The following is a 45,842-nucleotide window of genomic DNA, read 5'->3' as shown; positions in this document are numbered from 1 at the left end:
GAATTAATCAGTGCTTCCCTAGATTCCGGGCCATCTGGACCAGTTCGATGTCAAAAAATTAGTCAGCCGCCTGGAGTCCGACCTGCCCGTAAGCGTTGCAGAGATTTACTGGAATCCCCAGCATTATATGCCTGTCCATGGCTGCTTTACACCTTTTGCCACCCTTTTTGCCACCATTTTTTTATTGAAAAAGAGTTATAATGAGAATGACCGAATGGTCATCATCTGGGGATGTTAGATAAAGATGTCTGTAAGTATCTAATCTTGTGGCTCACATAGAAAATAACGTTTTTGAGAATATAAATAGGTTCCGATAATTTAATGTTATCGGAACCTATTTATCAAATGGCTGGTATAGTATAATAGACTATAGGTTTTTACAGTATCAAAAGGAAATCACAGATTGATGAATCAGTAGAGATTCTGTATACATGGGAGTGAAAAATGGATAATCACTTTTTTCTTCGAGATTTCAGCAGGAATGCACAGACTGAAGGACTTTCAGATAAGAGTATCAATTCTCTGGCTGTGACTAAAGCGGAACATACCATTGACGCTTATGAATCGGACTGGAATGATTTCTGTGACTGGTGCCGATATCATCACAAGAGTTCTTATCCTGCAGCACCTGAAACTATTGTCAATTATATCAATGATCTGGCTGATTATGCAAAGGCTGCCACCATTCGGAGAAGAATCAGCGCTATTTCGGAAAATTATAATGCATCCGGCGAGCCGGTGGAAAATCCGTGTAAAGCCTGGATAGTAAAGGAAGCGCTCATTGGTCTTACCCGTCTCAAGGGAACCCTGCAGAAGGGAAAGACTCCTATTTATTGGGAAGAGCTGGAAGAAATCATAGGCCGAATGGATTTGACAACGCTTCCCGGGCTGCGTGACAGAGCAGTCCTTCTGCTAGGATTCATGGGAGCTTTCCGGCGCAGTGAGCTTGCCGGGCTGAATGTAGAAGATATCAGGAAATATCCTCAGGGCATTGTGGTAACTATACAGCATTCCAAAACAGATCAGTTATCAGCAGGACAGCAGATAGGTATCCCCTATCTTTCCCATACATCCATGGACTGTATTCATGCGCTGCAGGAGTGGCTGACTTGTGCTCATATTACATCAGGTCCCCTTTTCAGAAGCTTTTTAAAGAATGGTCAGGTTTCTTCCCGTCGGCTCAGTGATAAAAGTATCAATCTCATTGTTAAAAAATATGTGGCATCCATAGGGCTCAATCCTGAGTTCTACGGAGCCCACAGCCTGCGCCATGGGTTTGCTACCTATGCGGCTCTCCATGGAGTTGAAGAAAGACTCATTATGAAGCAGACCCGCCATCGTTCTGTGGAAATGGTACGCCGCTATATTAATGAGGCCGATCTGTTTACTAATAACCCGATTGACAAGATGTTTAACCATACATAGTATGGTTAGAACAAAGATTCTTTTGACCAGGTTTCTTACCAAAAGAATTTTTGTTCCGTGACTTATTTGCAATCATTGTTAGAAAATTCACAGGAGTAAAAGCATGATGGTCGGGAAAGAGGAAATTCTGGCTCTTCTTGAGCAATATCATATTCCCTATGAAATCACAGAGCACAAGGCAGAATATACCATGGAGCAGTTATCCGAAGTACCTCTTCCCTATCCGGAGGATGATGCTAAAATCTTTTTGTGAGAGATGATAAGAAGAAACATTATTATCTTATTACTGTCCGCGGCAGAAGCCGGCTTGATTTGAAGTTAGTTATTCAGTAAAGAACAGGGCACCCGCCGCCTTTCTATGGCTTCTGCTGAAGATTTGCACAGGTTCCTGCATCTGCCCCCAGGTTCTGTCACCCCCTTCGGTCTCCTGGATGATGAAAGCCGCCAGGTTATTTTCTATCTGGATCAATCCTTTCTGGATGGTTCCTGCCGCATTGGTATACATCCCAATGATAACAGGGCTACGTTATGGATATCTGCCAAACATTTGGTATGTTTTCTTAAGAATCATCATATTTCTGTTCATCTATTCAATTCAGCAATATAGCAAAAAGCAAACGTCCATTCTTTTGACAAATTTATAGGTCATAAGAATGGACGTTTGCTTTTGCTAATCCAAATTAACAGGAATCTTGATTGTCATACCCGGCTCCAAGGCACCCGGATTTGAAATATGATTAAACTGTTCAATCCGGTATACCGCCTTTCGAATATCCTTTGTATTATCAATCCTTCGGGCTGCAATATCCCATAAGGTATCATTCTCATCTACTGTCACCACTTCATATTGCACAGAGTCGCCAGCAACGGAAGCATTCACTCCCCATCCGCAAAGGATCACCGAAGCGATAAATAGAAAAATTATTTTTTTCATGGCAGTTCCCTCCCCATTATGTGATATCCTATCAAACTTGTATTCTTGAGAACTGTATTTTGGAAAACCGTTATTCTCAGAACATCGTTTCTGAATACATGATAATACAAAACATAGTTTCGCACAATAGAACAGAGGATTAGACTTTTTTAATTATAAGGGACTATATGTTCTTAGTATAAAATGGCATGCGTAAATTTATTCTATGAACTTCTGTTTGATTTTATTCTCATTTTCCTGTATAATAAGTGCAGGTTATTGTAGCTTTGAATATATAGGAAAATATGATACATTTGCATATTCATCATTTTATCAATAGGAAGGAACTGAAAAATGGCAGCAAAGAGATTAGGCAAAAACAGAGAATTAACAAGCCGAGAAAAGAGCATTCTGGAGTTTATCCGTCAAAAGATTTACGAAGATGGTTTTCCCCCTACAGTTCGTGAAATCTGCACTGCTGTAAATCTTCGTTCCACTTCCACTGTACACGGCTATCTGTCCAGACTGGAAGAACTGGGAGTCATTAAAAGAGATCCTGCCAGCTCCAGGGCCATTGAGGTGGTTGGAGATATGTCCTGGCGCCACAAGAAGATGATCCCCATGCCTCTGGTAGGTGCAGTCCGTGCAGGTGAGCCGCTGGTGGCAGATGAACATCTGGAGTCGGTCTTCCCCCTGCCTGCTGAAATGGTAGGCAGTGACAACAGCTGCTTTATTCTGGTAGTTCGCGGCGACAGCATGATTAATGCAGGTATCCAGGAAGGGGATTACCTTATTGTATCGGAACAGGATCATGCTCAGGATGGAGATATTGTAGTGGCTCTGGTGGGAAATGATGATGCTACGGTGAAACGTTTCTATAAGGAAGATGACCATATCCGTCTGCAGCCTGAAAATAATGCCTATCAGCCTATTATCTCCAAGAATGTAACTATCCGTGGAAAAGTAATCGGCCTTTATCGCCATTTTTAACCCAGCATATTTTATGAAATCTAAAAAGCAGGAACCGAATGATTCCTGCTTTTTTAATTTCACAACATATGAATCTGTCACATCAGGATTTCTTAGAGAAGAGTAATTTTCCCTTCTTTCATGGAAATCTTTTTCAACTTGAGAAGATGGCCCACTGCCCTTTTGAAGGCGGATTTGCTGATGCCAAGGGATGCTTTAATAAGAGCAGGATCAGACTGGTCTGTGAAGGGAAGGGTTCCCTGGTGGCGGGTCATATACTCAATGAGCATCTGCATGTCCCCTTCCATGGATTTCTCTTTCTGTGGGCGGAGAGAAATGTTCAAATGCCCGTCTTTTCGGATATAGGCCACCCTTCCTTCCACTTCATCACCCATATGAATCGGTCTGTTCACTTCATCCCTGTGGAGGAATGCAATCCAGCGCTGGCGGGTAATAAGGAAAATTCCTTCTCTTGTTTTGTTGTAAACGGTACCGGATACCATATCCCCCACTTTGATTCCTGCAGCGGGGAGGGCAATTTTTCGGATATCTTCCTCCACTTTCATGGTTACTGCCAGCCGCCCGGTCTTATCTACATACATTTTAACCCAGACGGTCTGGCCTTCTTCTACCCTTTCTTCCATTTGGGAGAAGGGCAGGAAGATGCCTCTTTCTGTGCCCACATCGATAAATGCACCGAAACGGGTAGTCAGCATGACAGGAGCGTATCCGATGCCTCCTACCGGTATCTGTGGCAGCCGCATGCTGGCAGTCAGGCGGTGGTGCGGGTCGTGATAAAGAAATACCTGGACTCTTTCACCTTCCTTTACCGGCCTTGTCTGCTGGCCCCGGTGTAGAAGGATATCATCAGATGTGTTCCCTGTACCGGCATCAAGAAAAGCGCCCAGTTCGGTTACTCTGTTTACGGAAAGCTCTGCCAGGGAATTTTCCCGAAGGTGCATGGGCCCCAGACCGGATTCATCTTCTTTATTCATCTTCATCCCCGGTTTCATGATATTCCTCTACCGCTGCTTCTTTCCAAAGGGTGTCAAAATCATAGCGCCGTCTTTCTTCATCGGTGAAAATGTGAACAATAATATCGCCGAAATCCAGGAGAACCCAGTCGCCTTCCTGGTATCCCTCCCGGCGAAGGGGGCGAAGACCAATTTCTGCAGCCTTTTCTTCCACCTCATCGGCTGCTGCCTGGGCCTGTTTTTTGTTTCTGGTGGTAGCCAGAATAAAATCATCGGCAATACTGGTTAATCCACGAACATTTAATACACGGATGAGTACGCTTTTCTTAGATGATAATGCTTTACAGATGATTTCAATATTTTTTTCCATAAATTAACTCCTTTATAACATTTATAATCACTGATTGTCGGATCCAATAGTTTGAGCAAGGGTTTTCTGCACTTCCACCGGATTAACAACCCAGGTATCTACTTTATTAATTTTCTGTGTTTCACCGGGAAGAATGGAGAAGCGGAAATTTTCTTCCGGGTAGGAAGTCAATGTATAGGCCAGTGAAGCAGCTTCCCCATTGGTAATATTTGTTTCCTCCGCGGTCCAGTAATGGTGGAAAAAGAACCAGTTATACAAAGCCATATGATTCTTCATTGTATGAATCATGGTCTTCATCAGCCGTTCCTGACGCTGGATTCGGTCAATTTCCCCGTTTTTTGAATCCAGATACCGTACGTAGCCAAGAGCATTTTCTCCATCCAGGCTCTGGTATCCCTGTCGGATGCGAATATCCGTCTCCCCTTCCCTGTCCTGATGATCCATGGTCTTCTCCACATAAAGATCGGCGCCGCCCATTTGATTCAGGTACTCTTTGAAATTGGAATAATCAAACACCGCATATTTGTCGATTCGAAGATGAAGAAGATTTTCCACGGCGCTCTTCGTTTCCTCTGAGCCCCCTTCGGTAAAGGTCGTACGAATTAACTGATTTTTCTTTTCCTGGCGGGCCAATTTTGTATTGGGAGGGATGGAAATCAATGTCACTTCCCTGTCCTGCCTGTTCCAGGCAGTCAGCAGGATAGCATCAGCTTCGCTTCCCGATTCCCTGTCAGTACCGATGAGAAGGTAGTAGGAAATGGGGGTATTCTCGCCATCTATCTTTCCAAGGGCGTAAGAAACACCTTTGCAGATACCCATAATCAAAATCACAGCAGCTGCCAGAGACAAAATCAGGAAGAAGATTAATTTCTTAACTTTCAATTTACCACGTTTATTTGTTTTCATTCGTCTTCTCTTTCAGCTTCAGAATTAAATCATTCCGTCCCATAAAAGTTAAATCATAAATATAGGCTTTCTGGTCAAGCAGGTGGGAAATGGTAGAGTCATAGGCAGCCAGCAGGGCTTCATCCAAGTCAATTTCCGCTAGTTTTCGAAGCTTTTCTACGCCGGGGAAGTCCCGGGATGGTTCGATATAATCAGCCAGAAAAATGATCTTCTCAAGAAGCGTCATATCCGGATGACCGGTGGTGTGGAAATAAACAGCGCTTTGAACAGCACTGTCGGTAATACCATATTTTGTCTCTGCCAGGATGCTCCCTGCCGGTCCGTGAAGAAGAGCACGACTGGATAGCAGCTGCTCATCCGCTTTGATACCGGCTTCCTGTACAATATGCTGCATATCTACCAGCGGAAGCTCCTTTGCGCAGTCATGAACCCATCCGGCTTCATAAGCCTTGTTTGCATCAGCGCCGTATTTTTCTGCCAGATGTTTGGCCGTTTCTGCTACTCCCCTGCTGTGGCGAAAGCGTTTTGGGGAAAGAATAGCCTGCAAATCTTTTTGTATATCTTTAAGCTCCATAATTTGGTCCTTCATAGAGATGATGTGACTCAATAAAAGAAATGACACTGTCCGGTATAAAATAACGGACAGATTTATGATGTTCCAGAAGGTTTCTCAGTATGGTAGATGAAATATCCAGTTCCGGCGTAAGGAGGAAATGGATTTTCTCTTCTCCCAGTTTCCCGAAGTAGTCAACGGACTGACGAAGCTTTTCTTCATTTCCCGGCCGGCTGGCGCAGATGAAATGGCAACAGGAAAGCAGCTCCCGGTTGTACTTCCAGGTAGGAAGGTCTGCCAGAGCATCGGTACCGCAGATGAAATAAAATTCATAGGATGATCCAAGCTCTTCCTTCAGGATATGGATAGTGTCTACGGTATAGGATGGGCCGCTGCGGTCACGTTCAACCGGAGATATTGAAAAGCGGGGATTATCCTTTATCGCTTCCTTTACCATGTTGTACCGGTCAAATTTATCAATATGATGCATATCCTTATGGGGCGTGTCAGCGGAGGGAATAAAGATGACTTTTTCCAGTCCGAACTCCTGCCATGCAGCTTCTGCAATCACCAGATGACCGATATGGATGGGGTTGAAAGAACCGCCGAACAAGCCTATCCGTTTAACCATATGTATAACACCGCTTCCGAAATCATGATGCATACCAGAAGGAATCCAAGGAGCTCCAGTATATGGGACAGCTCAAAACGTCCTTTGGGATGCTTCGTGTAATAATAAACAAGCCATCTGGCTTTTTCAGAAAATTTCATGGTTACTTCATCACCAGAAGATTGTCCCTGTGAATCACCGTATCATAGGGAGGTTCCATGCCCAGCCCTTCCTTCAGCTGCTCTGTGTGAAGCCCCTTTATCAGCCCAATGTCTTCGCTGCTGTAATGGGTGATTCCCCGGGCAACTTCGTCGTTTTGACAGTAGACAGCCACCGTATCTCCTTCAGAGAAACGGCCTTCCGTACCGATAATTCCGACAGGGAGCAGGCTGGAGCCTTTCGTTAAAAGAGCCCGGCGGCATCCTTCATCCACAAGAATCTTTCCTTTGACTGCAGTCCCGATGATAATATCTCTTTTCTTCAGCTGGGGATGTACATTTTCCCCTTTGAAAAAGGTTCCGATATTCTCGCCGTCCATAATCCGCTCAAGCACTTCCGGTATGGTACTTTTGGCAATGACCATATCTATGCCGGAATGGACACAGATTTCCGCAGCCTGTATTTTAGTATACATGCCGCCAGTTCCCTGGGACGTACCGGCACCGCCGGCCATGCGGAAAATATCACGGGTGAAAACGGGCACTTCGTGAATAAGGCAGGCGTTTTTATTCTTTCTAGGATCTGAATCATAAAGTCCGTCGATATCCGACAGGATGATGAGCAGATCCGCTTCCGCTATACTGGCCACAATGGCAGAAAGGGTATCATTGTCCCCAATCTTGATTTCATCGGCAGTCACAGCATCATTTTCATTGATGATAGGAACTGCTCCCAGTTCCAGAAGGGACAGGAGGGTGCCATGCATATGAAGATAACGTTTGGAATTCACCGCATCCCCTTTAGTAAAGAGGAGCTGCCCTACTACATGACCGTATTCACGGAATAAATGCTCATAGATATTCATTAATATCCCCTGGCCTACAGCAGCGGACGCCTGCTTATAGGGAAGATAGGCCGGTTTTTCCTTAAAGCCCAGTTCAGGAAAGCCTATGCCGATGGCACCGGATGTGACAAGAATAACCTGCAGTCCCCTGTTCTTTAAATCAGAAATCTGCCTTGCCAGATGGTCAAGGAACCGAAGATTGATTTTGCCGTTATCATAGGTCAGAGAACTGGTCCCCACCTTGACCACGATACGCTTCATCCGGGGAATCGCCTTACGGCACAGGGTATCAGGGGAGCTCATAGTGGGACTTCTTTTCCTTCTGTTTGAAAAGGATGCAGTTCCGTCCGATAATCTGCACGATTTCACAATCCAGTTTCTCTGCAAGAATTCCTGCGGTATCACGGATATCTTCATCAGAATTCTGGTTAATCTTCACTTTAACAAGTTCACGGGCCAGAAGTACATCCTCCACGCTTTGAATCACAGCAGAGGTCATTCCTTCCTTTCCAATCTGTACATAGGCGGGAAGATTCACCGCTTCACTTTTTAAATACTGCTTCTGCTTACCTGTCAGCATACATATCTCCCTTACTTATCTTCATCTTCCGAAGCATCTCTGCTGTCGGCATAGGTAAATTCAACACCATACAGATTCACGGTGTCCCCTTCTTGAATTCCTTCCTTTTTGAGAAGCTTGTCAAGGCCCATAAAACGCCAGGCCTTTTCAAAACGGCGCATGGACACATAGTCTTCAAAATTGGTCATGCCTACCAGTTTCTCCACCCGTTTTCCCTTTACATAAAAAACGTCATCCTTCTTTTCAATCAGGAATTCGTCCTTAGGCACTTCATAGACAATGGCCTTTTCCGGATTTTCAAAAGTTACATCCGGTACTTCCTGCAGGATCTTCCAGGCTGCTTCCAGAAGAGGCTTCAGCCCTTCTCCTGTAAGAGTACAGATGGGGAAAAAGAGATAGCCTTCCCCTTCGATTTCCTTCCGAAGGGCTTCCAGTTTGGAAGGATCATCAATCAGATCGGTCTTATTGGCTGCAACAATCTGTTTCTTTTTAACAAGTTCCGGACTGTAAAGTTCCAGTTCATTATTAATAATGTGGAAATCATTGATAGGATCCCGGCCTTCACTGCCTGCTGCATCCAGCACGTGAATCAGGACTTTGGTCCGTTCCACATGACGCAGGAATTCGTCTCCCAGACCCGTGCCCTGGCTGGCACCTTCGATAAGTCCGGGAATATCGGCCATAACAAAGCTGCGTTCTGCATCCAGGCTCACAACGCCAAGTACCGGGGTCAATGTGGTGAAATGGTAAGCCGCCACTTCCGGTCTGGCACCGGACACTTTACGAAGGAGACTGGACTTGCCTACAGACGGAAAGCCAAGAAGTCCCACATCCGCCAGAATCTTCAGCTCAAGGCGGATAATTTTTTCTTCTCCCGGTTCCCCCTTCTCCGCATAGGTAGGAGCGCGGACAGCGGACGTGGCGAAGTGGGAATTGCCTCTGCCCCCATGGCCGCCTTTCACCACCGTAACCTGCTGCCCATCCTGGGTCATATCTGCCAAAAGCTCTCCGGTGCGGTCATCATACACCATAGTGCCCAGCGGCACGTCTACAAGAACATCTTCCCCGTTCTTGCCGAACATTTCCTTTGCCCCGCCATTGGCACCGGCTTTGGCCGCAAACTTCCGGTGACGCCGGAAATTAATCAGTGTATTCAGACTGCCGTCAGCCCGGATAATCACAGAACCGCCTTTACCGCCGTCCCCGCCGCTGGGGCCGCCCCGGGGAACATATTTTTCCCGGCGGAAGGAAACCATACCGTCTCCGCCGGCACCGGAAACAACGATGATTTTTGCTCTATCAATAAACATATGTATACCTCACTCAAAAATGACACAATATTACATTGTTATTATAACATGCCGGGCCTATGAAAGGAAAAAAGTTTGGGAATAAAGGGATGTTGAAATAATCATGGCCATCAAAAAAGAGCAGACATTCCACTACCCCAAAACCGCAGTCCAAGGGGCTGCGGTTTTTATCATAACATCATGATTTTATTTTTCCTGTGCCGCTTCCATTTCCATGAGTACATCAATAGCATTTTGGAGAACATTGTCGGAAGTCAGGCTGAAAAGCCGTCCTGTCTGTTTCACCGGAATGTCGGGGATAATTCCTTTCTTGTCAATAACCCGCCCGGCAGCGGTTCTGTATTCAGCAATAGATATCTTAAGCGCTTCATGACTGCCGTCAGGATATACTGCCTGCACAGTCCCCTTGCCAAAGCTGGTTTCTCCCATAATGGTGCCTTCTTTTTTATCCTGCACGGCACCGGCCAGAATTTCCGAAGCGCTGGCGCTGTTCTTATCTATGAGGATAACCATGGGCATAGGCTTTTCTATTCCCTTAATGGTAAAGTTTTCACTGCCGTGATGTCTGGTGTGATAGCTCACTACCGTACCACCGGTCAGAATCTGATCAGCCACTGCCACTACAGAATCAATCATGCCGCCGGGGTTCATGCGGAGGTCAATGATCAGTTTTTCACAGCCCTGGTCTTTCAAGGCTGCCAGCTGCTTTTTGAACTCATCAGGCGTGTGTTTGCTGAAACTGAAAATATGGATATAGCCAATGTTTTCTTTGACCATTCTTCCCAGAACCGTAGGAAGGCTCACGTTGGAACGGGTCACCTGGATGGTAATAGGTTCCCCGTTTCGGGAAAGGGCCAGAGTCACCTCTGTGCCGTTTTCACCGCGCACAGCCCGGGCTGTGCCGGTAAGTCCCAGCTCATCCACCCCTTTGCCGTCAACGGAAAGAATACTGTCTCCACTCTGAATGCCTGCCTTTTCTGCAGCACTGTCCGGAAAGACATTGAAAATCCGGATGTCTCCGTCAACGTCAGCCCCCATAACCACACCGATTCCGCCATATTCCCCATTAGTAGTTTCCATGAAGGAATTATAGGAATCACCGGAAAGGAGGGTGGAATATGGGTCATCAAGACCGGAGAGCATGCCCCTGGAAGCTCCCTGCCATAAAGCATCTTCATCTATGGGCCGGAAGTAATTTTCTTTCACCATACGGTATGTATAGAGAAAATGAAGAAAGCTGTCAGGATGGCCTCCTGTCAGCCAGTATGCACCGCCGCAGATAACGGCTCCTGTGCAGAGAACTACGCCGCCAATAAAGGAAAAGCCCCATTTCCAATGGGACTTTTCCAAAAATTTCCACTTGTTATGCATCAGAGATACCCCATGGGATTCACAGGAGACCCATTCACATCCACTTCAAAGTGACAGTGAGGACCTGTGGAATTGCCGGTAGAGCCGGCATAGGCGATAACAGAGCCTTTGGATACGGACTGGCCTTCGGATACAGCCAAAGACTGGTTGTGTCCATACAATGTGGAGACACCGCCGCCATGATCGATAATGACAGCATTTCCGTAACCGGAAATCCATCCGGAATACACCACCACGCCGCTGTCTGCTGCATGAATAGGCGTACCATAGTCTACGCCGATATCAATGCCTGCATGGAAAATGGTGGTTCCGAAAATAGGATGAGTTCGATAGCCGAAGGGCGATGTGATGGGGCCGCTGCAGGGCCAGCTCATAGCGCCGGTTCCCTGTACGTAGTTATCATCACTGCCACCACCGCCGCCGTCATCGCTTTCAGCTGCCTGCTGAGCCGCCTGTCTGGCAGCTTCCGCCGCAGCCAGACGCTGCTGAATCAGGTTTCTTACAGAAGCCAGCTGGGCATTCAAATCCTGTTCCATCTGGGCTGCAGCTGCCTTATTGCTCTTTGCGGCATCAAGCACCTTCTGCTGTTCTGCCTTCTTGGCTGCAATTTCTTTCTGCGTTTTTTCCGCTTCCGCCGCCAGGGCATCCAGCTGACGTTTGTCTTCTTCCAGCTGAGCCTTTTTGGCTTCAATAGCTGCTTTCTGTTTCTGTATTTCAAGAATCAGATTGTAATCGGAACGGATGATTCGTTTCAGGAGTTCCACCCGGTTAGCAAAATCACTGAAGCTGTTGGCACCGAGGATGACTTCCAGATAGTTCAGCTGGCCATGCATATAAATAGCACGGACTCGGCGGTTCAATACATTCTGCCTGGTTTTCAGGTAGGCTTCCATCTTAACGATTTCATTCTGGGTCTGTGCAATCTGTGCATTGATTTCTGCCTGTTTATTTCGTATCCCCTGGAGACGTGCATTGGCTGCATCCAGATCAGCCTGTATCTGCTTCAGTTTTGCGCTCACATCTTCAATGACCTGCTGCCAGTTTTCCTGTTCCAAACGGGACGAATCGATCTGTCCCTGCAGGTCCTGCACCTGGTCGTCCAGGTCATCGGCATAGGAAGGCATGGAAAGTGCCTGTCCGCCCAGCAGAAGAGAAATGGTCAGCAGGGAGGCCATATATGTTGATCTTTTCATAGGCCTTTACACCTTCATATACTTACGAAGAGAGATCGTACTGCCAAGGATACCGATAATGACACCGGCGGCCAGCAGCATAACCGTAATATAGCCGATAAAGGGCCAGAGCGAAATCATGGGAATAAATACAAGACCGGCCTTTGTCATTTCCATGAGCACCATCTTGTACCCTTCCCAAAGGATAAAGGAAGCAAGACCGGATCCCAGAAAACCGATAATCATACCTTCGAAAATGAAGGGCCAGCGGATGAAACCGTTAGTTGCACCTACGTACTTCATAATTTGAATTTCGCGGCGTCTGGCAAATACGGTAAGACGAATGGTATTGGAAATAATAAAGAGTTCGGCACCTGCCAGGAATACGATGAGGATCATGCCGCCGATGCGGATAACCTGGGCCACCTTGTAGAGTTGTTCAATAATATCCTGGCCATACTGCACGGAGTCTACTTCCTGATACTTGGATACAATGTTCACAGCATTTTTCAGTGAAGCCGGTGTAGCAAAGGAGGTGGAGTAGGAAGAGGGTAGCGGATTACCGTTGATGGCATCCAGAATCCCCTGCTGGTCACCCAGCCGGTTTTTGAATTCAGCCATGGCCTGGTCTTTATTGGTAAATTTAATTTCCTTCAAATCAGGCAGGGCTTTCAGCTTCTTCCCCACGGTCATCACCTGATCCGTCGTAAGGCCGTCTTTCAGGTACACTGTCATTTCGACCTGGTTTTCCAGATACGTGGCCATGTGATTGATATTCAGCACGGCGCAGAGGAAAACGCCGAGGATAAACATGGACAGGGTAACCGTAAGAACGGAAGCCACTGCCATAAATTTATTTCTGAAGAGGGAATAGAATGTCTCTTTCCAGAAGTAGCCAAGAGAACTAAACATGTAAATGATATCCCCCTTTTTCCTGGTCTGCAATTATGCGTCCGTCTTCAATATTGATGACCCGCTTATGCATGGCATTGACCAGGTCCTTGTTATGGGTCACCATGATGATGGTGGTACCCATATGATTGATTTCATTAAAAAGCTTCATAATTTCTTCGGAAGTAACGGGATCAAGATTTCCTGTAGGTTCGTCGGCAATAAGGAGGATGGGCTGATTCACCAGCGCCCTGGCAATGGCCACACGCTGCTGCTCCCCACCGGAAAGTTTGGATGGCAGCTCCTTTGCCTTATTTCTAAGGCCTACCAGATCCAGCACCCGATTAACCTTTTCTTTGATTTCACGGCTTTTAACACCGGTTACGCGAAGAACGAAGGCGATATTATCAAACACCGTTTTTTCGGAAAGAAGACGGAAATCCTGGAATACAATTCCCAGAGAACGCCGATAGTAAGGAACCCTGCTCCTTTTCAGCTTCGTAATATTGATCCCGTTTACAACCACTGTGCCGGACTCCGGAATCAATTCGTGGGTCAGCACTTTGACAAAGGTAGACTTTCCGGCACCGCTGGGGCCTACCACAAACACAAACTCCCCCTTATCGATATGAATGCTCATATCTTTCAGAGCAGTATGTTTAGCATCATATTGTAATGATACATGATCAAATGTAATCATCCAATCCTCACTTTCTGCTGATCAGATGCAGGGCAGAGGAAATAAGATGCTCTGCAGTGAGTCCATACACTTCAAGTAATTCATCGGCCTTGCCGGACTGACCGAAGGTATCTTCCGTACCTACCATATCCATAAGGCAGGGCTTCTTCAGGGCGAGAACTTCTGCTACGGCACCGCCAAGGCCACCTTTTACCGTATGTTCTTCTGCAGTAATAATGGCACCGGTTTCTTCAGCTGCCTTTACAATGGCTTCTTCATCGATAGGCTTAATGGAGCTCATGTTGATAACTCTGGCAGAAATTCCCTGCTTTTCAAGACTTTCTGCAGCTTTCAGTGCCTTGGCAGTCATAATGCCGCAGGCAATGAAAGTCACATCGCTGCCTTCTTTCAAGGTCGTACTCTTTCCGGGAACAAAAGGCTTGTCTTCCGGTATAATATCATCGCATTTCGCGCGGCCCATACGAATATACACCGGTCCCTTATAGGAAGCCGCCCATTTTACGGCTGCCTTTGTTTCAGCTGCATCTGCCGGTACAATAACCGTCATGTTGGGAAGAGCGCGCATGAGGGTAATGTCTTCCAGCATCTGGTGGGTAGCGCCGTCTTCGCCTACCGTAAGTCCGGCATGGGTAACCGCCACTTTCACATTCAGCTTCGGATAGCAGATGGAATTGCGAATCTGTTCATAGGCCCTGCCGGCACCGAATACAGCAAAGGTGGAGGCAAAAGGAATTTTACCGGCAGCTGCCAAACCGGCAGCAACCCCCATCATATTGGCTTCGGCAATACCGGTATCGAAGAAACGGTCCGGATAGGCTTTCGCAAAGACCTGGGTTTTGGTAGAAGCAGATAGATCTGCATCCAACACCACAATATCAGGATTCACAGCTCCCAGTTCCTTCAGAGCTTCGCCGTATGCATCACGAGTTGCCTTACCCATTATTCTGCCTCCACCTGTTTAATAAATCTTTCACATTCTTCTTCTGTCGGTGCTTTGCCATGCCAGCCTACCTGGTTTTCAATTTCAGGAACCCCTTTGCCCTTGACTGTCTTCATCACAATCATGGTAGGCTGATCTTTCACAGTCTTTGCTTCTTCAATGGCATCATGCAGTTTTTCCATGTCATGGCCGTCCGTTTCGATTACATGCCAGCCAAAAGCCCTGAATTTGTCGCCAATGGGAAGAGAGGACATAACTTCAGTAATGGGGCCGTCAATCTGAAGGCCGTTGTTATCCACAAAGGCAGTAAGATGGTCCAGCTTGTAATGGGCTGCATACATGGCTGCTTCCCATACCTGCCCTTCTTCCAGTTCGCCGTCGCCAAGGACTGCATAAACACGCCAGGAAGCATTGTCCATTTTGCTGGCAAGTGCCATGCCGCAGGCTGCACTGATACCCTGGCCCAGAGAACCGGTGGTCATATCCACGCCGGGAGTATGCTTCATGTCAGGATGCCCCTGCAGCATATGACCGGCCTGGCGGAGATGAGAAAGTTCTTCCATTGGGAAATATCCCTTTTCTGCCAGACATGCATACATGGCAGGAGCTGCATGCCCCTTGGAAAGGACAAGACGGTCACGGTCAGCCTTATGGGGAGCCTTCGGGTCCACATTCATTTCTTTGAAATAAAGAAGGGTGAGAAGGTCCGCAATAGATAAGGAACCTCCCGTATGGCCAGAATTTGCCTTTGTAATCATTTTCAAAATATCGATACGGATCTGTTTCGCCTTAGCCTTGAGAAAAGCAGATTCTTCTGCAGAAAGATGACTCATGGGTTTTCCTCCTTATGAGTAACAAGACTTTTTAAAATCTGGACATTGAGAGAAGCTCTCTCCCGGAGAGCGTCCACCTTTTCCCAGTCTTCCGGTGCAAGTCCGGAAAAAAGGATTCTACAAGTATCATTATACAACTTCTCACCATCCATGTGCTGAACAGATGTGGACGGCTTCTGTCCGATAAGGGCCAGAAAATTATCTATCTTGGGATCGTAGGAAATACCAAGGAAAGGCACATGCATGAGCGCCGAGAAAATCAGGGCATGAAGGCGCATTCCCAAAAGGACATCCATATTCCCTATAATAGACATGAGCTCTTCTATGGAATAATCATCATCAAGGAAATAGACCCGGTCATCCTCCAGGTTCATGGATTCCGCTGCTTTTTCATCTTCCGGATACTGCATGGGAATGCATACGATCACCGCATCCTCCTTAGCCGCCAGACGGGAAATGGCACTTTTCAGCTTATCCATCCATTCTTTGGAATGATGCCAGTACCTGATGGCAATGCCGATTTTCTTTTTCCCCTCGGGAATCCCTTTCTCCCTTAAAATTCTTCTTCCTATGGAAAGATCAGCGGGAGCCAGGGACAGCACTGCATCGGCGGTGGTATAGATTTTGCGGCGGACCCCAAGACGCTGAAGGAAGCCCTTTGATTCCTTATCCCTTACCGTTATGGCATCCACATGGTTAAGCACATGCTTCAGGATAATGCGGATTACCCGATACCGGACAGGGCCGATTCCCTGGGAGTAAAGAAAGACCTGCTTACGAAATAAGACGCCCAGAGTAATGATGGAAAGGTAGTAAATCATACTTTTCCAACTGGTCACATCCTGCAGAAGGCTGCCGCCGCCGCTGATAATGAGATCAGAAGAAAAGACAGCCCGAAGGATTCCTCCAATGCTGAAACGGGGCACCGTATGGACACCATAGGTTGCAGCCGTAGTTTGAGGACTCCCGGAAATGACGGTAATGTCAGGAGAATGAAAGGTCCGGTTCAAAGCCTGCAGAATAGCGGAAAGCATAGCTTCATCGCCGGCATTGTTAAATCCATAGTAGCCGGAAATGACGATTTTATAATTTGCCATATCTTTCTCCAAAAAACTTGGTGAGCCGTACCAGAATCATAACCCCAATCAATGCGGCAATCATGGAAAGGCTTCCAGCTGCGAGACCGTCCAGCCCGCGGATAAAACTCAGGATATAGGGACTTCTCATATGGGCGAAGGTTTCCACCATGGATCCCTGTCCGATGGTCACTGCCACGATGAGGAAATAATGAAGAATCTGCGGCCATTTCCTATACAAAGCAGCCATGGTAAGAAGAACTGCCGGATGACCGAAGAGGAATTCCTTTTCCCGCGGACGGGCATACATCACATTTTCAAGGAAACGGCGAAGTGCAATTTCAAATCCCGGAACCGGAGCTCCGTTATTTCCGCTCCTGCCGATAAACACATAGCCCACCACTGCCAGAAGGCCAAGACCCACAAGAAGGCCCAGCCGGATCTGCACACTGCAGAATTTCTTCACAAAGCGGATAAAATCCTTATCAGAGGACACCACCTGCCCGAAGAAGGGGAAATTCCTGATGTACACAATAGAAATGAGAACCAGAGGAAGGACGAAGGTGAGTTTGACCCCGCGGAAAATCTGCATTTCCAGAAGGAAGCGGATATCTCCCAGAAGGCCGCTGACAAAAGCGGCGCCGGCCAGGGAAAGAAGACCGCATACCCAGAGAATGACAAGGGACTCCAGCAGCAGTTTCCCCCATCCCACGTTTTCGAAAGCCCTGTCCTTTTTCCTTAAGCAGTAGGCAAGGAAGAGACTCACCACTACCACCGGCGTACATACAGCCGCTCCCAGTGCCAGAAGCTGCAGTACCATCACCGAATGGAGTCCCCAGAAAAGGCCCTCAGTCACAGCAAGGCCAAGGATTTCAAGGACCCATACATATTTTACAAGAACAGGGAAAAGAAGAATGGCAGCCAGTACCACAAGGGAAAGGGCGCCGGCAATGGCAATACCCCGAAGTGCATTAGGCGGGAAATAGGGTTCCATCACCGATGCCTTCCCTACAGTAAAGCCATGGTTTTCCAGACGGGAAGAGACTTCAGCAATGTAGGAAGCATTGGTTTCGGAAAGAGACATACCGTTCAGCGGGAACTTGAAGGACGGGAAAAGATTCATACGGATATTCCGTTCAATATCGGAAATATAGAAACGGGATGCCGCTTCCTTCGGTTCCAGCTTAATGAGCTCATCCTTGGACATGGCATAAAGGCGAACCACATTGTAATCCGAAAATACTGCCATTTCCAGATTTCCTGCCTGTCTTTCAAAGCCCAGCTGATTCTGTGCTTCAATGAGGGCAATGGGAATATGGCGTTTATTCAGCTCATCAGAAAGGTATTTTACATACTCCTTATAGCCCAGCACTTCCTTGCCCTGGAAGATAATGGCGCTCACCCTGTCGGAAGCATCCAGCTTCTTCAGGAAAAGATCCACATAGGCCTTAGAAACATGAGCTTCATTTCCCGGACGGAGAACCACGTAGAAGCCGCGGGATGCCGCATCTTTTACGGTTTCCGCATAAATGCCCAGTTCCATCTGCATGAACTTGTTGTAAACCGCATCCACTTCCAGCGTGTCCACACCATTCACTTCAAAGGAACGGACATCATCCTTTTTCATAAGAAGGGACAGGTATTCCCTGGTTTCCCTGAAATAGGCTTCCCCCTTCTTCGTCAGAACAGGCTGGATGTAAATTTTGGAATCGGAAATGCCGGAAACACCGGAATTTCTAAAGGCAAATTCACTGCCCCTGTAAACGCGAAGGAAATCATGATTCACCAGTTTTTCCGGTGTTTCGTCATACACAGCCAGCGATGTGACGCCGCTTTTTCTGTACAGCGAAAACAGCTCATCTGCTGATTTTTTTTCAACTGATGCGCTGTCAATAATGTTGTAATAATCATATACATTTTCAACAGATGTAGCAGCCGATTCTATATGGGTCCGCTGCAGGGAAATCATCCCTGCAGCGATCACTCCGATGAAAATCAGGACTGCCAGCACCTTGCAGGCGCTGCTTTGTATGCCCCTCATTCTATCCATCCTTTATTTTGCTTTGGCTTTAAATTTGTTCATTTTAAGGAAGCCTTCAATGAAGGGATCCAGATCCCCATCCATGACGCCCTGGATATTTCCGGTTTCTATACCGGTACGGTTATCCTTCACCAATGTATAGGGCTGGAACACATAGGAACGAATCTGGCTGCCCCATTCAATGGCCTGCTGGTCGCCTTCCAGAGCACTCAATTCCTGTTCGTGCTTCTTCATTTCAAATTCATAGAGTTTGGCGCGAAGAAGGCGGAGACATTGTTCCTTATTCTGGAACTGGGACCGTTCATTCTGGCAGGCAGCCACAATGCCCGTAGGAAGATGGGTCATGCGGACGGCGGAACTTGTCTTGTTGATATGCTGTCCGCCGGCACCGCTGGAGCGGTAGTAATCCACCCGCACATCATCCATGTTCAGGTCTACTTCCACATCATCGTCGATTTCAGGCATCACATCCACAGCGGAGAAGGAGGTATGCCGCCTTTTGGCAGCGTCAAAGGGGGAAATACGGACAAGCCGGTGCACCCCTTTTTCCGATTTCAGGAAGCCGTAGGCATACTTCCCCTTCACCATGTATTCGGCGCTCTTAATGCCTGCTTCATCACCGGGGAGCATATTCAGCTCTTCCAGTTCAAAACCTTCCGCTTCCGCCCATTTCATGTACATGCGGATCAGCATTTCCGTCCAGTCCTGGGCTTCTGTGCCGCCAGCACCGGCGTGGAAGGTGAGGATAGCATTGTTTTCATCATATTTGCCGGACAGAAGGAGTTCGATTTCCTTCTTGTCCATGATTTCTTTGACCTCATTCAGCTCTTTGGCAATTTCCGGTTCCATGGACTGATCGTCCTCTTCCATGGCCAGATCCAGGATATCCTTCAGTCCCTCTGCCCTTTCAAAAAGCTTGGTGTAGGTTTCGTAGGCATCTTTAGCCTCCGTTGCTTCCTGGGAAATTTTGCGGGCTTTCTCTGCATCATCCCAGAAAGTAGGATCACTCATCTGAACGTCGTAACTTCTGATACGTTCCTTCAGCTGAGGTAAGTCAAAGTGAATCCCTTATTTCTTTTTCGTGATTCAGCAGTTCTGTTAAAGTTTTTTTCAAATCTTCCAGCATCTGGATAATCATCTCGCTTTCTTTGTGAATAAATTTTTACAGGGACTGATTCTATTTTCAGTCATTGGAAGAATTTTCATCTACATAGTGGGCAGTGGCCCCTTTCAGATGGTCTTCTGCCTTTGGTGCTTCAGGAACCTGCTGCGGTTCCTCCGGATCCGTAGCAAAGCGGATCTGGATATGGTAGAGATAGAGGACAATGGTTTCCATCATGGCCTGCTGCATTTCTTCAAAAATGTCATAGGCTTCCACCTTGTATTCTACAATGGGGTTTCTCTGGCCATAGGAACGAAGGCCGATGCCTTCCTTCAGCATGTCCATGTCATCCAGATGTTCCATCCACTTGGAATCCACCACCTTCAGCATGACTGCCTTTTCCAGTTCACGCATCATGGAAGAACCGATGGACTTTTCTCTGGATTCATAGGTTTCATGGGCGCAGGTTTTCAGCTTGTCTTCCACTTCTTCCCTGCTCATGTCCTCAATGTCTTCCAGTTTGATTTCACCGGGAGCGAGGAAATATTTCTCGCTGTATTTCAGAAGGCCTGCAAAATCCCATTCTTCCGGATAAAGCTTGGGATCCGCATAGGTTTCCATGCCCTTCTCGATAATAGTATCCACCATGCGGAGAACCTGGTCCTTCATGTCCTCCCCTTCCAGAATCCGGCGGCGCTGTTCGTAAACCACCTTTCTCTGCTGGTTCATTACGTCGTCGTATTCAAGAACATACTTACGGATGTCAAAGTTTCTGGCTTCCACCCGTTTCTGCGCTTTCTGGATGGCATTGGACACCATGCGGCTGTTGATAGGTTCATCTTCATCAAGGCCCATTTTTTCCATGAACTTCTTGATGTTGTCGCCGCCGAAAATGCGGAGCAGATCATCTTCCAGGGAAAGGAAGAACTGGCTGGAACCCGGGTCCCCCTGACGGCCGGCACGGCCGCGGAGCTGGTTGTCGATACGACGGCTTTCATGACGTTCTGTACCGATAATAGCCAGGCCTCCCAGTTCCGCTACCCCTTCGCCAAGCTGGATATCGGTACCACGGCCTGCCATGTTGGTGGCAATGGTTACAGCCCCCTTCTGGCCTGCCAGGGCAACGATGGCAGCTTCCTTTTCATGGTACTTGGCGTTCAGCACGGAATGAGGAATCTTCGCTGCATCCAGCATATGGGACAGCTCTTCGGACTGTTCGATGGAAGTGGTGCCGATCAGCATAGGCTGGCCGGTGGCATGACGCCGTTCCACTTCTTTCACAACTGCTCTATACTTGCCTCTCTTTGTCTTGAATACCACATCCGGCAGATCCTTGCGCAGGATAGGCTTATTGGTAGGAATCTGGATAACAGGAAGGCCGTAAATCTTAATGAATTCCTGTTCTTCCGTCTTGGCGGTACCGGTCATGCCGGCCAGTTTGTCGTACATTCTGAAATAGTTCTGGAAGGTAATGGTGGCCAGGGTCTGACTTTCACGCTGCACTTCCAGCCCTTCCTTGGCTTCGATAGCCTGATGAAGACCGTCGGAGTAGCGGCGGCCGTACATGAGACGGCCTGTGAATTCATCGACAATAATCACTTCGCCGTCTTTCACTACATAGTCCTTATCCCGCTGCATCATGGTCTGGGCACGGAGAGCCTGTACGAAAAGATGGTTCAGTTCCAGGTTTTCCGCATCATAGAGATTTTCCACGTGAAGCAGTTTTTCCATTTTGGCAACGCCTGCTTCCGTAGGAGCCACGGTTTTCTGCTTTTCATCGATGGTGTAATCTTCATCCTTTTTCAGTTTCGGCACCAGTTTGGCCATGACATAGTAATTATCCGTAGACTTCTGTCCCGGGCCGGAAATAATCAGCGGTGTGCGGGCTTCATCGATGAGAATGGAGTCCACTTCATCGATGAGGCAGTAGTGCAGAGGTCTCTGCACCATCTGATCCAGGGATGTGACCATATTGTCACGGAGGTAGTCGAAGCCGAATTCATTATTCGTTCCGTAGGTAATATCGGAATTATAGGCAATCTTTCTCTGATTGAAATCAAGGTCATGGACAATGAGGCCTACAGAGAGACCCAGGAATTTATAAACCTGGCCCATCCATTCACTGTCTCGTTTGGCCAGGTAATCATTGACCGTAATGACATGAACCCCTTTTCCTTCCAGCGCATTCAGATACACCGGAGCCGTTGCCACCAGGGTTTTACCTTCGCCGGTGCACATTTCTGCAATATTGCCGCGATGGAGGACGATGCCGCCGATGAGCTGTACATCAAAATGACGCATGCCCAGTACACGGCGGGATGCTTCGCGGACTACCGCAAAAGCTTCGGGCAGGATATCATCCAGCGTTTCCCCTTTAGCCAGCCGGGCCTTGAATTCATTGGTCTTATTGGCCAGAGATGAATCGCTCAGTTTCTTCAGTCCCTCTTCCAGGGGATTGATCTGCTGTTCTACGATTTTACGAATTTTCTTTACTTCTTTTTCGTTGGACCCGTTAAACAGCCTGTCAAAAAACTTATCAAACATGGAAACAACTCCTTATACAATCAGTCTTCCGTTTCAACAAATTCCAATACTATACACATCTAGTTTATTTTATCAAACTGAGGCGGTATAGTCAAAAAAAGAGCGGAAAATTCCGCTCTTTTTCGTGAAATTTCACGGCCGGCATTTATTTATTGGCATCAATGAGGCCGTATTTGCCGTCGTCTCTGCGATAAACTATAGCCATGGCTTCCGTTTCAGAATTGAAGAACATGAAGAAGCTGTGACCAAGAAGGTTCATCTGGAGAACTGCTTCTTCCGGAGACATGGGACTGATATTGAAATGTTTCGTCTTTACGATTTCAAATTCCGTATCCGGAGCAGGAGCCGATTCCTTTTCTATGACAAACTGATGGCTCAGGGTATTTCTTTCTTTGAACCGTTTTGCCAGACGGGTCTTATACTTGTGAATCTGACGTTCTACCTTATCAAAAACCAGGTCAATGGACTTGTACATATCATCGGATTTTTCCACGCCTCTGAGGATGATGCCGTCCACAAAGACAGTCACTTCACAAGTTTTTGTCATGTTCGAAATCCGAAGCAGCACATTGATCTTGATCGGTTTGTCAAAGTATCTCTGAATCTTGCCTGTGTGTTTTTCTACATAAGAATGCAGTGCGTCAGTGATTTCCAGATTTTTTCCTCTAACAGTTAATTCCATATGAAATCCCCCTTTCTAGGATAAGCCCGATGCTCATCCTTCTATATTTATTATACTAAATTTTACATAATAATCAATCCTTTAAGTCTATATAAATTAGATATCATTAAAAACTTTTATCAGTTCGTAAGAATGATAGAAATGATTGAATATGAAATACTATAAAGAGAAATTCCGGGAAATGAAAAAAGGGTAAAGCCTTTGCTTTACCCTAAATCCAGATTCAGAAACTTTCGCTATATAGCTTCAGTAAGTGATCAGCCTTCAACTTTAACGTTAGCAGCCTGAGGTCCTCTTGCACCATCAATGATTTCAAAATCAACCTTCTGGCCTTCATTCAGTGTTTTGAAGCCATCGGCCTGAATAGCGGAGAAATGAACGAATACGTCGCCGCCTTCTTCTCTTTCAATAAAGCCGTAGCCTTTTTCTGCACTGAACCACTTAACTGTACCTTTCATGGAAATTCCTCCTAAAAAAATTACTACATTGCCCCGATTGGGCATAGATTTACAATACCATAAAACATTAATTCCGTCAACCAAAATATAAAAAAGCACAAAGAAAGGTGGAATTCTTTGGGCTTTCCGCCTTCCCCTGTGCATAATGCATAAATATACAGGGCTTGATACCCTGCCTGATAGAAATGATTAAAGAACCTGGGAAAGGAACAGCTTTGTTCTGTCTTCCTTCGTATGGTTGAATACTTCGTCCGGCGTCCCCTGTTCTACAATGACGCCGCCGTCAATGAAGAGGACCCTGTCCCCCACTTCACGGGCAAATCCCATTTCATGGGTAACCACCACCATGGTCATCCCTTCTTCCGCTACTTCCTTCATGACATCCAGAACTTCGTGAACCATTTCCGGATCCAGGGCGGAGGTAGGTTCATCGAAAAGCAGGGCCTTCGGCTTCATGGCCAGCGCCCTAGCTATGGCCACGCGCTGCTGCTGTCCCCCGGAAAGCTGGGCAGGCTTGTAGTCCGCCTTGTCTTCCAGACCTACCTTCTGCAGAAGGCGCATACCGCGGTCATAAGCATCCTTTTTGCTCATCCTGCGAACCTTCATGGGCGCCAGCATGAGGTTCTGGATGACTGTCATATGAGGAAACAGGTTGAACCGCTGGAACACCATGCCCACTTCCGTGCGCACTTCATTAATATTTTTTTCGCCGTTCACCGGCATACCGTCAAAGAAGACTTCGCCGCTGGTAGGCTTTTCTAGGCCGTTAATGCAGCGAAGAAGCGTACTTTTGCCGGAGCCGGAAGGTCCGATAATAACAACTACTTCCTTTTCCTTTACCTTCACGCTGATGTCCTTCAGTACCGTCAGGTCGCCGAATTTCTTGCCCACATGATTGATTTCAATTAAATATTTTTTATCCGCCATAGTTATCTCTTTTCCAGCCATGCTACTACACGAGAAATTGCCAGTGTCATGATGAGGTAAAGAACAGCTACGGCAGTCCAGATTTCAAAGGAACCGTAGGTCTGGGCAATAATCAGCTGCCCTCTTCTTGTCAGTTCTTCAAAGCCGATGACCGATACCAGGGAAGAATCCTTCAGCATGGCAATAAATTCATTTCCCAGAGGGGGAAGGATGTTCCGTACGGCCTGTGGGAGGATGACATAGTACATGGTCTGCCACCAGGTCAGCCCAAGGGAGCGGCCTGCTTCCATCTGTCCCACATCAATGGCCTGGATACCGGCTCTGAAAATTTCGGAAACATAGGCACCGCTGTTAATGCCGCAGGCTGCCACCGCAGCAGCAAAGGGTTCCACCCTGTGTCCCGTGACAATAGGAAGGGCGAAATAAATGAGGAATATCTGCACCAGAAGCGGTGTGCCGCGGATGCAGTCCGCATAGATGGCTGCGATAATCCTTAAAATCTTTACCTGACAGATACGGGCAATACCTACAAAGAGGCCAATCAAAAAACCTATGGCCACGCTGACTGCGGTGATTTCAATGGTAACACCGGCCCCAACCAGCAGCATAGGCAGTGCATGTTCAATGAGTTCAAAATTCATCTACGGGACTCCTTATCCAATCCATGTCAAACAGTATATTTTAGGATAATACCTGTATAAGTATACCTATTTAAATCTCGTCCGTCAATAGAAAATAAAAAGGGCCCATGGTTCTCTAACATCCAAAGCTTGTTTTCCAATAAGACAGTGCCCCATTCTTCAGGGCCGAAACAGCAAAAAACGGCCCGCAGGCCGTTTTCTTCCATGGCTGCCAGCATTGAATCATACCGCCATAATGCCGTTATGGTCAAAGTCAAGAACCAGGTATCGGGAAGTCATATGGGCAGAGGCAAAGCCGTTCACCATGGAAATCCCCACTTTATCCGCCAGATCAGCCGGCGCAAAGGCTATGATGGTGGGACCGGAGCCAGAAATGGTGGCTCCATAGGCGCCTGCCCGCTCCGCATTTCTGATGACGTCGGATGCGCCGGGAATGAGTCCCAGCCTGTAGGGTACATGGATCACGTCGTCTAGTCCCAGTTTCAGATATTCCGGTTTCTGGTACATGAAGGCTGCCATCAGAAAGGATACGGCGCCAATATTATGAACCGCATCGCTTCTGGCATAGCTTTCCGGAAGGACGGCCCTTGCCTTTTCCGTATGAAGTTCAAAGTCAGGAATGGTAACAACGGCCTTCCAGTGGGAAGGGATATCTATGCGCTCTGCTGTTACATGGCCGTTTTTTAAGAGAGCCATGCAGAAGCCGCCTAAAACAGCAGGCGCCGCATTATCCGGATGCCCTTCCATTTCTGCCGTAATATCCAGAATTTCCTTCCGGTTGAAAGGTTCTCCCATAAGCATATTGGAAAGAAATACGCCGGACGCAATGGCGGCGGAGGATGAACCCAGTCCCCGGGCAAAGGGGATGCGGTTGATAAGGTACATTTTCCCTCCGGCCATTTCTTTTCCTGCACGCCTTGCGGTTTCATCCATGGCTTTGATAATCATGTTGTCAAGGCCCGATGGAATCTGGGATGCTCCCTCTCCTTCCGCGGAAATATCCGTATCGATCAGTGCTTTCCCTTCTTCCGGCACAAACTGCACCACATTGTAAAGTCCAAGGGACATACCCAATGTGTCGAAGCCGCTTCCGATATTGGCGGTGGTGGCAGGCACTCGTACGATATAGGTTTTATTTTCTGTCATCTTCCATAACCCTCACGATATTGGCTACCTGGCGCATGCAGGGCAGAACCTGCAGTGCCTTTTCCACGTGGATAATATTTTCCCGCGGCGTCTTTTCCGTAATAATCATCAGTTCCGCTGCATCTTCAATGCGGCTCTTCTGGACCACTTCCTTAATGCTGATATCGTTATCCGCATAGGCGGAGGCGATCTGGGAAAGAACACCGGTCACATCATCAACGATCAAACGGAAATAATAGGAATTTTCCAGTTTCAGGGAAGAATAGAAGGGAATGCGCTTTGTTTCCGTCAGCATCATATCGGTGCCGGTGGAGTGGTTCATAATATGCTTGGCAGTGCTGATTACATCCCCCATAACTGCGCTGGCGGTGGGAAGGGAACCGGCGCCTCTGCCGTAGAACATCACATCGTCCACAATATTGCCGGTAACATAAATGGCATTGTAGGAACCTTTGACCGAAGCTAAGGGATGGCTTCTGGGAACGAAGGCGGGATATACGTTGAGGGCAATACCGTTGTCCTGCCGGATAGCTACAGCCAGAAGCTTGATGGCGTATCCCATTTCACTGGCATACTGCACATCGTTCTGGGAAATCTTTTCAATGCCTTCCACCAGTACATCATCAAAGGCCACATTTGCATGGAAACCGATGGAGGCAAGGATGGCCAGCTTTCTGGCTGCATCGTAGCCTGCCACGTCGTTGGTGGGATCCGCTTCCGCATAGCCCTTTTTCTGTGCTACACGAAGGGCGTCGCCATAGCTGACGCCTGCATCATCCATGTTGGACAGAATAAAGTTGGTGGTGCCGTTCACAATGCCCACAATACTTTCGATTTCATTGGCTGCCAGGGAATCATGAAGGGGTCTTAAAATAGGAATGCCGCCGCCTACGCTGGCCTCGCAGCTGAAATTCACATGGTTTTCCATGGCAGTATGCATGATTTCCGGTCCGAAAAGGGCTACCAGGTCCTTATTGGCGCTTACCACATTGATATGATGATTGAGGGCTTCAAAAATGTATTCCTTTGCCGGATGGATACCGCCCATGACTTCAATCACAATATCAATGGATTCATCGGAAATGATATCCTCAAAGGAGGACGTCAGGTGAATCCCCTGCAGAAGTTCCATATCCCTGTATTTTTCAGGATGGCGGACCAGCACGTGGCTGATATTGAAATGACAGCCTATGGAATCTTCCATTATGCGGCCGTTCTTTCGAATCGTTTCGGCCACACCACTGCCTACAGTGCCAAATCCAAGGAGTGCGACATTAATATTTTTCATTTAAATTCTCCCCCTATTTTCATGGTCAACGACTGGATTCCTTTTGTTTCTTTCAAGGCTTCATACAGAGACTCCATATCTCCCGCCGATTCCTTCGTTTTCAGGGTAATGACGGAGGAATACAGCTTTTCAGAAATCTTTGTCCGGTTAACAGAAAGAACTTCCTGCTTCTCTTTGGCAATGCGCCGGAGAATTCTCCCAAACACGGCCATATCATCCTGCATGATTATAAATAATACTACAACCCGGTCCTCTTTGTCATCATCTGCAGAGGCAACATGGTCTTTATACTTATAATAGGCACTGCGGCTCATGTTCACCTTATGGACCGCTTCATTAATCGTTCCGGAAGAGCCGCTTTTGAGCATTTCCTTCACCCGGATCGTTTTCTTGATCGCTTCCGGCAGGATTGAAAAATCCACCAGATAAAACTGTTGTTCTTTTGTCATATAAGCCACTCCTCAGCCGCTATGGGCATAGTAAATAAAGAAAGAGAAGTGCCCGGATATCATCAGCTTTTCCTGAGTTCCTGATAGGAAACGAGCTGTATCTTCCTTTCATTCAAAACATTCCGCACAGAAGCGGATGTGAGACTTTTTAATTCTTCCTCCCCCTCATAGCCCCAGTGGAAGGTTCTTTCCATGGCTGCTGCATCGGCAGAAGGATGGCACATGATTTCCGATACCCCATCCCCCATGCGGTGAAGGATGGAAATCATGCGGTGTTCATAAAAATGGCCGCCGTACATCATACCCCAGAAATGGTCGTTCGTCTGTATTCCCGCCTCTTTCAGCGCATGGCGGTGGCTCCGCGCCATAAAGGACAGGCCGTTTTTCGCTGCAAAACGGAAGAGTCCTTTAGGCGTTGGTGTAAAACCGAAGAAAACTTTTTCGTCAGGCACTCTCATGCAGGAAATATGGTATTTTTTAGCCAGCGTAAGGGCAATGGGGAAAAAATGATTCCACATATGCATATGCTGATGGCCGTCTATATGGGTTACAGGAAGTCCTGTATCCAGAATTTTCTGTATCTGGGCATCCCATTCACGATATACATCGTCCATTAGGACAAGGCCATTCATATCCCGCTTGATCAGTTCAACGTAGTCTGTGCATAGACGGCGGTTTTCCCAGGTAAGGCTGGGCACTTCTTCCGGGGGAAGCACGGTGGGAAGGCCCCCCACCAGGGTGAGATGGATACCGATACCGATTCCATCCAAATCACGGGCCAGATGAACTGCCTCATCAAAAGCAGCCCCTCCTGCCATGAGGGATGTACTTGTGAGTATACCGGACTCAAAACCCCGGCACACCCCTTTGTTTACTGCACTGTGAATGCCGAAATCATCGGCATTCACAATCAATTTCTTAACCATAGCTGCCTCATTATCCCAAACCCCTGCTTACTGCAGGGAAAAGGGCGTTCATTACGGAAGCACCGGTTCATTCCCTGCACTGCATAAAAAATCAGGAATCAAAGCAGACAGTCATTGAATCAGCGCTTCCTTATTGATAGAAATTTTCAGGGATTGATAAAATGAAATAACATCACCGCAGCCGCAATGGACACATTAAGGGACTCCACATGGCCGGGAAGAGGGATATACAGATTTTCATCGGTCATGGAAAGGATATCATCCCTTATGCCGTTTCCTTCGTTTCCGAAAAGAAATACGCCCTTTTCCACCGGGCCGATTTCCTTATAGGGCCTTCCATTCTGCAAGGCCGTACCATAAAAAGGAAGACCGGAGCGTTCTTTCATATCCTTTAAAAAGGAAATGTCCACCCCTTCGTATATGGGCAGGCGGAGGATAGATCCCATGGAACTCCGTACCACTTTTTCCGCATATATGTCGGTACATCCTTCTGTGAGAATCAGCCCTTTAATGCCTGCTGCCGCCGAGGTCCTCACAATGGTTCCCATATTACCCGGATCCTGCACGGAGTCAAGAACCACATAGTACCCGTCCAGGGGGCGGAGAAGTTCCTTCTTGTCATGGTTCTGTTTATGACAGATGAGAAGAATGCCCTGGCCATGTTCCGTGCCGGACAGAAGTTTCATCATGTCTTCATCCACGGAAAGAAAGAGCCAGTGCAGTTTTTTCCCTTCCTGCACAAGGTCTTCCACCGTTTCATCAGGGAATCGCCCTTCCTCCACAAAGCAGAGAGCGTCCCGGACGTGCTGTGAAAGGACATCGGTCACGCCCCGGAGTCCTTCTAAAAGGAAGAGTCCTTCCCTGTCCCGCCACTTCTTCTGTTTTAACCGGAGAGCCAGTTTAATCCACCGGTTGCTGCGGCTGGTAATATGTTCCATCATGTTCCTCTATGTCTGATTCCAATATGTCAAGGGCCTTATGAAGCACCTTTTCCACAGGGATGGTATCCATACGGCATTCCTTTGTTCCCGGGTGATTTGCCAGAAGCACATGGCTGTCCGGATTGCCGTAGGGGCCGCTCCTGTCCGGAAGGGTGGGCCCGAAGAGCGCCAGGATGGGTGTATGCACCGCATTGGCTATATGAAGGGGGCCTGTGTCGCTGGAGATATGGAGCGATGCCAGTCGTTCCAGCGCCGCCAGCTGGAGAAGGTTTGTCTTTCCCATCAAATTCACCGTATGGGAGGAAGGAGAAAGTTCCTTAATGGCCTTTCCCATTTCCATTTCCCCTGCTGTGCCGGAAATCACATTGTAAATGCCCCGTTTGGAAAGCTCATCTGCCAGCTTTCCCCAGAAGGGAACGGGCCACTTCTTGGCCTCTCCCCTGGTACCGGGAACAAGCACCACATAGGGGCCTTCTATGCCTTCTTCCGAAAGCATTTTTTTCACCTGGTCCCGTTCATGGCTGAAGTCATGGAGAGGGAATTCAATATCCGGCACGTCGCAGCCCAGGTAGCGCATAACATCCAGAAGCTGTTCGATAATATGTCCCTTCCTGTGAGGGCCGCTGATAGGGCGGCTGGCAAGAAAGCTTCCTTCCCTGCCGTCCTGGTAGCCGATACGATGGCTGCATCCGGACAGGAAGGAAATAATGGCGCTTTTGGCAATCATCTGCAGGTCAATGACCAGATCAAAATGTCTTGCCTTGAGATCCCGGTGCACTTCCCGAAGGTAGGAAAGCTCACGGATCCGCTTCCTGTCCACCAGGTAGATTTCATCTATCCAGGGCTTTCCCGGAAGAATACCGGCGAAGGCAGGATGCACCGCCCAGGTAATCCGGGCCTTGGGATAGCTCTTGCGGAGCACGTAGAGGGAAGGCAGAGCATGAATAATATCCCCCAGGGAGCTCATTTTTATAATCAGAATGTTTTGATAGTCTTTTTTCATTTTAATCCTTTACAGGGGGGGCAGTACTTTTCTGATGAAATCGTCCAGATTGCCACCGGGAAAGAGGAATCCCCTGATTCCCGCCTGCCGGGCTGCCTCTATGTCCCTTTCACCATCGCCGAAGAGAAAGCAGCGGTCCCTGTCCAAACCGTACCTGGACAGGGCGGTAAGAATCATGCCCGGCGCGGGCTTCCGGCAGGTGCATACCCTGTCGTAGCGGGCGATGGGAGCTCCCGGCAGATGGGGACAATAGAAAAATTCCGTAATCCTTCCGCCGAATTTTCCTATTTCCTCATTCATTGCCTCATGGAGCCGGATGACATCCTCTTCCGTATAATACCCCCTGGCCACGCCGCTCTGGTTGGTCACCACGAAAAGAAGCCAGCCTTCCTTTGTAAGACGGGCCGCCGCTTTCCTGGCCCCTTCCACCCAGATGAGGTCCTTCATGGAATGGAGGTATCCGGTGTCTTCATTCAATACGCCGTCCCGGTCAAAAAATATGGCCTTCCTTTTCATTTCTTCCAGTCCATATCATCAATGAGCTGGCAGATAATGTGGGCGGAAAGCATGTGGATTTCCTGGATTCTTGCGGTTACATCAGAAGGCACCACCAGCGTTTCCCGGCAGAGGGAAACCATTTCGCCTCCGGTCTTGCCGGTGGAACCGATGCTAACCAGCCCTTTACTTGCTGCCGTTTTCAAGGCTTCATTCACATTTCTGCTATTCCCGCTGGTGGAAATCCCCCAGAGCACATCCCCTTCATTTCCAAGGCCTTCCACCTGACGGGCAAACACGTAGTCATAGCTGTAGTCATTGGCCACGGCGGTAAGGATGGATGTATCGGTTGTAAGGGCAATGGAAGGAAGGGACATCCGTTCATTGTGAAAACGGCCCACAAATTCAGCGGCTATATGCTGGGCATCGGCGGCGCTTCCGCCGTTGCCGCAGATAAGTATCTTATGGCCGCTTTCCAGGGCCTTCCGGCAGATATCTGCCATGGAAAGGATGACGGGAAATAAAGCCCTGCTTTTTTCCAGCACCTTACCATGGTCGTCAAAAACAGTTTCTATGGTTTTAATGTTCATTCATATCCTCCTTCTCCGGAGAAATGGAATACCAAATATTTTCAAAAAGCGAAGGACCCATGGAATCATTGTCCCTTGTGATTCTTCATCAGCGTTTCCAGTTCATTCATAAAGCTCCCGATATCCTTGAATTCCCTGTACACGGAAGCAAAGCGCACATAGGCTACCTGGTCCAGACTTTTCAGCTCATTCATCACCAGATTGCCGATTTCCACTGAAGAAACTTCCTGCTTCAATTCATTCCGGATTTTCTTTTCCACCCGATTCACTATGTCTTCGATCTGGGCGGAGGTAATATTTCTTTTTTCACAGGCCCTGATAAGGCCGCTTCTCAGCTTGCTCCTGTCAAACAGTTCCCGGCTGCCGTTTTTCTTGATGACCCGGAGGGGAAGCTGTTCGATGGTTTCATAGGTGGTAAAGCGCCGCCCGCAAGCCAGGCACTGGCGGCGCCGGCGGATAGACGCGCCGTCGTCGGTATCACGGGAATCGGTTACTTTGGTATCAGGGCTGCTGCAGTAGGGACATTTCATAATCATTCTCCTTGCCGGGAAAAAGCGGAAACCGGTACAGGCCCCGTTTTTGAATGGGAAGAAAAAGCCACACTGCATCTGCGGTGTGGCTTTCTGTAAATCTGATGTCCCGTCGGCGGTTTTCTCTGTAATCAGACATGGGGGAAACTCTGAATCATACAATCACTTTTCCCCATCCGGCCCGGGACCTTGAGTCAGTCTTATTTTCTCAGAAATTCAGGAACCGCGATGCCTGTTGCCGGGCGTACCGCATTGCTGAAACGGTTGCCGCCGGCAGGAGCCGGAGATTTCTTCTTGTCGCCGAAACCGGTGGCAATAACAGTAATCTTCACTGTATCATTGTCCAAATCCGGATCTACGGAAGTACCCCAGATGATGTTGGCATCGGGATCTGCCGCTTCTGTAATAATCTGGGAAGCTTCATTGATTTCAAAGAGGCCCAGGTCTTCGTTGCCTGTAATGTTGATGATGATGCCCTTGGCGCCTTCGATGCTTCTTTCAAGCAGGGGGCTGTTGATGGCCATGGTTGCTGCATCGCTGGCACGGTTGTCGCCGGTGCCGATGCCGATACCCATGAGGGCATCCCCCTGGTCGCTCATAATGGTTCTCACGTCCGCAAAGTCCAGATTGATAATGCCCGGTACGGTAATGAGGTCGGAAATACCCTGGATGCCCTGGCGGAGTACATCGTCTGCCGTTTTGAAAGCATCTTTAATGGATGTTTTCTTATCGATAATGCTCATCAGTTTGTCGTTCGGAACGACCAGGATGGCATCGACGTTCTGTTTCAGTCTTTCAATGCCTTCGGCCGCATTCTTGGCTCTCACTTTGCCTTCAAAGCTGAAAGGTTTGGTGACTACGGCAATGGTGAGAGCACCCAGTTCCCTGGCGCACTGTGCAGCTACAGGAGCTGCGCCGGTGCCGGTGCCGCCGCCCATGCCGGCAGTGACGAATACCATGTCTGCGCCGGTTAAAGCTTTGGTCAGGTCTTCGCGGGATTCTTCCGCAGCCTGTTCCCCTACTTCCGGTTTTGCGCCGGCGCCAAGACCTTTGGTCAGCTTTTCGCCGATCTGAATCTTGGTTTCCGCTTCAGACTTGTTCAGTACCTGCAGTTCTGTATTGACAGCGATGAATTCAACGCCCTTTACTTCTTCATCAATCATACGGTTGACAGCGTTATTTCCGCCGCCGCCTACACCGATTACTTTAATTTTAGCAATTTCAGACTGTTCCATGTTCGCTCCTCCTTTAGGATCCTCTGCGTCATGAGATTGACTTTTTGTTTCATTATTCATTCTGATAGTCATCTTCTTATCAAGATAATCATATCTTACATTGTACAATACTTTGCACAAGTTCGCTACAGTTATTACTGGGAAAGAGGCAGTTTTTTATTTATTTTTTCAGCTTGATGAAAGGAGATGCCGGATTGGCGTCCAGGTATTCCACCGAAAGTCCCCGGGCCTTCACATCGCCTACCATGTTTTCCGCCAGCCTGGCCTGTCCCGCCATATCAGGGCCGCTGCCCAGACGCACTGTAATGCCGTCCCGGGTATAGGCTTTGATGTCATTCCCGTTGCCTATGTTGATTTCCGAAAAAACGCGAAGCCCTTCGGGGGAAAGATGGTTCAGGAAATCCAGGGCCGAGTCCAGTTCGCCGCCGGCCACCGAGTCCCCGAGAAGAAGATTTCCCATCCTCTTTCCTGTAATGAGCGGCACATTGACCTTCTTAATGGACTGGGTGGTGTCCATCACCATGCCGTCCTTATCAAGGAACGCATAGCCGAACTGGTCCTGCACGATAGCAAGGGGTATCCGGTCCATTACATCCACTTCCAGTACGAAGGGAAATCTCCGGCTTACGGATACGGCAGACAGACGGATATCTTTGGAAAGCCGTTCCTCCAGTTTGGACGAACTCACCTGCAGCACGTTCACCGGCTCACGGATGCGCCCCTCAAAAATAACATCATCCACCGTAAGAACATCGGTGCCTTTAAGGTCGATATACCCCAGGGGGATGGGCAGGAAGAAGAGAGAAAGAGTTACAGCAGCCGCTGCTGCAAGGGCGCCAGCTGCATAGGCCTTTCCTCTTCCGTGGGAGCGGATGGGCGATTTATGCTTCTTCACCGGCCGTCTTACTTTCTCTTCCGGCGGTGCCTCCACCTTAGGCTTTTCGTGAAATCCCTCGGGGGTTCCGTGCTGTTCCTTCAGGAAATCGTTAAAACTTTTAAAATTATCCATAATGATGTCCTGTCAGACTTTATCAAGGCCTGCTTCCATCAGTATCATTTCGCAGAGCCTGGGGAAGGAAATCCCATCCGCTGCAGCAGCCTTGGGCACAAGGCTGGTAGAAGTCATGCCGGGAATGGAATTGGCTTCCAGTACAAAGGGATGCCCCTCTTCGTCTGTTTTGAAATCAAAGCGCACGGCGCCGCTGCATTCGCAGATCCGGTAGCCCTCTTCCGCAATGCGGCTCATTTCCTCTGAGAGCTCTTTGGAAATGGGAGCAGGCACGATATAGTCCGTAGCGCCTTTGGTGTACTTGGAATGGTAATCATACTGGCCGGAATGGGGACAGATTTCAATCACCGGAAGAGCCCTGCCGTCCAGCACGGATACGGTGAATTCACCGCCTGCCAGATAGTCTTCTGCAAGGATCCGTCCTTCCACCTTGAACACCCTGTCCACAGCAGCAGGAAGATCTTCTTTGTTCTTCACGATTTCAATGCCGATGGTGGAGCCTTCGCAGGCCGGTTTCAGCACCACCGGGAAGGAAAATTCGGAAAGAATGGAAGAAATAACCGCATCCTTCCCGTCTTTCAGGAAGTAGGGGCGGGAATGGGCCATGGGGAGGCCGGCCTGCTTGAACAGGTGGCTGCTCATGATTTTGTCCATGGTAATGGCGGAGGAAGTGACGCCGGAGCCGGTGTAGGGAATCCGGGCCAGCTCCAGTACGCTCTGGATGGTGCCGTCTTCTCCGTACTTGCCGTGAAGGGCGATAAACACCACTTCCGCTCCTGCCTTTTTCAGGTTTTCCACCACATGGTGGGGATCATATTCCATAGGAATCACCCTGTAGCCGATGGACTCCAGGGCCTCTGCAATGGCGTTGCCCGTATTTCTGGAAACTTCCGCTTCCGTGGACGGACCGCCCATAAGAACCACGATTTTCGTTTCTTTATTTATCACTTGGCATTCCCTTTTCTTTTAATAACTGAACCAGCATTCCGCCTGCCCTGGTAATGCTGCCGGCACCCATGGTAATCACCAGGTCCCCCTTTTGAAGGATGTCATAAATGGAACGGGCCACATCATCCACCGACGGCACATAGCGGATATCCTTTTCAGGAATATGGGCCTTCACGGCATCCGGAATGGTATGACCGTCCACGCCGGGAATCTTTTCCTCACTGGCTGCATAAATATCAGTGAAGAACAGGATATCGCCGTCATCAAAGGCTTCTGCAAATTCATCCCTCAGCAGTTTGGTCCGGGAATAGCGGTGAGGCTGGAAAGCGCAGAGAATCCGATGATTGCCCGTTTCCCTGGCAGCTTTGAGGGTGGCTTTGATTTCCGTGGGATGGTGAGCATAGTCGTCCACAATCCAAAGGTCATCGCTTCTAAACTTCGTTTCAAACCGTCTCTTCACGCCGCAGAAACGGGACAGGGATTCCGCCGCCTTTTCAAAGGGGATGCCGCAGTAAAGGGCAGCCGCCAGGGCGCCCAGGGAGTCCCGCACATTGTGAAGCCCCGGCACCTGGAGACGTACCGTGCCAAGCACCTTGCCGAAAACCTTCGCATCGTAGCAGAGGAACCGGTTTTCGTAGCGGGGATGAAGGGCCGCCACATCAGCCTTCTCATCCAGGCCGAAGGTAATGACCTTCTTATGAATTTTCGGAAGAATGGCCCTTACCCCTTCGCTGTCAAGGCAGAGGAAGGCGGCGCCGTCATCGTAGGAAATATGATTGATAAATTCCGCAAAGGCGCTGCGGATATTTTCCACACTGCCATAATGGTCCAGATGGTCATCTTCCACATTGGTCACTACGGTCAGGTAGTTTTTAAATTTCAGGAAAGAGCCGTCGCTTTCATCGGCTTCGGCAATCACATAGTCCCCTTTGCCGCAGATGGAGTTTCCATGGATATAGTCAGCCGCAGCTCCCAGCACGATGGTGGGGTCTGTGCCTGCTTCGTAGAAAATCTGTCCCAGCATGCCGGAGGTGGTGGATTTCCCGTGGGCTCCGGCTACGGAAATCCCCTTCCCCGCAAGCAGGAGGGCCGCCAGCACATCGGACCGGTGGAATACGGGAAGCCCCTTCTTTTCAGCTTCCACAAGCTCCGGATTATCTTTGGAAATAGCGGAGGAAATGACCACGCAGCCCTCCCCTTTCACATGGGAAGCATCATGGCCTATATAGATGGAAGCCCCTCTTTTCCGGAAACTTTCAAGCACCGGAGAGTCGGCCATATCAGAGCCGGAAACGGAATACCCCTTTTCCAGCAGGATTTCAGCCAGGGCCCGCATGCCCATGCCGCCGATACCGATAAAATGAAAATTTGTATATTCGTTAAGATTCATCACTTGTGCCCCCTTTTTTCAGCAAGCTGAAGTGCCAGACGGGCAATATCCCTGCCGGCATGGATTTTTCCAAGCCCTGCGGATGCATCAGACATGCTGCGCAGTGTGGACGGTGTTTCCTTCAGATAGGAAATATCCTGGATCAGTTCCTTATCGGTGAGATACTTGTCAACAATCATTTTGGCAGCTCCCGCCGCTACAAAGACCCGGGCATTGAAGGTCTGGTGATCTTCTGCTGCATAGGGATAGGGAATGAGGATGGCCGGCAGCCCGCGGGCTGCCAGTTCCGCCAGACTCACCGCACCGGCACGGCAGATGATGAGATCCGCCGCAGCCAGGGCCCGGGGCATGTGGTACTCGTACTTTATAATCCGTCCTGCCTTCCCTACCCTGCCGTCTTTGTCGGCGTGCAGCGCCTCTATTATTTTATCATATTCCAGGGTGCCCGTAACATGGTAAAGGCAGAGGTGACTGTCATCTTTGAAATGGCGGTGCACCCCTTCCATGGCTGTGTTGATGGAGCGGGCGCCCCGGCTGCCGCCTGTGATGAGCACCATGAAGGTGTCCGGTGAAATGCCCAGCTCGCGGCGGGCTTCCTCCCTTTTCGCCTCAATAATGTCGGGGCGGATGGGATTTCCTGTATACACGCATTTCTCCGGACGGGGAAAGCGCATTTTAGCGTCCTCGTAGCCAAGAGCAATGGTATCTACCACATGGGAGAGGATTTTATTGGTAATGCCGGGAATCACATTCTGCTCCTGGATTAGGGTGGGAATGTGGGAGAGCGCCGCCGCCATGAGGATGGGGCCGCACACGTATCCGCCGGTTCCGATCACCACATCCGGTTTGAACTGTTTCAGAATGGACCTTGCCTTGAAAAGGCTGCCTGCGGTTTTCATAAGGATGGCAAGATTCTTCGGCGTGAAGGAACGCTTCAGGCCATAGGCGGGAATGGAGGCGAATTGGAACCCTTCCTTCGGAACGATTCTGGACTCCATGCCCCTTGGAGTGCCTACGAAGAGGAACTCCACATCCTCCAGTTTGGAAAGCTCCCGGGCGATGGTGATGGCGGGATAGATATGACCGCCGGTGCCGCCGCCGGATAGAATAATTCGTTTCATAACTCCCCCGTCAGGTCAGACTTTTAACAATACGTTTGAAATCCATGCCCCGTTCTTCCATGTTGTGGTACATGTCAAAGGAAGAGCAGGCAGGTGAAAGGATGACAATATCCCCTGCTTCAGCCAGTTTCTGTCCGGTCATAACCGCTTCTCTCATGGAAGACACCCGGTGAATGGAAGAAACTCCCGCTTTTTTTGCTTCCTTTTCAAAGCGGTCAGCTGCCGCGCCCAGGAGAATCAGATGCTTTGTATGTTTCTTCACTTCCTCCATGAATTCTTCAAGGGGCGTTCCCTTGTCATAGCCGCCGGCAATAAGGATTACCGGTTTACCGAAGGCGCTCATCCCCTTTTCCGCAGCGTCCGTATTGGTAGCCTTGGAATCGTTGTAATATTCCACATCATGAAGGGTGCGTACATATTCAATGCGGTTAGGAAGGGAGGTGAAATCCTTCAGCACGGAAACGATGACATCCACCGGCACTCCCCCTTCATAGGCCAGGAAGGAAGCAGCCAGGGCATCTTCATAATTCTGCAGCCCCTTGAGTTTCATTTCACCTGTGTGCAGAAGACGGATTCCCTTCCCCTGTCTGCGGATGACCAGCACATCCCCGTCAAGGAAAGCGCCCTCTTCCACTGCATGGCGGGTGGAAAGGAGGCATACATGGGTATGGGTTTCCGCCTGCTTTTTAAGCTCCGGCGTATAGGAATCTTCGGCATTCAGAAGGAGGCAGTCCGATTCATCCATATTTTCAAAAATTCTTGCCTTGGCAGCCACATAGGCTTCCATGGTGTGGTGCCTTTCCAGATGGTCCGGCGTAATGTTTAAAATTACGGCGGCCCTGGGCTTGAAGATTTTAATGAATTCCAGCTGGAAACTGGAAACTTCAGCGGCAATCACACCGTCTGCCGGTACAAGCTCCGCTTCCCGGCTGAGGGAAATGCCAAGATTCCCTGCCAGGGCAAAGGGCCTGCCGCTTTTGCTGACCATGCTGCCAAGAAGGGTGGTGGTGGTGGTTTTGCCGTTGGTGCCGGTAATGGCCAGAATAGGCGCCTTTGTCACCCGGTAGGCCAGTTCCACTTCACTGATCACATCCATATGCCGTTTAAAGGCCTCAGCCACCACCGGATTTTCCCTTGGAATAACCGGAGACACAACCACCGTATCCACGCCGTTAAGAAGATCCAGGGAATGGGGACCGAATCTAAAGGACGCGCCCAATTCCGTTAATGCATCCTTTTCCTTCCTGTCATGGATGGAATCTTTTAAATCGGAAATCAGCACTTTCACATTATGGCGGAGAAGCACATGAGCAGCTCCCAAACCGCTGATGCCCGCGCCGAGAATCAATACACTTTTCATAATTTACCTCCCCATGGAATCAGGCAGCAGCCTGACAGTTCAAAAGCACAGAGATGAATGGTCTTATAAAGCCCTGATAGCCAGAAGCAGGCTCACGCAGGCCGCAATCCCCTCAAAAATCCAGAAAGCCCATACCACATAGACCTCGCTCCATCCGCAGAGCTCGAAATGATGGTGAAGAGGGCTCATTTTGAACACCCTTTTCCCGGTGAGCTGGAAGGAAGCCACCTGGATAATGACGGAAAGCGCTTCCAGTACGAAAATCATGCCCAGGAAAATAAGAAGGAGCTCTGTCCTGGTCATAACGGAAATACCTGCAATGGCGCCGCCCAGAGCCAGGGAACCGGTGTCCCCCATGAAAATCTTGGCGGGATGGTAGTTGAAGAAAAGGAAGCCGATGCAGGCGCCTGCCAGAATAATGATGAAATACCCCAGATCGTTGAAACCGGTCATATAGCAGTACAGCGCATAGGCGGAAAAGGCAATGACGCAGCAGCCGGAAGCCAGCCCGTCAAGGCCGTCTGTCAGGTTTACCGCATTGGACGCGCCTACAATGACAAGGACCACGAAGGGATAGTACAGAAGTCCGATGGAAATATCCATATTTGTAAAGGGAATGGCAATGGAATAGGGCAGATGAAGGGTATCTACCACGCCCCAGCAGAAAAGAACGGCCAGAATGATCTGTCCCAGCATTTTCTGCTTTGCCGTAAGTCCCAGATTTCTTTTTTTCTCCGCCTTGATGAAATCATCAAGAAAGCCCAGCACCCCATGTCCCAGGGTAAGGAAAAGGAGCCAGAGCACGGAAGGGTCAATCATTTTATTGAAAATCACTACAAGCACCGCTGCCAGCAGCATGAAAAGGCCGCCCATGGTGGGGGTCCCGTTCTTCACGCGGTGGGACTTGGGCCCTTCTTCCCGGATGGACTGGCGGGCTTTTAATTTTTTAAGAAGCGGAATGGCAAAAAATCCAAGAATCACAGTAAGCGCTGCCGATTCCGCAAGGTAAACCAAGTAATTACTTTCCATTCTTTCCCATAGCTCCCCTCAGAATCGCAGGAATCGTTTCCATATGCATGTAATGGGAACCTTTCACAAGCACCACGTCGCCGGGGCCGGCCAATTTCTTAAGCTCTTCCGCCGCTTCCCCGCAGGTATCGCAGGTATGGACCACCTGCATGCCTCCTTCTTCCGCGCCTTTGGCAAGGAAACGGGAAAGCGGGCCTACGGTGATAAGGCCGTCAAATCCGATTTTCGCTGCCGTAAGGCCTGTTTCATAATGGAGCTTTTCCTCAAAGCGGCCCAGTTCGCCCATATCTCCCAGCACAAGGAAATAGTGTTTTCCTGCCATCTGTTTCGCAGAACGGAAGGCCATCTCCATGGAAAGGGGGTTGGCATTATAGGAATCATCCAGCACGGTAATGCCGTCAATGGTTTCCACAGCCTGCCGCTGTCCGGCAGGGCGGAAATCGCCGAGGGCCCGCTGGATTTTCTCTGTATCCACGCCCAGCACCCGGCAGGCCGCTGTGGCAGCCAGGGCATCATACACATTATGCACCCCCAGAAGATGGAGCTTCACCTTGAAAGCTTCATCAAAGCAGGTGCAGGTATATCTTGTGTCTTCCTCTTCATAGCGCACATCGCTGCCCCTGACCGTATACCGGCCATTGAGGCCGTAGCGGATGACCCGGCCTGCAAAGCCTTTTCCCATGGCGCACACTCTTTCATCGTCGCCGTTCAGGATGGCCGTGCCGTCGGCAGGAAGGGCATCGATCAGTTCTTTCTTCGCTTTGGCAATATTATCCTGGCTTCCCAGGATGCCAATGTGGGAAGTGCCTACATTGGTCACCACCCCCATGGTGGGAGAAGCAATATGGCAGAGTTCCTTAATCTGTCCGAAGCCCCGCATGCCCATTTCCACCACACAGACCTCCGTATCTCCTGTCATGGAAAGAAGAGTCATGGAAAGGCCGATTTCATTATTGAAATTCTTCTGCGTGGCAGTCACATGCAAGCGGGTGGAAAGGATGGCGGTAATCATATCCTTGGTGGTGGTCTTCCCGTTGGAGCCGGTGACACCGATTACAGGCACGTGGAAACGCATGCGGTGGAAATGGGCCACATCCTCCAGTCCCTTTTTCGTATCCTTCACAAGGAATACGGTAACCTTGGGATCCAGGCCATCCCCGTAGGACGCATCAGAAATCATGACAGCCGCTGCGCCTGCCTCCACCGCCTTCTTCACGAAGGCATGGCCGTTGAAATTCTCACCGGTAAGGGCGATAAAAAGCTCCCCTGCCCTGATGGTGCGAGTATCGGTGCTCACACCGTCCACAAAGGGGTTATTCCCCCGCCGGATCAGCCTGGCAGCTGCTGCCTTTTCGATTTCCTCCAGTGTAAATGATGCCATTTTATTTCTCCTTCAGTGCCTTTCTGGCTTCTTCCCTGTCATCAAAATGAATGGTCTTATCCTTCAGGATCTGGTAATTTTCATGGCCCTTGCCGGCAATGAGCACAATATCTCCCGGCTCGGCCAGTTCAATGGCCCGGCGGATAGCGCTTCTCCGGTCCACAATCACTTCATAGGAAAGGGAAGGCTTTTCCTTCTTCACTTCCTCCACACCGGCTGCCACTTCCTTCACAATGGAAGCAGGGTCTTCGGTGCGGGGATTATCGCTGGTCACCAGGGCAATATCTGCATTTCTTGCAGCAATGCGGCCCATAATGGGGCGCTTCATGCGGTCCCGGTCGCCGCCGCAGCCAAATACGACGATAATGCGGCCCTTGGTGATTTCCTCGGCGGTGGTCAGAATCTTTTCCAGACCGTCGGGGGTGTGGGCATAATCCACCACCACCGTGAAGGGCTGGCCCTCATCAATCAGTTCAAAACGGCCGGGCACGCTTCTGAAATCCTTCATGGCTTCCACAATGGTATCCATATCCACCCCTTCCGACAGGGAAGCGCCTACGGCGCCCAGGGTGTTGTACACATTGAAGCGGCCTGCCAGCTTCGTTTCAAAGTCATAATCCTTTCCCTCATAGGTTACCTTGAAGGCGGAAGATTTACCGGTAAAGTGAATATCATGGGCATAGAGGTCTGCCGTTGGATGGATCATGCTGTAGGTATGAAGAGTGCAGATATTTCTGTCATCCACTGCTTCCTCCATCACATGGGCATAGGGATCGTCCATGTTTACCCAGGCGGACTTGCCCTTCTTCGTCTGTCCTTTAGAAGAAACCATATGGAAAAGAATGGCCTTGGCCTTTGCATAATTATCCATGGTCTTGTGGAAATCCAGATGATCTTCGGTGAGGTTTGTGAAAACCGCATCATCGAATTCGCAGCCTGCCACACGGCCCAGCACCAGGGAATGGGAGGAAACTTCCATGCACACGTATTCCACCCCTTCCTTTGCCATCTGCGAAAGAATACGGTCCAGATCGATAACGTCAGGAGTGGTATTGTGGGTGGGGATTTCCTTATCGCCGATTAAGGCATGGATGGTGCCGATAACACCGGTTTTATGTCCTGCATGGTGCAGGATGTGGGCTGCCACATGGGTGGTGGTGGTTTTGCCGTTGGTGCCGGTGAGGGCAATCATACGCATTTTCCGGGTAGGATAATCAAAGAAAAAGGGTACCATATCCTCCATGGCCTTCCGGGTGTCCTTTACATACACCACAGCCACAGAAGACGGTACGTCCACTTCCCTGGAAGCTACAATGGCAGAAGCTCCCTTTTCCACAGCAGCCTTCACGAAATCATGGCCGTCCACATGGGCGCCGGAAAGGCAGATGAATAATCCGCCCTCCACCACCATGCGGGAATCAGCCGTTACATCTTTAATCTCAATGTCCGCATTGCCTGTCACTTTTTCCACAGGAGTCATACGGATCAATTCTTTTAATGTTTTCAAAATGATCACCTCTGAATCAATTTCAATTAAGCGTCATTATTTATGATAGCTTAAAACCCCGGTAAGTACAATAGCGGCCCTTAAAAAAGGCCGCTATTTTTTATAATTTTAATTCAATTTTTAAGCAGTTATCTATTCTGATACAGATCCGGCAGCAGCCTTCGTCTCCCGGAAACCGGAATCATCTCACTGTTTTCGGAGAAGAAGATAATGAAGCCTTAGAAACCTGCGTTCCCCGCCGGGACCCTTCCACGCCGCCATACACATTCCTTGAAGGAAGGCGCATGCCCAGCTTCGTTTCCGCAATCTTCTGGATACGAACCGGCGCATCCAGCCGGGAAACCTCCAGCTTCAGCACGGAATTTTCCTTTTCAAGGCTCATGACCTCCGCCCGCACCTGCTGCATATTGTACTCCGCCTGCACATTAAAACCATGAAGAATGGTGGCTACCATAAAGGGCAGGAGAATCATAATAATCCCCAGAACCACATGATGAATCAGGCTTCCGGAAGACGCCTCTTCTTTTGCTCTTTCCCGGGGGATGGCAATTCCCCGGGGCATGGATGACATATAATCCATCATCTGTACATTCTGCGAAACCATACAACATCTCTCCCCATTCTATTCACACCAGGGCATGGGAAATTTCCGTTTCCTATACTCTCTCCACCACCCGGAGCACCGCGCTCCTGGCCCGTGGATTTTCCTCCACTTCTTTTTCCGAAGGCTTTCTGGCCTTCCCCAGACCCTTCACCGTCCTGTGATGATGGCACATGCACACCGGAAGATCCGGCGGACAGATGCAGTCCCTTTCCATTTCACGGAAAGCATTCTTGATAATCCGATCCTCCAGAGACTGGAACGTAATGACCCCCAGCCTTCCGCCCACCTTCAGATGGTTCACACAGGCCTCCATAGTATCCTTCAGGATGCCCAGCTCATTGTTTACCTCAATCCGGATAGCCTGGAAAGTCCGCTTTGCCGGATGGGGCCCGCTCCTTCTGGCATTGGCAGGAATGGCCGCCTTGATCACATGCACCAGGTCATCGGTGGTCTCAATGGGCTTATCCTTCCGGAAATCCACAATAAAGCGGGCGATCCGCTTTGCCCATCGCTCCTCGCCGTACTCTCTGATGATGCAGGATAAATCCTCCTCATCGTAGGTATTCACGATTTCATAGGCGGTGAGAGGATTCCGCCGGTCCATACGCATATCCAGCTTCCCGTTATTCATATAGGAAAATCCCCTCTCCCCGTCATCCAGCTGATGGGAAGAAACGCCCAGGTCAAAAATAAATCCATCCACCTTCTCAATGGACAGAGAAGACAGAATATCCGATATATGGGAAAAATTATCACGGACAAAAAGATGACAGCACGCCGTCCCCTTCAGCCTTTCAGAAGCCGCATCAATGGCCTCCTGGTCCTGATCCACGCCGATCAGGAGCCCGTCATCTGCCAGCTTTTCCGAAAGAGCCAGAGAATGACCGCCGCCGCCCAGTGTGCAGTCCACATAAATGCCATGGGGATCGGTGAGCACAGAATCAATCATTTCATGAAGAAGAACGGTAGTATGACGAAATTCCATGAAACCCTCCCCTTACAAATCAAAATTCAGCGGCAGATCCAGAGAATCTGCAATATCTGCCATAGACTCGTCGCCATTTTCATCAGCATCCAGAAGCACCGGATCCCAGATCTCGATAATAGGCCCCGTACCTACAATGCAGGCCTCCTTCTTCAGCTGTGCAAAGGCGCGCAGATGCTGGGGAATCAGAATCCTCCCCTGCTTGTCACATTCCATTTCAGTCCCCCTGCCGATAAGATGACGCATAATCTTTCTCACCTTATGGTTCGTAAAAGGCAGCTTCTGAAGCCTCGCAATGAGGGCATCCCACCTTTCCCTGGGATAAATGCAGAGACAGGTATCCAGTCCCGGAGCCAGCACAAAACTGTTGCCCAGCTCCTCCCTGAACTTGGCCGGAAGGATCATACGTCCCTTGCTGTCAATGGTATGAGAATACTCATTCATGAACATAATCCTTCCACCTCCTCCACATTTACCCACATTCTACCACATACCCCCACTTACTTACAACGGAAAAGTTTGTTTGGTGCGAAGGAAACAGGAATCCGGCAGCTCTGGAAAGTGCGATAAATACAGGAAAATTTCAAGATTATAAAGGAAATGGAACTCTCCGGACGGTGGAAAGGAGAGATTCGGGGATTTCCCACCACGAAAAAATCCCCCACCTGTGGTGGAGGATGGTGGGGGCCATGGAGGGACGGGATTCAGAGGGGTCAGAGGGAAGGTTCTTAAGATTGACAGGCCTTCGGCCTGAGGGTTCTTAAGTTTGACGGCGGCTCTGCCGCCGAGGGTTGTGGATAGCCCCACAGGGGAAACGACTCACTGGATTTTCAGTCGTCTGACGACTCCATACAGCACGGCTATCACCGACTCACAATAATTTGTGCGTCGCTTTGCTCCTGCAAATTATGTTC

The 45,842-nt window shown here is 49.1% G+C and carries 48 protein-coding genes and 1 pseudogene; 4 read left to right on the top strand and 45 right to left on the bottom strand.

Annotation, left to right across the window (positions count from 1 at the left end):
- The first annotated feature begins 444 nt into the window (after positions 1 to 444).
- The 3 genes and pseudogenes from B2Y11_RS00470 to B2Y11_RS08740 form a co-directional block, all read left to right on the top strand.
- Positions 445 to 1,425: a site-specific integrase gene (locus B2Y11_RS00470; RefSeq protein WP_291054675.1), complete on the top strand. Its 981-nt coding sequence runs from the start codon at positions 445 to 447 to the stop codon at positions 1,423 to 1,425.
- A gap of 103 nt (positions 1,426 to 1,528) precedes the next feature.
- Positions 1,529 to 1,678, top strand: coding sequence for a hypothetical protein (locus tag B2Y11_RS00465; RefSeq protein ID WP_291054672.1), 150 nt, complete (start codon positions 1,529 to 1,531; stop codon positions 1,676 to 1,678).
- A gap of 90 nt (positions 1,679 to 1,768) precedes the next feature.
- Positions 1,769 to 2,032, top strand: a pseudogene (locus B2Y11_RS08740) (YbaK/EbsC family protein); the annotation flags it as partial.
- 63 nt (positions 2,033 to 2,095) lie between these two features.
- On the opposite strand, the gene B2Y11_RS00460 reads toward B2Y11_RS08740, so the two are convergent.
- The gene (locus B2Y11_RS00460; protein ID WP_291054669.1) at positions 2,096 to 2,359 is read right to left on the bottom strand and encodes a LysM peptidoglycan-binding domain-containing protein; all 264 of its coding nucleotides are present in this window, start codon (positions 2,357 to 2,359) and stop codon (positions 2,096 to 2,098) included.
- 333 nt (positions 2,360 to 2,692) lie between these two features.
- On the opposite strand from B2Y11_RS00460, the gene lexA reads away from it, so the two are divergent.
- Complete coding sequence (lexA, locus tag B2Y11_RS00455) at positions 2,693 to 3,328, top strand: transcriptional repressor LexA (protein WP_291054666.1); 636 nt, start codon at positions 2,693 to 2,695, stop codon at positions 3,326 to 3,328.
- A 92-nt stretch (positions 3,329 to 3,420) separates the two neighbouring features.
- Here the strand turns inward: lexA and B2Y11_RS00450 are convergent, their stop codons facing one another.
- The 44 genes from B2Y11_RS00450 to mraZ form a co-directional block, all read right to left on the bottom strand.
- A complete protein-coding gene (locus tag B2Y11_RS00450) occupies positions 3,421 to 4,320 on the bottom strand; it encodes a CvfB family protein (protein ID WP_291054663.1) in 900 nt (299 codons plus the stop codon).
- Complete coding sequence (gene rsfS, locus B2Y11_RS00445) at positions 4,295 to 4,651, bottom strand: ribosome silencing factor (protein WP_291054660.1); 357 nt, start codon at positions 4,649 to 4,651, stop codon at positions 4,295 to 4,297. Before rsfS ends, B2Y11_RS00450 begins: the two co-directional genes overlap by 26 nt.
- A 27-nt stretch (positions 4,652 to 4,678) precedes the next feature.
- Complete coding sequence (locus B2Y11_RS00440) at positions 4,679 to 5,557, bottom strand: LCP family protein (RefSeq protein WP_291054657.1); 879 nt, start codon at positions 5,555 to 5,557, stop codon at positions 4,679 to 4,681.
- A complete protein-coding gene (yqeK, locus tag B2Y11_RS00435; protein WP_291054653.1) occupies positions 5,544 to 6,131 on the bottom strand; it encodes a bis(5'-nucleosyl)-tetraphosphatase (symmetrical) YqeK in 588 nt (195 codons plus the stop codon). Before yqeK ends, B2Y11_RS00440 begins: the two co-directional genes overlap by 14 nt.
- A complete protein-coding gene (gene nadD / locus B2Y11_RS00430; RefSeq protein WP_291054650.1) occupies positions 6,121 to 6,741 on the bottom strand; it encodes a nicotinate-nucleotide adenylyltransferase in 621 nt (206 codons plus the stop codon). The genes yqeK and nadD overlap by 11 nt, the downstream gene beginning before the upstream one ends.
- Positions 6,726 to 6,881: a hypothetical protein gene (locus tag B2Y11_RS00425; RefSeq protein WP_291054647.1), complete on the bottom strand. Its 156-nt coding sequence runs from the start codon at positions 6,879 to 6,881 to the stop codon at positions 6,726 to 6,728. The genes nadD and B2Y11_RS00425 overlap by 16 nt, the downstream gene beginning before the upstream one ends.
- Positions 6,882 to 6,883: 2 nt before the next feature.
- A complete protein-coding gene (gene proB / locus B2Y11_RS00420) occupies positions 6,884 to 8,026 on the bottom strand; it encodes a glutamate 5-kinase (protein WP_291054644.1) in 1,143 nt (380 codons plus the stop codon).
- Entirely contained in the window at positions 8,013 to 8,303 is a 291-nt protein-coding gene (yhbY, locus tag B2Y11_RS00415; protein WP_291054641.1) for a ribosome assembly RNA-binding protein YhbY, read from the bottom strand. The genes proB and yhbY overlap by 14 nt, the downstream gene beginning before the upstream one ends.
- A gap of 11 nt (positions 8,304 to 8,314) precedes the next feature.
- The gene (obgE, locus tag B2Y11_RS00410) at positions 8,315 to 9,613 is read right to left on the bottom strand and encodes a GTPase ObgE (protein ID WP_291054638.1); all 1,299 of its coding nucleotides are present in this window, start codon (positions 9,611 to 9,613) and stop codon (positions 8,315 to 8,317) included.
- A 186-nt stretch (positions 9,614 to 9,799) separates the two neighbouring features.
- Positions 9,800 to 10,963 (bottom strand): S41 family peptidase, encoded by a 1,164-nt coding sequence (locus tag B2Y11_RS00405; protein ID WP_291054635.1) that lies wholly within the window; start codon positions 10,961 to 10,963, stop codon positions 9,800 to 9,802.
- A 20-nt stretch (positions 10,964 to 10,983) separates the two neighbouring features.
- The gene (locus B2Y11_RS00400; protein ID WP_291054632.1) at positions 10,984 to 12,177 is read right to left on the bottom strand and encodes a murein hydrolase activator EnvC family protein; all 1,194 of its coding nucleotides are present in this window, start codon (positions 12,175 to 12,177) and stop codon (positions 10,984 to 10,986) included.
- A gap of 6 nt (positions 12,178 to 12,183) precedes the next feature.
- Positions 12,184 to 13,068 carry a permease-like cell division protein FtsX gene (gene ftsX / locus B2Y11_RS00395; RefSeq protein ID WP_291054629.1) on the bottom strand — a complete coding sequence of 295 codons (885 nt, stop codon included), beginning with the start codon at positions 13,066 to 13,068 and terminating at the stop codon, positions 12,184 to 12,186.
- Positions 13,061 to 13,747 (bottom strand): cell division ATP-binding protein FtsE, encoded by a 687-nt coding sequence (gene ftsE / locus B2Y11_RS00390; protein WP_291054626.1) that lies wholly within the window; start codon positions 13,745 to 13,747, stop codon positions 13,061 to 13,063. The genes ftsX and ftsE overlap by 8 nt, the downstream gene beginning before the upstream one ends.
- Positions 13,748 to 13,754: 7 nt before the next feature.
- A complete protein-coding gene (locus tag B2Y11_RS00385) occupies positions 13,755 to 14,687 on the bottom strand; it encodes a transketolase family protein (protein ID WP_291054624.1) in 933 nt (310 codons plus the stop codon).
- Positions 14,687 to 15,520 (bottom strand): transketolase, encoded by an 834-nt coding sequence (locus B2Y11_RS00380; protein ID WP_291054621.1) that lies wholly within the window; start codon positions 15,518 to 15,520, stop codon positions 14,687 to 14,689. The genes B2Y11_RS00385 and B2Y11_RS00380 overlap by 1 nt, the downstream gene beginning before the upstream one ends.
- Positions 15,517 to 16,617 carry a polysaccharide pyruvyl transferase CsaB gene (gene csaB / locus B2Y11_RS00375; RefSeq protein ID WP_291054618.1) on the bottom strand — a complete coding sequence of 367 codons (1,101 nt, stop codon included), beginning with the start codon at positions 16,615 to 16,617 and terminating at the stop codon, positions 15,517 to 15,519. The genes B2Y11_RS00380 and csaB overlap by 4 nt, the downstream gene beginning before the upstream one ends.
- Positions 16,604 to 18,637: a DUF5693 family protein gene (locus B2Y11_RS00370; RefSeq protein WP_291054615.1), complete on the bottom strand. Its 2,034-nt coding sequence runs from the start codon at positions 18,635 to 18,637 to the stop codon at positions 16,604 to 16,606. Before B2Y11_RS00370 ends, csaB begins: the two co-directional genes overlap by 14 nt.
- 12 nt (positions 18,638 to 18,649) lie before the next feature.
- A protein-coding gene (gene prfB, locus B2Y11_RS00365) for a peptide chain release factor 2 (protein ID WP_349676006.1) occupies positions 18,650 to 19,763 on the bottom strand; the annotation gives its coding sequence in 2 pieces (ribosomal slippage) (positions 18,650 to 19,693 and positions 19,695 to 19,763; 1,113 coding nt in all).
- Positions 19,764 to 19,820: 57 nt separating this feature from the next.
- Positions 19,821 to 22,283 carry a preprotein translocase subunit SecA gene (gene secA, locus B2Y11_RS00360; RefSeq protein WP_291054610.1) on the bottom strand — a complete coding sequence of 821 codons (2,463 nt, stop codon included), beginning with the start codon at positions 22,281 to 22,283 and terminating at the stop codon, positions 19,821 to 19,823.
- A 145-nt stretch (positions 22,284 to 22,428) separates the two neighbouring features.
- Complete coding sequence (gene hpf / locus B2Y11_RS00355; protein WP_291054608.1) at positions 22,429 to 22,965, bottom strand: ribosome hibernation-promoting factor, HPF/YfiA family; 537 nt, start codon at positions 22,963 to 22,965, stop codon at positions 22,429 to 22,431.
- Positions 22,966 to 23,222: 257 nt separating this feature from the next.
- Positions 23,223 to 23,429 (bottom strand): cold-shock protein, encoded by a 207-nt coding sequence (locus B2Y11_RS00350; protein WP_269479184.1) that lies wholly within the window; start codon positions 23,427 to 23,429, stop codon positions 23,223 to 23,225.
- A gap of 183 nt (positions 23,430 to 23,612) precedes the next feature.
- Positions 23,613 to 24,350, bottom strand: a complete 738-nt coding sequence (locus B2Y11_RS00345) for an amino acid ABC transporter ATP-binding protein (RefSeq protein WP_291054605.1) — start codon at positions 24,348 to 24,350, stop codon at positions 23,613 to 23,615.
- 2 nt (positions 24,351 to 24,352) lie between these two features.
- Positions 24,353 to 24,991, bottom strand: coding sequence for an amino acid ABC transporter permease (locus B2Y11_RS00340; RefSeq protein ID WP_291054602.1), 639 nt, complete (start codon positions 24,989 to 24,991; stop codon positions 24,353 to 24,355).
- A 222-nt stretch (positions 24,992 to 25,213) separates the two neighbouring features.
- Positions 25,214 to 26,137, bottom strand: coding sequence for a homoserine kinase (gene thrB, locus B2Y11_RS00335; protein WP_291054599.1), 924 nt, complete (start codon positions 26,135 to 26,137; stop codon positions 25,214 to 25,216).
- A complete protein-coding gene (locus B2Y11_RS00330; RefSeq protein ID WP_291054596.1) occupies positions 26,124 to 27,425 on the bottom strand; it encodes a homoserine dehydrogenase in 1,302 nt (433 codons plus the stop codon). Before B2Y11_RS00330 ends, thrB begins: the two co-directional genes overlap by 14 nt.
- On the bottom strand, positions 27,422 to 27,874 hold the full coding sequence (locus B2Y11_RS00325) for an amino acid-binding protein (protein ID WP_291054593.1): 453 nt from the start codon (positions 27,872 to 27,874) through the stop codon (positions 27,422 to 27,424). Before B2Y11_RS00325 ends, B2Y11_RS00330 begins: the two co-directional genes overlap by 4 nt.
- 62 nt (positions 27,875 to 27,936) lie before the next feature.
- Positions 27,937 to 28,800 carry a ChbG/HpnK family deacetylase gene (locus tag B2Y11_RS00320; RefSeq protein ID WP_291054590.1) on the bottom strand — a complete coding sequence of 288 codons (864 nt, stop codon included), beginning with the start codon at positions 28,798 to 28,800 and terminating at the stop codon, positions 27,937 to 27,939.
- A gap of 146 nt (positions 28,801 to 28,946) precedes the next feature.
- Entirely contained in the window at positions 28,947 to 29,741 is a 795-nt protein-coding gene (locus B2Y11_RS00315; RefSeq protein WP_291054587.1) for a TrmH family RNA methyltransferase, read from the bottom strand.
- Positions 29,701 to 30,744, bottom strand: a complete 1,044-nt coding sequence (locus B2Y11_RS00310; RefSeq protein ID WP_291054584.1) for a glycosyltransferase family 9 protein — start codon at positions 30,742 to 30,744, stop codon at positions 29,701 to 29,703. The genes B2Y11_RS00315 and B2Y11_RS00310 overlap by 41 nt, the downstream gene beginning before the upstream one ends.
- A 9-nt stretch (positions 30,745 to 30,753) precedes the next feature.
- The gene (locus B2Y11_RS00305; protein WP_291054581.1) at positions 30,754 to 31,260 is read right to left on the bottom strand and encodes a D-glycero-alpha-D-manno-heptose-1,7-bisphosphate 7-phosphatase; all 507 of its coding nucleotides are present in this window, start codon (positions 31,258 to 31,260) and stop codon (positions 30,754 to 30,756) included.
- Positions 31,257 to 31,829: a D-sedoheptulose 7-phosphate isomerase gene (locus tag B2Y11_RS00300; RefSeq protein ID WP_291054578.1), complete on the bottom strand. Its 573-nt coding sequence runs from the start codon at positions 31,827 to 31,829 to the stop codon at positions 31,257 to 31,259. Before B2Y11_RS00300 ends, B2Y11_RS00305 begins: the two co-directional genes overlap by 4 nt.
- A 65-nt stretch (positions 31,830 to 31,894) precedes the next feature.
- Positions 31,895 to 32,359 carry a transcriptional regulator NrdR gene (nrdR, locus tag B2Y11_RS00295; protein ID WP_291054575.1) on the bottom strand — a complete coding sequence of 155 codons (465 nt, stop codon included), beginning with the start codon at positions 32,357 to 32,359 and terminating at the stop codon, positions 31,895 to 31,897.
- Positions 32,360 to 32,559: 200 nt separating this feature from the next.
- Positions 32,560 to 33,594, bottom strand: coding sequence for a cell division protein FtsZ (ftsZ, locus tag B2Y11_RS00290; protein WP_291054572.1), 1,035 nt, complete (start codon positions 33,592 to 33,594; stop codon positions 32,560 to 32,562).
- Between the two features lie 160 nt (positions 33,595 to 33,754).
- Entirely contained in the window at positions 33,755 to 34,603 is an 849-nt protein-coding gene (locus tag B2Y11_RS00285; RefSeq protein WP_291054569.1) for a cell division protein FtsQ/DivIB, read from the bottom strand.
- Between the two features lie 12 nt (positions 34,604 to 34,615).
- Positions 34,616 to 35,551 (bottom strand): D-alanine--D-alanine ligase family protein, encoded by a 936-nt coding sequence (locus B2Y11_RS00280; RefSeq protein WP_291054567.1) that lies wholly within the window; start codon positions 35,549 to 35,551, stop codon positions 34,616 to 34,618.
- Positions 35,541 to 36,941 carry a UDP-N-acetylmuramate--L-alanine ligase gene (gene murC / locus B2Y11_RS00275; protein WP_291054564.1) on the bottom strand — a complete coding sequence of 467 codons (1,401 nt, stop codon included), beginning with the start codon at positions 36,939 to 36,941 and terminating at the stop codon, positions 35,541 to 35,543. The genes B2Y11_RS00280 and murC overlap by 11 nt, the downstream gene beginning before the upstream one ends.
- Positions 36,941 to 38,062 carry an undecaprenyldiphospho-muramoylpentapeptide beta-N-acetylglucosaminyltransferase gene (murG, locus tag B2Y11_RS00270; RefSeq protein ID WP_291054561.1) on the bottom strand — a complete coding sequence of 374 codons (1,122 nt, stop codon included), beginning with the start codon at positions 38,060 to 38,062 and terminating at the stop codon, positions 36,941 to 36,943. Before murG ends, murC begins: the two co-directional genes overlap by 1 nt.
- Before the next feature lie 10 nt (positions 38,063 to 38,072).
- Positions 38,073 to 39,422 (bottom strand): UDP-N-acetylmuramoyl-L-alanine--D-glutamate ligase, encoded by a 1,350-nt coding sequence (murD, locus tag B2Y11_RS00265; protein WP_291054558.1) that lies wholly within the window; start codon positions 39,420 to 39,422, stop codon positions 38,073 to 38,075.
- A 63-nt stretch (positions 39,423 to 39,485) separates the two neighbouring features.
- The gene (gene mraY, locus B2Y11_RS00260) at positions 39,486 to 40,451 is read right to left on the bottom strand and encodes a phospho-N-acetylmuramoyl-pentapeptide-transferase (RefSeq protein ID WP_291054555.1); all 966 of its coding nucleotides are present in this window, start codon (positions 40,449 to 40,451) and stop codon (positions 39,486 to 39,488) included.
- The gene (locus B2Y11_RS00255) at positions 40,441 to 41,832 is read right to left on the bottom strand and encodes a UDP-N-acetylmuramoyl-tripeptide--D-alanyl-D-alanine ligase (RefSeq protein ID WP_291054552.1); all 1,392 of its coding nucleotides are present in this window, start codon (positions 41,830 to 41,832) and stop codon (positions 40,441 to 40,443) included. The genes mraY and B2Y11_RS00255 overlap by 11 nt, the downstream gene beginning before the upstream one ends.
- Before the next feature lies 1 nt (position 41,833).
- Positions 41,834 to 43,339: a UDP-N-acetylmuramoyl-L-alanyl-D-glutamate--2,6-diaminopimelate ligase gene (locus B2Y11_RS00250; RefSeq protein WP_291054549.1), complete on the bottom strand. Its 1,506-nt coding sequence runs from the start codon at positions 43,337 to 43,339 to the stop codon at positions 41,834 to 41,836.
- A gap of 181 nt (positions 43,340 to 43,520) precedes the next feature.
- Complete coding sequence (gene ftsL / locus B2Y11_RS00245; protein ID WP_291054545.1) at positions 43,521 to 43,943, bottom strand: cell division protein FtsL; 423 nt, start codon at positions 43,941 to 43,943, stop codon at positions 43,521 to 43,523.
- Positions 43,944 to 43,995: 52 nt separating this feature from the next.
- Positions 43,996 to 44,928: a 16S rRNA (cytosine(1402)-N(4))-methyltransferase RsmH gene (rsmH, locus tag B2Y11_RS00240; RefSeq protein ID WP_291054543.1), complete on the bottom strand. Its 933-nt coding sequence runs from the start codon at positions 44,926 to 44,928 to the stop codon at positions 43,996 to 43,998.
- A 12-nt stretch (positions 44,929 to 44,940) separates the two neighbouring features.
- A complete protein-coding gene (gene mraZ, locus B2Y11_RS00235; RefSeq protein ID WP_291054541.1) occupies positions 44,941 to 45,372 on the bottom strand; it encodes a division/cell wall cluster transcriptional repressor MraZ in 432 nt (143 codons plus the stop codon).
- Between the last annotated feature and the right edge of the window lie 470 nt (positions 45,373 to 45,842).

Source organism: Dialister sp. UBA1703, from assembly GCA_002320515.1.
GTDB lineage: Bacteria > Bacillota > Negativicutes > Veillonellales > Dialisteraceae > Dialister.
The sequence above is the reverse complement of the archived record's forward strand: the minus strand, read 5'-3'. Positions and strand labels throughout refer to the sequence as shown.

Coding starts and splice junctions, on each gene's coding strand:
- B2Y11_RS00470 (WP_291054675.1), top strand. CDS start 445: ATGGATAATCACTTTTTTCTTCGAGATTTCAGCAGGAATGCACAGACT.
- B2Y11_RS00465 (WP_291054672.1), top strand. CDS start 1,529: ATGATGGTCGGGAAAGAGGAAATTCTGGCTCTTCTTGAGCAATATCAT.
- B2Y11_RS00460 (WP_291054669.1), bottom strand. CDS start 2,359: ATGAAAAAAATAATTTTTCTATTTATCGCTTCGGTGATCCTTTGCGGA.
- lexA (WP_291054666.1), top strand. CDS start 2,693: ATGGCAGCAAAGAGATTAGGCAAAAACAGAGAATTAACAAGCCGAGAA.
- B2Y11_RS00450 (WP_291054663.1), bottom strand. CDS start 4,320: ATGAAACCGGGGATGAAGATGAATAAAGAAGATGAATCCGGTCTGGGG.
- rsfS (WP_291054660.1), bottom strand. CDS start 4,651: ATGGAAAAAAATATTGAAATCATCTGTAAAGCATTATCATCTAAGAAA.
- B2Y11_RS00440 (WP_291054657.1), bottom strand. CDS start 5,557: ATGAAAACAAATAAACGTGGTAAATTGAAAGTTAAGAAATTAATCTTC.
- yqeK (WP_291054653.1), bottom strand. CDS start 6,131: ATGGAGCTTAAAGATATACAAAAAGATTTGCAGGCTATTCTTTCCCCA.
- nadD (WP_291054650.1), bottom strand. CDS start 6,741: ATGGTTAAACGGATAGGCTTGTTCGGCGGTTCTTTCAACCCCATCCAT.
- B2Y11_RS00425 (WP_291054647.1), bottom strand. CDS start 6,881: ATGAAATTTTCTGAAAAAGCCAGATGGCTTGTTTATTATTACACGAAG.
- proB (WP_291054644.1), bottom strand. CDS start 8,026: ATGAGCTCCCCTGATACCCTGTGCCGTAAGGCGATTCCCCGGATGAAG.
- yhbY (WP_291054641.1), bottom strand. CDS start 8,303: ATGCTGACAGGTAAGCAGAAGCAGTATTTAAAAAGTGAAGCGGTGAAT.
- obgE (WP_291054638.1), bottom strand. CDS start 9,613: ATGTTTATTGATAGAGCAAAAATCATCGTTGTTTCCGGTGCCGGCGGA.
- B2Y11_RS00400 (WP_291054632.1), bottom strand. CDS start 12,177: ATGAAAAGATCAACATATATGGCCTCCCTGCTGACCATTTCTCTTCTG.
- ftsX (WP_291054629.1), bottom strand. CDS start 13,068: ATGTTTAGTTCTCTTGGCTACTTCTGGAAAGAGACATTCTATTCCCTC.
- ftsE (WP_291054626.1), bottom strand. CDS start 13,747: ATGATTACATTTGATCATGTATCATTACAATATGATGCTAAACATACT.
- B2Y11_RS00385 (WP_291054624.1), bottom strand. CDS start 14,687: ATGGGTAAGGCAACTCGTGATGCATACGGCGAAGCTCTGAAGGAACTG.
- B2Y11_RS00380 (WP_291054621.1), bottom strand. CDS start 15,520: ATGAGTCATCTTTCTGCAGAAGAATCTGCTTTTCTCAAGGCTAAGGCG.
- csaB (WP_291054618.1), bottom strand. CDS start 16,617: ATGGCAAATTATAAAATCGTCATTTCCGGCTACTATGGATTTAACAAT.
- B2Y11_RS00370 (WP_291054615.1), bottom strand. CDS start 18,637: ATGAGGGGCATACAAAGCAGCGCCTGCAAGGTGCTGGCAGTCCTGATT.
- secA (WP_291054610.1), bottom strand. CDS start 22,283: ATGTTTGATAAGTTTTTTGACAGGCTGTTTAACGGGTCCAACGAAAAA.
- hpf (WP_291054608.1), bottom strand. CDS start 22,965: ATGGAATTAACTGTTAGAGGAAAAAATCTGGAAATCACTGACGCACTG.
- B2Y11_RS00345 (WP_291054605.1), bottom strand. CDS start 24,350: ATGGCGGATAAAAAATATTTAATTGAAATCAATCATGTGGGCAAGAAA.
- B2Y11_RS00340 (WP_291054602.1), bottom strand. CDS start 24,991: ATGAATTTTGAACTCATTGAACATGCACTGCCTATGCTGCTGGTTGGG.
- thrB (WP_291054599.1), bottom strand. CDS start 26,137: ATGACAGAAAATAAAACCTATATCGTACGAGTGCCTGCCACCACCGCC.
- B2Y11_RS00330 (WP_291054596.1), bottom strand. CDS start 27,425: ATGAAAAATATTAATGTCGCACTCCTTGGATTTGGCACTGTAGGCAGT.
- B2Y11_RS00325 (WP_291054593.1), bottom strand. CDS start 27,874: ATGACAAAAGAACAACAGTTTTATCTGGTGGATTTTTCAATCCTGCCG.
- B2Y11_RS00320 (WP_291054590.1), bottom strand. CDS start 28,800: ATGGTTAAGAAATTGATTGTGAATGCCGATGATTTCGGCATTCACAGT.
- B2Y11_RS00315 (WP_291054587.1), bottom strand. CDS start 29,741: ATGATGGAACATATTACCAGCCGCAGCAACCGGTGGATTAAACTGGCT.
- B2Y11_RS00310 (WP_291054584.1), bottom strand. CDS start 30,744: ATGAAAAAAGACTATCAAAACATTCTGATTATAAAAATGAGCTCCCTG.
- B2Y11_RS00305 (WP_291054581.1), bottom strand. CDS start 31,260: ATGAAAAGGAAGGCCATATTTTTTGACCGGGACGGCGTATTGAATGAA.
- B2Y11_RS00300 (WP_291054578.1), bottom strand. CDS start 31,829: ATGAACATTAAAACCATAGAAACTGTTTTTGACGACCATGGTAAGGTG.
- nrdR (WP_291054575.1), bottom strand. CDS start 32,359: ATGAAATGTCCCTACTGCAGCAGCCCTGATACCAAAGTAACCGATTCC.
- ftsZ (WP_291054572.1), bottom strand. CDS start 33,594: ATGGAACAGTCTGAAATTGCTAAAATTAAAGTAATCGGTGTAGGCGGC.
- B2Y11_RS00285 (WP_291054569.1), bottom strand. CDS start 34,603: ATGGATAATTTTAAAAGTTTTAACGATTTCCTGAAGGAACAGCACGGA.
- murC (WP_291054564.1), bottom strand. CDS start 36,941: ATGAATCTTAACGAATATACAAATTTTCATTTTATCGGTATCGGCGGC.
- murG (WP_291054561.1), bottom strand. CDS start 38,062: ATGAAACGAATTATTCTATCCGGCGGCGGCACCGGCGGTCATATCTAT.
- murD (WP_291054558.1), bottom strand. CDS start 39,422: ATGAAAAGTGTATTGATTCTCGGCGCGGGCATCAGCGGTTTGGGAGCT.
- mraY (WP_291054555.1), bottom strand. CDS start 40,451: ATGGAAAGTAATTACTTGGTTTACCTTGCGGAATCGGCAGCGCTTACT.
- B2Y11_RS00255 (WP_291054552.1), bottom strand. CDS start 41,832: ATGGCATCATTTACACTGGAGGAAATCGAAAAGGCAGCAGCTGCCAGG.
- ftsL (WP_291054545.1), bottom strand. CDS start 43,943: ATGGTTTCGCAGAATGTACAGATGATGGATTATATGTCATCCATGCCC.
- rsmH (WP_291054543.1), bottom strand. CDS start 44,928: ATGGAATTTCGTCATACTACCGTTCTTCTTCATGAAATGATTGATTCT.
- mraZ (WP_291054541.1), bottom strand. CDS start 45,372: ATGAATGAGTATTCTCATACCATTGACAGCAAGGGACGTATGATCCTT.